The organism is uncultured Methylobacterium sp., assembly GCF_964242245.1.
In the GTDB taxonomy this organism is placed as follows: Bacteria; Pseudomonadota; Alphaproteobacteria; order Rhizobiales; family Beijerinckiaceae; genus Methylobacterium.
The window spans coordinates 1-50,825 of the sequence record NZ_CAXTBY010000016.1 but is presented as its reverse complement, the minus strand read 5'-3'; the positions used below and the strand labels follow the sequence as shown (position 1 = coordinate 50,825).

49 protein-coding genes are annotated in these 50,825 nt (G+C 71.3%); 13 read left to right on the top strand and 36 right to left on the bottom strand.

Translation table 11 applies throughout. The features are described 5' to 3' along the window. Nucleotides 1–242 precede the first annotated feature (242 nt). Nucleotides 243–485: a hypothetical protein gene (locus ACFE8Y_RS06310; RefSeq protein WP_375463534.1), complete on the top strand. Its 243-nt coding sequence runs from the start codon at nt 243–245 to the stop codon at nt 483–485. Between the two features lie 10 nt (nt 486–495). Here the strand turns inward: ACFE8Y_RS06310 and ACFE8Y_RS06305 are convergent, their stop codons facing one another. Both ACFE8Y_RS06305 and ACFE8Y_RS06300 read right to left on the bottom strand, forming a co-directional pair. After that, nucleotides 496–1,998, bottom strand: a complete 1,503-nt coding sequence (locus ACFE8Y_RS06305) for an amidase (protein WP_375463533.1) — start codon at nt 1,996–1,998, stop codon at nt 496–498. 88 nt (nt 1,999–2,086) lie between these two features. Beyond that, nucleotides 2,087–2,608: a DUF2244 domain-containing protein gene (locus ACFE8Y_RS06300; RefSeq protein WP_375463532.1), complete on the bottom strand. Its 522-nt coding sequence runs from the start codon at nt 2,606–2,608 to the stop codon at nt 2,087–2,089. Nucleotides 2,609–2,628: 20 nt separating this feature from the next. On the opposite strand from ACFE8Y_RS06300, the gene nth reads away from it, so the two are divergent. Together nth and purC are read left to right on the top strand one after the other, a co-directional pair. Further along, nucleotides 2,629–3,357, top strand: coding sequence for an endonuclease III (gene nth / locus ACFE8Y_RS06295; RefSeq protein WP_375463531.1), 729 nt, complete (start codon nt 2,629–2,631; stop codon nt 3,355–3,357). 226 nt (nt 3,358–3,583) lie between these two features. Beyond that, nucleotides 3,584–4,378 carry a phosphoribosylaminoimidazolesuccinocarboxamide synthase gene (gene purC, locus ACFE8Y_RS06290; RefSeq protein ID WP_147728905.1) on the top strand — a complete coding sequence of 265 codons (795 nt, stop codon included), beginning with the start codon at nt 3,584–3,586 and terminating at the stop codon, nt 4,376–4,378. Here the strand turns inward: purC and ACFE8Y_RS06285 are convergent. The 4 genes from ACFE8Y_RS06285 to ACFE8Y_RS06270 form a co-directional block, all read right to left on the bottom strand. After that, nucleotides 4,372–6,006, bottom strand: coding sequence for a glycosyltransferase (locus ACFE8Y_RS06285; RefSeq protein ID WP_375463530.1), 1,635 nt, complete (start codon nt 6,004–6,006; stop codon nt 4,372–4,374). The genes purC and ACFE8Y_RS06285 overlap by 7 nt on opposite strands. Nucleotides 6,007–6,008: 2 nt before the next feature. Next, a complete protein-coding gene (locus ACFE8Y_RS06280) occupies nt 6,009–7,898 on the bottom strand; it encodes a glycosyltransferase (protein ID WP_375463540.1) in 1,890 nt (629 codons plus the stop codon). Nucleotides 7,899–8,136: 238 nt separating this feature from the next. After that, the gene (locus tag ACFE8Y_RS06275; RefSeq protein ID WP_375463529.1) at nt 8,137–8,757 is read right to left on the bottom strand and encodes a hypothetical protein; all 621 of its coding nucleotides are present in this window, start codon (nt 8,755–8,757) and stop codon (nt 8,137–8,139) included. Between the two features lie 47 nt (nt 8,758–8,804). Next, nucleotides 8,805–9,305 carry an invasion associated locus B family protein gene (locus ACFE8Y_RS06270; protein WP_375463539.1) on the bottom strand — a complete coding sequence of 167 codons (501 nt, stop codon included), beginning with the start codon at nt 9,303–9,305 and terminating at the stop codon, nt 8,805–8,807. A gap of 233 nt (nt 9,306–9,538) precedes the next feature. On the opposite strand from ACFE8Y_RS06270, the gene ACFE8Y_RS06265 reads away from it, so the two are divergent. Further along, complete coding sequence (locus ACFE8Y_RS06265) at nt 9,539–9,913, top strand: hypothetical protein (RefSeq protein ID WP_375463528.1); 375 nt, start codon at nt 9,539–9,541, stop codon at nt 9,911–9,913. 33 nt (nt 9,914–9,946) lie between these two features. Here ACFE8Y_RS06265 and ACFE8Y_RS06260 read toward each other — a convergent pair whose 3' ends face one another. Together ACFE8Y_RS06260 and ACFE8Y_RS06255 are read right to left on the bottom strand one after the other, a co-directional pair. Further along, nucleotides 9,947–10,681: a M48 family metallopeptidase gene (locus ACFE8Y_RS06260; protein ID WP_375463527.1), complete on the bottom strand. Its 735-nt coding sequence runs from the start codon at nt 10,679–10,681 to the stop codon at nt 9,947–9,949. An 825-nt stretch (nt 10,682–11,506) separates the two neighbouring features. Continuing rightward, on the bottom strand, nt 11,507–13,255 hold the full coding sequence (locus ACFE8Y_RS06255; protein ID WP_375463538.1) for a DEAD/DEAH box helicase: 1,749 nt from the start codon (nt 13,253–13,255) through the stop codon (nt 11,507–11,509). A gap of 313 nt (nt 13,256–13,568) precedes the next feature. Here ACFE8Y_RS06255 and ACFE8Y_RS06250 point away from each other — a divergent pair, with 313 nt between their 5' ends. Together ACFE8Y_RS06250 and ACFE8Y_RS06245 are read left to right on the top strand one after the other, a co-directional pair. After that, nucleotides 13,569–14,675 carry a calcium:proton antiporter gene (locus tag ACFE8Y_RS06250; protein ID WP_375463526.1) on the top strand — a complete coding sequence of 369 codons (1,107 nt, stop codon included), beginning with the start codon at nt 13,569–13,571 and terminating at the stop codon, nt 14,673–14,675. 343 nt (nt 14,676–15,018) lie between these two features. Next, nucleotides 15,019–15,321: a hypothetical protein gene (locus ACFE8Y_RS06245; RefSeq protein WP_375463525.1), complete on the top strand. Its 303-nt coding sequence runs from the start codon at nt 15,019–15,021 to the stop codon at nt 15,319–15,321. Nucleotides 15,322–15,360: 39 nt separating this feature from the next. Here the strand turns inward: ACFE8Y_RS06245 and ACFE8Y_RS06240 are convergent, their stop codons facing one another. The 6 genes from ACFE8Y_RS06240 to ACFE8Y_RS06215 form a co-directional block, all read right to left on the bottom strand. Further along, on the bottom strand, nt 15,361–16,311 hold the full coding sequence (locus ACFE8Y_RS06240) for a DMT family transporter (protein ID WP_375463537.1): 951 nt from the start codon (nt 16,309–16,311) through the stop codon (nt 15,361–15,363). Continuing rightward, on the bottom strand, nt 16,308–16,583 hold the full coding sequence (infA, locus tag ACFE8Y_RS06235) for a translation initiation factor IF-1 (RefSeq protein ID WP_375463524.1): 276 nt from the start codon (nt 16,581–16,583) through the stop codon (nt 16,308–16,310). The genes ACFE8Y_RS06240 and infA overlap by 4 nt, the downstream gene beginning before the upstream one ends. A 233-nt stretch (nt 16,584–16,816) precedes the next feature. Then, nucleotides 16,817–17,938: a branched-chain amino acid ABC transporter substrate-binding protein gene (locus tag ACFE8Y_RS06230; protein WP_375463523.1), complete on the bottom strand. Its 1,122-nt coding sequence runs from the start codon at nt 17,936–17,938 to the stop codon at nt 16,817–16,819. 11 nt (nt 17,939–17,949) lie between these two features. Continuing rightward, the gene (locus ACFE8Y_RS06225; RefSeq protein ID WP_375463522.1) at nt 17,950–18,444 is read right to left on the bottom strand and encodes an MmcB family DNA repair protein; all 495 of its coding nucleotides are present in this window, start codon (nt 18,442–18,444) and stop codon (nt 17,950–17,952) included. An 82-nt stretch (nt 18,445–18,526) separates the two neighbouring features. Beyond that, a complete protein-coding gene (locus ACFE8Y_RS06220) occupies nt 18,527–19,309 on the bottom strand; it encodes a cobalamin-binding protein (RefSeq protein WP_375463536.1) in 783 nt (260 codons plus the stop codon). Then, complete coding sequence (locus ACFE8Y_RS06215; RefSeq protein WP_375463521.1) at nt 19,309–19,830, bottom strand: DedA family protein; 522 nt, start codon at nt 19,828–19,830, stop codon at nt 19,309–19,311. Before ACFE8Y_RS06215 ends, ACFE8Y_RS06220 begins: the two co-directional genes overlap by 1 nt. 105 nt (nt 19,831–19,935) lie before the next feature. Here ACFE8Y_RS06215 and pdxY point away from each other — a divergent pair, with 105 nt between their 5' ends. The 4 genes from pdxY (at nt 19,936) to ACFE8Y_RS06195 (ending at nt 23,299) form a co-directional block, all read left to right on the top strand. Continuing rightward, complete coding sequence (pdxY, locus tag ACFE8Y_RS06210) at nt 19,936–20,784, top strand: pyridoxal kinase PdxY (RefSeq protein ID WP_375463520.1); 849 nt, start codon at nt 19,936–19,938, stop codon at nt 20,782–20,784. A gap of 31 nt (nt 20,785–20,815) precedes the next feature. Continuing rightward, on the top strand, nt 20,816–21,700 hold the full coding sequence (locus ACFE8Y_RS06205; RefSeq protein WP_375463519.1) for a PhzF family phenazine biosynthesis protein: 885 nt from the start codon (nt 20,816–20,818) through the stop codon (nt 21,698–21,700). Beyond that, nucleotides 21,693–22,433: an NUDIX hydrolase gene (locus ACFE8Y_RS06200; protein WP_375463518.1), complete on the top strand. Its 741-nt coding sequence runs from the start codon at nt 21,693–21,695 to the stop codon at nt 22,431–22,433. The genes ACFE8Y_RS06205 and ACFE8Y_RS06200 overlap by 8 nt, the downstream gene beginning before the upstream one ends. A gap of 80 nt (nt 22,434–22,513) precedes the next feature. Continuing rightward, the gene (locus tag ACFE8Y_RS06195; RefSeq protein ID WP_375463517.1) at nt 22,514–23,299 is read left to right on the top strand and encodes a 3-hydroxybutyrate dehydrogenase; all 786 of its coding nucleotides are present in this window, start codon (nt 22,514–22,516) and stop codon (nt 23,297–23,299) included. An 82-nt stretch (nt 23,300–23,381) separates the two neighbouring features. On the opposite strand, the gene ACFE8Y_RS06190 is transcribed toward ACFE8Y_RS06195, so the two are convergent. From ACFE8Y_RS06190 to ACFE8Y_RS06180, 3 genes are all read right to left on the bottom strand, one after another. Beyond that, a complete protein-coding gene (locus ACFE8Y_RS06190) occupies nt 23,382–23,726 on the bottom strand; it encodes a CsbD family protein (protein WP_375463516.1) in 345 nt (114 codons plus the stop codon). A 203-nt stretch (nt 23,727–23,929) separates the two neighbouring features. Beyond that, nucleotides 23,930–24,058 (bottom strand): TFIIS helical bundle-like domain containing protein, encoded by a 129-nt coding sequence (locus tag ACFE8Y_RS06185; RefSeq protein WP_375463515.1) that lies wholly within the window; start codon nt 24,056–24,058, stop codon nt 23,930–23,932. Nucleotides 24,059–24,143: 85 nt separating this feature from the next. Beyond that, the gene (locus ACFE8Y_RS06180; RefSeq protein ID WP_375463514.1) at nt 24,144–25,028 is read right to left on the bottom strand and encodes an alpha/beta hydrolase; all 885 of its coding nucleotides are present in this window, start codon (nt 25,026–25,028) and stop codon (nt 24,144–24,146) included. Between the two features lie 245 nt (nt 25,029–25,273). Between ACFE8Y_RS06180 and ACFE8Y_RS06175 the strand changes: the two genes are divergently transcribed. Next, entirely contained in the window at nt 25,274–26,524 is a 1,251-nt protein-coding gene (locus tag ACFE8Y_RS06175) for a NupC/NupG family nucleoside CNT transporter (RefSeq protein ID WP_375463513.1), read from the top strand. A 424-nt stretch (nt 26,525–26,948) separates the two neighbouring features. After that, nucleotides 26,949–28,340 carry a cytochrome P450 gene (locus ACFE8Y_RS06170; protein ID WP_375463512.1) on the top strand — a complete coding sequence of 464 codons (1,392 nt, stop codon included), beginning with the start codon at nt 26,949–26,951 and terminating at the stop codon, nt 28,338–28,340. Nucleotides 28,341–28,458: 118 nt separating this feature from the next. On the opposite strand, the gene minE is transcribed toward ACFE8Y_RS06170, so the two are convergent. The 13 genes from minE to ACFE8Y_RS06105 all read right to left on the bottom strand — a co-directional run bounded on the left by minE (nt 28,459) and on the right by ACFE8Y_RS06105 (nt 43,797). Then, nucleotides 28,459–28,767, bottom strand: coding sequence for a cell division topological specificity factor MinE (minE, locus tag ACFE8Y_RS06165; RefSeq protein ID WP_375463511.1), 309 nt, complete (start codon nt 28,765–28,767; stop codon nt 28,459–28,461). Then, nucleotides 28,764–29,579 carry a septum site-determining protein MinD gene (minD, locus tag ACFE8Y_RS06160; protein WP_375463510.1) on the bottom strand — a complete coding sequence of 272 codons (816 nt, stop codon included), beginning with the start codon at nt 29,577–29,579 and terminating at the stop codon, nt 28,764–28,766. Before minD ends, minE begins: the two co-directional genes overlap by 4 nt. Nucleotides 29,580–29,619: 40 nt before the next feature. Beyond that, nucleotides 29,620–30,237, bottom strand: coding sequence for a septum site-determining protein MinC (minC, locus tag ACFE8Y_RS06155; RefSeq protein WP_375463535.1), 618 nt, complete (start codon nt 30,235–30,237; stop codon nt 29,620–29,622). Nucleotides 30,238–30,561: 324 nt separating this feature from the next. After that, nucleotides 30,562–31,209, bottom strand: coding sequence for a septum site-determining protein MinC (minC, locus tag ACFE8Y_RS06150; RefSeq protein WP_375463509.1), 648 nt, complete (start codon nt 31,207–31,209; stop codon nt 30,562–30,564). 740 nt (nt 31,210–31,949) lie between these two features. Beyond that, nucleotides 31,950–33,104, bottom strand: coding sequence for a lipid-A-disaccharide synthase (lpxB, locus tag ACFE8Y_RS06145; RefSeq protein ID WP_375463508.1), 1,155 nt, complete (start codon nt 33,102–33,104; stop codon nt 31,950–31,952). A gap of 85 nt (nt 33,105–33,189) precedes the next feature. After that, nucleotides 33,190–34,062 (bottom strand): LpxI family protein, encoded by an 873-nt coding sequence (locus tag ACFE8Y_RS06140; protein WP_375463507.1) that lies wholly within the window; start codon nt 34,060–34,062, stop codon nt 33,190–33,192. 5 nt (nt 34,063–34,067) lie between these two features. Beyond that, the gene (lpxA, locus tag ACFE8Y_RS06135) at nt 34,068–34,886 is read right to left on the bottom strand and encodes an acyl-ACP--UDP-N-acetylglucosamine O-acyltransferase (RefSeq protein WP_375463506.1); all 819 of its coding nucleotides are present in this window, start codon (nt 34,884–34,886) and stop codon (nt 34,068–34,070) included. Then, nucleotides 34,883–35,347: a 3-hydroxyacyl-ACP dehydratase FabZ gene (gene fabZ / locus ACFE8Y_RS06130; protein ID WP_375463505.1), complete on the bottom strand. Its 465-nt coding sequence runs from the start codon at nt 35,345–35,347 to the stop codon at nt 34,883–34,885. The genes lpxA and fabZ overlap by 4 nt, the downstream gene beginning before the upstream one ends. Nucleotides 35,348–35,560: 213 nt before the next feature. Then, nucleotides 35,561–36,619 (bottom strand): UDP-3-O-(3-hydroxymyristoyl)glucosamine N-acyltransferase, encoded by a 1,059-nt coding sequence (lpxD, locus tag ACFE8Y_RS06125; protein ID WP_375463504.1) that lies wholly within the window; start codon nt 36,617–36,619, stop codon nt 35,561–35,563. Between the two features lie 53 nt (nt 36,620–36,672). After that, on the bottom strand, nt 36,673–39,231 hold the full coding sequence (gene bamA, locus ACFE8Y_RS06120) for an outer membrane protein assembly factor BamA (RefSeq protein WP_375463503.1): 2,559 nt from the start codon (nt 39,229–39,231) through the stop codon (nt 36,673–36,675). Between the two features lie 390 nt (nt 39,232–39,621). Next, entirely contained in the window at nt 39,622–40,779 is a 1,158-nt protein-coding gene (locus ACFE8Y_RS06115; RefSeq protein WP_375463502.1) for an RIP metalloprotease, read from the bottom strand. A gap of 210 nt (nt 40,780–40,989) precedes the next feature. Continuing rightward, nucleotides 40,990–42,570 (bottom strand): DHA2 family efflux MFS transporter permease subunit, encoded by a 1,581-nt coding sequence (locus ACFE8Y_RS06110; RefSeq protein WP_375463501.1) that lies wholly within the window; start codon nt 42,568–42,570, stop codon nt 40,990–40,992. Between the two features lie 6 nt (nt 42,571–42,576). Next, nucleotides 42,577–43,797: an HlyD family secretion protein gene (locus tag ACFE8Y_RS06105; RefSeq protein ID WP_375463500.1), complete on the bottom strand. Its 1,221-nt coding sequence runs from the start codon at nt 43,795–43,797 to the stop codon at nt 42,577–42,579. Nucleotides 43,798–43,925: 128 nt separating this feature from the next. Here ACFE8Y_RS06105 and ACFE8Y_RS06100 point away from each other — a divergent pair, with 128 nt between their 5' ends. Further along, nucleotides 43,926–44,573 (top strand): TetR/AcrR family transcriptional regulator, encoded by a 648-nt coding sequence (locus ACFE8Y_RS06100; protein WP_375463499.1) that lies wholly within the window; start codon nt 43,926–43,928, stop codon nt 44,571–44,573. 42 nt (nt 44,574–44,615) lie between these two features. Here the strand turns inward: ACFE8Y_RS06100 and dxr are convergent, their stop codons facing one another. The 6 genes from dxr to ACFE8Y_RS06070 form a co-directional block, all read right to left on the bottom strand. Further along, nucleotides 44,616–45,794, bottom strand: coding sequence for a 1-deoxy-D-xylulose-5-phosphate reductoisomerase (gene dxr, locus ACFE8Y_RS06095; protein ID WP_375463498.1), 1,179 nt, complete (start codon nt 45,792–45,794; stop codon nt 44,616–44,618). Nucleotides 45,795–45,807: 13 nt separating this feature from the next. Then, nucleotides 45,808–46,674: a phosphatidate cytidylyltransferase gene (locus ACFE8Y_RS06090; RefSeq protein WP_375463497.1), complete on the bottom strand. Its 867-nt coding sequence runs from the start codon at nt 46,672–46,674 to the stop codon at nt 45,808–45,810. A gap of 386 nt (nt 46,675–47,060) precedes the next feature. Then, nucleotides 47,061–47,624 carry a ribosome recycling factor gene (gene frr / locus ACFE8Y_RS06085; RefSeq protein WP_375463496.1) on the bottom strand — a complete coding sequence of 188 codons (564 nt, stop codon included), beginning with the start codon at nt 47,622–47,624 and terminating at the stop codon, nt 47,061–47,063. Nucleotides 47,625–47,803: 179 nt separating this feature from the next. After that, nucleotides 47,804–48,526, bottom strand: a complete 723-nt coding sequence (gene pyrH / locus ACFE8Y_RS06080; protein WP_375463495.1) for a UMP kinase — start codon at nt 48,524–48,526, stop codon at nt 47,804–47,806. A gap of 154 nt (nt 48,527–48,680) precedes the next feature. After that, nucleotides 48,681–49,607 carry a translation elongation factor Ts gene (tsf, locus tag ACFE8Y_RS06075; protein ID WP_375463494.1) on the bottom strand — a complete coding sequence of 309 codons (927 nt, stop codon included), beginning with the start codon at nt 49,605–49,607 and terminating at the stop codon, nt 48,681–48,683. Nucleotides 49,608–49,806: 199 nt separating this feature from the next. Next, nucleotides 49,807–50,825, bottom strand: a 1,019-nt coding sequence (locus tag ACFE8Y_RS06070) for a 30S ribosomal protein S2 (protein WP_375463493.1), incomplete at its 5' end; no start/stop codon positions are given.

Below are 50,825 nucleotides of genomic sequence, written 5' to 3'. Positions count from 1 at the left end.
CGCGGCCGGCGCCGATGACCGGGGTATACCCACACCAAACCAAGCCGTCAATGCCCCAGTCGACAACAAGGCCGAAATTCCATGACACGCCCACGCCGGGCGGCATCGGCTCTCGCGCTCCATAGGGGAGGACGCGCGTGATGATCGGTTGCCGGCCAGTCGTCCGAGGGGGGGAACGATCACGCCGGTCGTCCGTAATCCCGCGCTGCCGCGGACGCGGCGTGCCGACGAGGAGCGATGGCATGGCGATCACGGCCCTGAACGACAGGAAGAAGCTGTCGGCCGATTTCAACGAGGCCAACGACGCCTTCATCGACGCCGTCCTGGACGCGCTCCGCACGGAGGCGATCCCGTTGGACCTGGCCCGTGCCTACCTCGCCCATCCCGTAGCGATGATGCACACCGACGGCGCACAGGCGGTGGCGAACTACTTCGACCGCATCCTCGCTCAGCGGCCGAACATCGACTGGATGCCGGGGTCGTAGGCGTCGGCCCTCAGATCGACGGCCGGCTCCACCCGCCGAAGCTGTCCTCAAGGTGGCGGGCGAGCGCGAGGGCGACATCCTCGCGCCACGGATGGGCGGCGACCTGCACGCCGATCGGCATGCCCTCGGGGGAGGTGCCGACGCGAACCGTCGCGGCGGGCCAGCCCGTCAGGTTGTGCATCTGCGCGTAGCCGACGCCGCGCTGCCTGTCCGGATCAAAGCTCATGCCATGCGGCGGCGCGACGTAGGGCGCGACCGGCGAGAGCAGCGCGTCGTAGTCTTCGAGGAAGCCGAGCTGCGCGTTGCGGTAGGCATCCCAGCGGGCAAACGCCGCGAGCGCCTCGGTGATGCTGCCCATCGCCGGCGCCGAGCGCGAGGTCAGCGACTGCTCGAACAGCGGCGAGATCCGGTCGGTGCCGACCGACTTGAGGAAGGCGCGCACGCCCGCACCGCCGTCGCCGCGGGTCATGTCGTAGTAAACGGTCGCCGCCTTCTCCGCGTCCGGGGGGCGGCGCTCCGCGACGGCGATGCCGGCCTCCGCGAAGGCCTGCGCGGCGCTGCGCACGGCGGCGGCGATCTCCGGGGTCGGTGCGGAGGCGCCGTCGTCGTCAAAGAAGGCGAGCTTCAGCCCGCTTAAGGACACCGCGCGAGGGTCGCGGAGCGGCATGTCGACGATGGTGTAATCATGGAAATCCGGTCCGGCGATGAGCGGCAGCGCCAGCGCCAGGTCGTCGACCCGGCGTGCGATCAGGCTGACGTGGAAGACGCTGTTGCGGGCGCCCATCGGGCGGGGGAACTGGCCGGTGCGCGGTACGCGCCCGGACGTGGGCTTGAGGGCGGCGAGGCCGCAGTAATGGGCGGGCACGCGAATGCTGCCGCCGGCATCCGTCCCGAGGCCCAGGGCTGAGCCGCAGGCCGCGACGATCGCCGCCTCGCCGCCGCTGCTGCCCCCCGGCGTGCGGGCGAGGTCGTAGGGGTTGTTGGTGCGGCCGTAGACGAGGTTGTCCGTCTCCAGGGCGCCCGCGAGTTCCGGCACGTTGGTCTTGCCGAGGATGATCGCGCCGGCCGCCCGCAGCCGCGCGACCGCGGTCGCATCCGTCCTCGGCACGTAGGACGCGCGCCCGAGGGTGCCGCCGGTACAGACCACGCCGGCGGTCTCCAGCGTGTCCTTGATCGTCACCGGGACCCCGTGGAGCGGACCCGTCCGGTCGCCCCGCGCCAGCGCCGCGTCGGCCAGGGCCGCCTCCCGCCGCGCCGACTCCGCCGTGAGCCGGACGACGGCGTTGAGCCGCGGGTTGACTGCGGCGATCCGGTCGAGATGCGCCTCGACCACCTCCGCCGAGGTCAGGCGCCTGGTGCGGATCGCCTCGGCCAGGTCACCGGCCGAGGCCGCAGTGATGGCGTCCGGTCCCGCCGCGGCCCGCGACGGGGACACCGTCGCGAGGCCCGCCGCGGCGATCCCGCCCAGGACCGCGCGCCGATCGAGGCTTCCGTCGTGTCCGTTGTCCTGCACGCCACCCATCCGCTCATCGCTTAAGGGCGGGGAGGCATCAACCGTGCCGCCAGGGCCTTGGCGCAACGCGATGACGGGTGCGCTGCGGTCAAAAACCCTTCTTCACCTTGGCGAGCGCCTGGGTGAGGCCGCGGGCGATGCGGGCGCGCTCGTCGGGCGAGGCGTCGCGGGCGACGACGACGAAGTCGCGGCGCGAGACCAAGGTCAGGCGTTGCAGCCCGTACTCCTCGTCCTCGACCTGGGTCAGCTTGGTCCAGAGCGGGTTGAAGCGCCACTGGTGCCGCTCGCCGCGGTGGCTGACGCGGGTCAGCAGGATCTCAAGCTGCGAGATCATCACCTCCTCGAAGGAACGCCCGCGGCGGAAACTGACCTTCAGGGCGGCGTAGATCGCCAGCATGTCGAGGCCGAAGAAGCCGGCGATCGGCCAGAAGCCCATACGCCAGCACCACACCGAGATGACCAGCGAGACGAGGCAGCAGCCCGTCATCACCGCCTTGAAGCCGAGGCGGCTCAGGGATTGGTGCGGCCGGATGGTCGCCTCGAAAACCGGACGGTCGATCGTGTCGGGGTCGAGCCCGTCGGGATGGGCGTAGAGGTTGCCGCTCGCCATGGCGCCCGTATAACCCAACGATGCCAGCCCGGAAGCCGAAAGCCGTCAAGAAAGCGTCGATCGGAGGCCAACCGGCTCGACCGATCGTCGCACGGGCGGAGACGGCGCCCGCCGCCGTCGACGCTGCGACCCTGGCGGAAATCTTCTCGCGATTGCGGATCGCCAACCCCGAGCCGCGGGCGGAACTGACGTTCCAAAATCCCTACACCCTGCTCGTCGCAGTGGTGCTGTCGGCGCAGGCCACCGACCGCAGCGTGAATCTCGCCACCGCGCCGCTCTTCGCCATCGCCGACACGCCGGACAAGATGCTGGCGCTCGGCGAGGAGCGGGTGCGCGGCTTCATCCGCACGATCGGCCTGTTCAACACCAAGGCGAAGAACGTCATCGCCCTGTCGCGCATCCTGGTCGAGGAGCACGATGGCGTCGTGCCGCGCTCGCAGGCGCAGTTGCAGGTGCTGCCCGGCGTCGGCGCCAAGACCGCGAGCGTGGTGCTCAACGTCGCCTTCGGCGAGCCGCGCATCGCCGTCGACACCCACATCTTCCGCGTGGCCAACCGCATCCCCCTCGTCGTGGCCTCGACGCCCGACAAGGTTCAGGCGGGGCTCGAAGCGGTCGTGCCGGAAGCCTACCGGCTGAACGCCCACCACTGGCTGATCCTGTTCGGGCGCTACGTCTGCAAGGCGCGCCGGCCCGAATGCCCGCGCTGCCCGATCCACGACCTGTGCCGCTATCCCGCGAAGACCACCTGACGCGCGACCCGCGCACGGTAACCCTTCGGGCAAAAGGATCGCCGCTGCCCATGTCCGGCCGTCGTCCACGCACGGCTAACGCGTTGTGCTGCAAGCCCGCTTCGGCTAGTTTGCGCGGCGGTCGCCAGGGTCCTCAGCAACGACGTGTGCCCGCGGCCCGACCTTCCCCGAGGTCGTACCGCCGCGGATTCCGCTCACTCGTTCGTCGCCAAGGAGCCACGGCCCGATGGACTTCCTCAAACCACGGTACACGCCTATGAACCGCCGCCGTCGCATCTACGAGGGCAAGGCGAAGGTCCTCTACGAGGGACCCGAGCCCGGAACGCTCATCCAGCATTTCAAGGATGACGCAACCGCCTTCAACGCGAAGAAGCACGAGATCATCGACGGCAAGGGCGTGCTGAACAACCGGATCTCGGAGTTCGTGTTCCAGCACCTCAACGACATCGGCGTGCCGACGCACTTCATCCGCCGGCTCAACATGCGCGAGCAGTTGATCCGCGAGGTCGAGATCATCCCCCTCGAGGTGGTGGTGCGCAACGTCGCCGCCGGCTCGCTCGCCACCCGCCTCGGCCTTGAGGAGGGCACCCAGCTCCCGCGCTCGATCATCGAGTTCTACTACAAGAACGACGCGCTCAACGACCCGATGGTCTCGGAGGAGCACATCACCGCCTTCGGCTGGGCGACGCCCCAGGAGATCGACGACATCATGGCGCTGGCGATCCGCGTCAACGACTTCCTGTCGGGCCTCTTCCTCGGCGTCGGCATCCGCTTGGTCGACTTCAAGATCGAGACCGGGCGGCTCTGGGAAGGCGACATGATGCGCATCGTCGTCGCCGACGAGATCTCACCCGATTCGTGTCGGCTGTGGGACATCAAGTCCGCGGACAAGCTCGACAAGGACCGCTTCCGCAAGGACCTCGGCGGCCTGATCGAGGCCTACACCGAGGTCGCCAAGCGCCTCGGCATCATGTCCGAGAACGAGAAGGTGCAGACCGGGGGCCCGCGCCTGGTTCAGTAGGACGGACGGCGGACGCTCAAGGCGGCCTCGTCCGCGAAGAAGCCCGCGCGCAGCCGCGCGTGGGTCGAGCGATCCGGGTCGAAGCCCGGGTGGTAATGGGGGTCCTGCGCGAGCAGCGGCCCCCATCGTCGTCTGAGCTCGACGATCTCGCGGTTGTGGCGGGCGCAGGCGTCGGGCGTCCAGGAGCGGCTTGCCGCCTCGCGGTGGTGCAGCACGGCGCCCGGCACCATCAGGGTGCGGTAGCCGGCCGCGCTCAGGCGCAGGCACAGGTCGACGTCGTTGAAGTCCACGGCAAAGTGCGCCGCGTCGAAGCCGCCGACGCGACGGAACTTCGCGGCCTCGACCACGAGGCAGGCGGCGGTAACCGCCGAGACCGCGTGCGTCGCGCGCAGCCGCGCGCCGTAGCCGGGCGCGTCGCCGGGAAAATGCCGATGGGCGTGGGTGACGAGGCCGCCGGTGCCGAGGACGATGCCGCCGTGCTGGATGCGGCCGGCCCCGTCGAGGAGCTTGGCGCCCACCGCCCCGACGTCCGGCCGCAGGGCCTCGCGCGCCATCCGCCCGAGCCAATCCGGCTCGAACGCCTCGACGTCGTTGTTGACGAAGGCGAGGAGTTTTCCGCGTGCGAATGCCGCGGCGGCGTTGTTCATGGCGGCGAAGTTGAAGGGACCGGGACAGGCGACGATCCGGGCCGCCCCCTCCCCTTCCAGCGCTTGGAAATAGGCGCGCGTCCCGGCCTCGCGGCTGTCGTTGTCGCAGACCAGGATCTCGATCTCGGGCCAGTCCGTGCACCCGCGCAGGCTCGCGACGCACGGGCGAAGCAGGTCGAGGCGATCGCGCGTCGGAACGATCACGGTGACCGCCGGCGGCGGATCGGGGAGCGGATGTGCGACGGCGATCACCCCGTCCCCGTCGATCGCGAGGCGGGCTCCCGCCTGCCCGGTCCGATCGAGGTGATCGCGCACGATGGCGAGGCGGGCCTCGCGGGACGGCTCCCGGCCTCGCGCCGCGTCGGCCGCCTCCGCCATCCATGGCCGCCAGATCGAGACGATGCCCGGCAGGTGGCCGATCGCCGCCGGCCCGAAGCGCTCGGCGATGCGGAAGGCGGCCGCCATCGCCGGGATGTCCCGGCTCGGATCGAGGCTCGCGGTCGGGAGGCTCGCGCGGCGCAGGGCGAGGACCGGACCGAGGTCGTCGACCGCCATCAGCAGTGCCGGATCGAAGGCGGAGCGGAGCAGCGGCAGGACGGGACCGCCGGGCGTTCCCTGAACCAGGGCATCCCCGTAGAGGGCATGCAGGGTCGGATCGGCGGCGAAGGCGGCGGCGAATGTTTCATGGGCGTCGGCCACGAGCGCGTGGCCCGGCGCCGTCAGGACGCGGATGTCCGCGTCGGGGACCGGCGGTGCAACGGGGAAGCGGTCGAGGATGCCGGGCGGCAGAGTCAGGCGATGGTCGATGCCGATCAGGGCGGCCAGGGCCTGACGGGCGCGCAGCCGGCGGCCGGCGATCCAGGACCAGAGGACGAACCCGGTCCGTCGCGGATTGCGCGCCAGCGTCAGGGCGGCGGCGATCCGGCGGCCCGGCCTCATCGCAGCCTTGGGGCCGCCCGTCTCGGCCGGTTCCCGCGCCATGCCTATTCCAGATCCTCGCCGAAGGTGGTGAGCGACAGGGCCGGATGGTAGAACGGGTCGTGGCGGATCACGTGCCGCCAGCGCTCGGCGAAGCGTTCGGCTTCGGCCTCGAAGCGCCGCCGCGCGGGGCCGACCGACGGGCCGCGGCTGACCGATTCGAGGTGCGCCAGCGTCGCGGCCGGGGTCCAGACCGTCTTGTAGCCCGCGTGCCCGAGGCGCAGACAGAAATCCACGTCGTTGAAGTCGATCGGAAACGCTTCCGCGTCGAAGCCGTCGACGATGGCGTACTTCCTCCGCTCGACCGCGAGGCAGGCGGCGGTGACGGCGGAGACCTCGTGCGCGACGCGCATCTGGCCGAGATGGCCCGGCGTGTCGGCGGGCCGTCCGCGCAGGATGTGGCCCGCCCGCCCGCCGAGCCCGACGACGACGCCGGCGTGCTGCAGCGTGCCGTCGGCGTAGAGCAGCTTGGCGCCGACCGCCCCGACCTCCGGCCGCACGGCCTGCCGGACCATCGCGTCGAGCCAATCGGGATGCAGGATCGCGACGTCGTTGTTGAGGAGGACGACGATGGCGCCCGTCGCGGCGGCGACGCCGGCATTGACCAGAGCCGAGAAGTTGAACGGTCGATCATCGTGCAGGATGCGGACGCGGGGATCGCGGCGCAGGGCCTCGTAATACGCGAGTACGGCCGGATCGGTCGAGCCGTTGTCGACGACGATCAGTTCGATCGCGGGATAGCCGGTCTCGTGCAGCACGCCGCGGCAGGCCCGGGCAATGAGGGCGAGCCGGTCGCGCGACGGGACGACGATGCTGGCGAGCGGCGCCGGTTGCGGCAGCGGCCATCGCAGCGCGACGACCCCGTCCCGGATCACCGGCTCGGCCACTGCAGCGGCGGAATCGCGGTGCCGGCTCAGGGCGGCGGCGCGCGTTCGGGCATCGACCTCTTGCGCGACCGTGCGCGCGAGCACCCTTGGGATGTGAACGACGTGGCCGGCCGCGGAGGCCAGGGCGACTTCGAGGGCGAGCGGGAACGCCGCGAGCGGGCCGACCGGCCGGTCGGGCAGGCGCGCGACGAGTCCGCGCGAGGCGAGGCAGGGACGGCCTTGGTAGCCCGTCGCCGCGGCGAGGTCGGGGCTCCAGTCGGGCTTCAACCGCGGTGTGCCGTCGGCGTCCACCTCGTCCGCGTAGGCGAGGTCGGCTCGCGCCACCGCGGACGCGAGGCGCGTGAGGGCGTCCGGGGTCAGCCGATCCCCGGCTTCGAGCAGGCAGACCGCATCATCCGCCATGAGGTCGCGAAGCGGCCGCTCGACCTGCCAGGCGGCATGGGCGACGCGGTCGTCCGAGACAGTCTCCCCCATCGCTCCCGCGTGCAGGACCTGGGCTCGCCAACCGCGATGCGTCTGGTCGCGCAGGCTCGCGAGCGTGGCGGCGAGCGCGGCTTCGGCGCCCGCGCGCGCGCGGATGAGCACGCGGATCGTGGGGACGGCCCCGTCGCCGGAGCGGTCTCCCGCCCCGACCGAAACGCCGGATGCCGCATCGCGCGGGACGCCGGATTCGGCCGAGCCGGCGCGCGCCTGCGCCCACGCCGCGTAGCGCGCGCGCGGCGTCACCGCGCAGGCGCCGCGCAGGGTGTCCCGGTAGCGCCGCGCATCGCCGCAGGCCCGCTCATAGAGCGCCGAGACGAAGCGGAGCGGGCGCCGGCGCAGGCACGCGCCGAGCAGGCTCGCGTGGCTGCGCCGGCCGACGCGCTCGAGGACGAAGCCGGCGCCAGCGACGAGCCGGATCTCCGTCGTATCGGCCGGCAGGAGGCCGAGCCAGTGCGCGCACGCCTGCGCCACGCCCGGCAGAACGAAGTCCTGCACCGTCCCGCCGGCCCGGACGATGCGCAGCATTGGCCGCCGCGGGGCGGCGGCGGGGTCGGTGCTGTAGCTCAGGACGATCCAGGCCCCGCGCACGTCCTCCGGGAGGACGAGGCGCCGGTCGAAGACACCGTCCGCAACGGTCTCGATCCGGAACGCGACCGGCCGGCCGATGTCGCGCGCTCCCGGCGATGACGGCGTCAGGAGGAGGTCGGGCGCGCGTGCCCCGGACGCGGCACGCCTCTCACGGGGCGGACATCGACGTCTACGCTCACTGCGCCGCGCTCGGCTCGCCCACGGCAGGCGCCGCCGCGACCGGCCCCTTGCCCGGCCCCTTGCGCCGCGGCTTCGGCTTGGCGGCCTTGACGCCGCCGCCGAGGCCGACCGCGATCTCGTAGTCGGCGGTCATCGCCACCGGCACGGTGATGTCCTCCTCGACGATCGTCGCGAAGCCCTGCGCCTCGCCGGGCGCCACCGTCACCGCCACGCGCTTGGAGCGGGTTGCGATCGTCTTCGCGTCCTGCTTGATCGTGATCGTCAGCGGCACGTCGAAGCGGCCCGGTGTGCCCGCGGGTCCGAGCAGGACGCGAGCCTCGACGCCGACCTTGACGGTGATCGCGCCGTCCTCCCGGCGGGTGCACTCGCGCGCGAGCCGTCCCAGGGTGATCTGCGTGCGGATGCCGCCGCCGCCCGCGGTCTGGAGCGAGGCGCCCCCCTCGGGCACGTCGATCGGCGGGCAGTAGGCCGCCTCCAACTCCTTCGGCTGGGACGGCGGAACCGTGGTGCCGCCGTACCTGAAGAGGTTCGAGAAGATGCTGCCCTCCTGCGCGTGCGCGCCCGTGCAGCCCAGCGACAGGAGGAGAAGCCCCCCGAGGCCCAGCCGGGCGATCATCAAGTGTCCGATCGTGGCACGAGGCATGGCGCGATCCCGAGAGGCGTTCACTTCAGGCTGTCGAAGCCGGCGGCGAACCCCTTCATCGACAGGGGTATGCCGACGCCCTCCTCGGGCGTCTGGAACACGATGAAGGTTGCCTGGGTGCCGGCCTTGAACTGGCGGACCAGCCCGTCGTCCATCACCACCTCGGCGACGCAGCCGGTCGTCAGGCAGCGCACGAAGCCGGCGCGGCCGATGTCGGTCTGGTCGATCTTCAGCCCGAGCCCCGAGGGCAGCAGGACGCCGAGCGGCGCGACGACGCGGAGCAGGTAGCCGCGGTTGTCGGCGGTCTTCAGAACGATGACCACCAGCGTCAGGTTCGGACGGTCCTCGGCGGCGAGGTACTGCACCATCGCGCACTGCTCGGCCTTGGCGCCCGCCGGCGTCTCGCAGCGCAACTGCCAGTCCTCGAAGGTCTTGCGCACCATGCCCTGCGCATGCGCCGCGCCGGCAGCGAGGAGGCAGCCCGCGAGCCCGAGGATAGCGACGGAGAGCACCGGCAGCAGACGCCCGATTAAATCGAGACTCACGCGCAGCCGCACCACCGAACCTTTCGCGAGCGCCCGCGCCCGAGGATCGGCGGGGGCTGAACCCGGGTGTTCCGACCATGCGAGGCCGGGCGCTGTCAAGCGACGGCGAACGGCCGCTTGTTGCCGCAATGTGCTATCGCCCCGCCGTCGCGCGGCCTAGATGTGACGGTGACGATCGGGCAGACGATCCAAGATCAGGACACGACGCGATGCGGTTCCTCGCCCTGACGGCCCTGCTCCTCGGCGCCGGCCACGTCGCTGCGGCGGCCGAGCCGCTTCCCGTCGGCGAGACCACCTACGTCGAGCGCTCGCTCAACCACGACGGCCTGCTGACGGTCGAGCACCCGCCGGTCGCACGCAACCCCCGCGGCGGCCGCAACGGCAGCGCCGCGATCGCCGGTTTCTGCCGCGAGGGCGGGCTCGTCCGCCGCCGCGACGCTCTCGGCCATCCGATCCTCGTGCGTCAGCGCGAGCTCTGCGACAGCGTCGCGCCGCGCACGCTTGAGCCGGGGCAGGTCGATCCGCGGCCGGCGTGGCCGGCGGAGCGCGCCTCACGCGGGCAGGTCCTGCGCGCCAAGGGCTGAGACTCCGAGGACTGAGGCCGTGCTGAGCCCTGCTCAGCCGTAGCGGTGCAGCGCCGTTCCGTTTCGCTTCAGCCACGCCTCGGCCGCGTCCACCTCGGGACAAAGGCCCCCGAGCAGCGCCCAGAACCGGGCCGAGTGGTTCATCTCGCGCAGGTGCGCCATCTCGTGCGCGACCAGATAGTCGAGCACCAGCGGCGGCGCCAGGATCAGGCGCCAGGAGAAGTTCAGTGCGCCGCCCGCCGTGCAGGACCCCCAGCGGCTGCGCGTGTCCCGGACCGTGATGCGCGTCGGTCGCTGCCCGAGCCTGACCGCGTAGTGGTCGACCGCGCCGAGCAGGTCGCGGCGCACCTCCTGCTCCAGGAAGGCGCGGACCCGGCGGTCGACGTGAGCCTCCCCGCACGACACCGAGATCACCGGCTCCGGCCCGTCGCTCCCGGTCCGGGTCACGCCGCTCCGCGCGCCGCGGTGGACGATGCGGTGCGGCACGCCGCGTAAGGGGAGCAGCGACCCCGCTTCGAACGGCACGCGTTCCGGCACGCGTGCGAGGCGGGCCGCGATCCAGCCGCCGTGGCTCGCGGCGAAGCGCTGCGCCGTTGCGATCGTACTCCGGGCCGGCAGGGTGATCACCACCTCGCCGCTCGTAGCCGAGACCCGCAGCGTCAGGCGCCGCGCGCTCGGCCGGCGCCGAACCGCGATGCGGAAGGTCGTGCCCTCGTGCACGATGTCGAGATGGTCGGGATCGGGACGTCGCAGCAGCGCGAGGGGCATGGGCGCAGTCTAGGGCCTGTCTGGAAGCAGGATTCTCGTAGGCATAGGGTCGTGGTTCAAGCCCGCCTCGGATCGCTTCGTCCCGATGGGCGAAGATGGGCCCGCGCTTCCTGTGCAAGCCCTGCGATCCAGGTCGCAGCGGAGCCGACAACCGTCTGCGCGCGGCGGCGATCCCCGGGATTGTCCGCACGGAAAGCCCCTGGCGGGACATCCTCTCCGGTGACGGGAACGTGATCGCCACGCGACGCGGTCGGCACGCCATCCCCCATCGACGGTGCTTCCTGACAAGGCTCTCGCCAGCGACATCCTTGTCAAGGACCTGACGCACGCGGTGCCGACGTCGTCTCCTCTTCCCGCGTCGAAACCCCTGAGCTTCGGGGGGGCCGCTCAGCAGTCTCGGCCGCTCGACTTGCAGTGGCGTGCGATATGGTTTTAGTCATTCTCAACGCAAACGAAGAACTAAAACTTCGAAACAGGGATCGGAAGCGCGATGTCGCTTGTGGTAAAAATCAGCGATGTGATGGGCATCTCACTGTTGTTGATTGCCATTTCTGTCATATTTTACATAAACAGATATGATAGATCGAGATTTTCCGACGAGAATGCTGAACTTATAACGGGAGCATCCTTGTTGGTCGCCATCCTTGGGACCATCTTTGTCTTCGCAGAATGAGAGATCAACGTCTCATCTAACGTCATCTGAACGGGTGTGTAAGCTCTCCGTGGGTAGCTCCGCCGCACGCTGGTCCCTCCTCCGGTGCTCATCGCCACACGTCGACAGGTCGCGAGTCAGCCACCAGGACCGAGCGTGACGCGCCCGAAGCTTCAGGCCCGCGGCTTGCGGGCGTAGGGCTTGGCGCCCGCCGGCGTGCCGGTGCCGGCCTTGCCGACGTGACGCTCGTGCTTGCCCGCGCGCGGGCTCTTGAAGCCCGCAGGCCCCCGGTGCTCGGCCGCCGGCCCATCGTCGGCGAGCGCCTCGACCTGGATCTCCGGCGAACCGTTGCGGGCGAACGCCTGCGCGAAGCGGGAGGCGGCGTTGCCGCGGACCTCGAACTTGGTTTCCCGGTCGAAGATGCGAATCGCGCCGATCTCCTGGCGGTCGATCCCGCCGCGCCGCGTCAGCATCGGCAGCAGGCGGCGCGGGTCGGCGTTGTCGCGCCGGCCGAGGTTGAGCCGGAACCACACCGCCGGGCCCATCGCGGCGATCCGCTCCGGTTCCATCGGATCGTAGGGCGGGCGGCCGGCGCCGCGCCCGGACGCGTCGCCGGGGTCGGTCACGTCCTCCGGCGCCGGCAGGCGGGTGCGGTAGATGCGGGCGAGCGCCGCGGCGAGTTCGAGCGGCGTGCGGCCGGAGACGAGGGTCTCGGCCAGCGCCAGATCCTCCTCGCCCGGCGCCTCGGTGAAGAGCGGGTCCTCCAGCATGCGCTCGCCGTCCAGCCGCCGGATCTCGTCGGCCGAGGGCGGCCCGCCCCACTCGGGCGAGATCTTGGCCACGGCAAACATCTGCTCGGCGCGCCGCCGCCGGGCGTTCGGGATCAGCAGGACGGAGGTGCCCTTTCGGCCCGCCCGTCCGGTCCGGCCGCTGCGGTGCTGGAGCACTTCGGCGTCGTGCGGCAGGTCGGCGTGGATCACGAGGCTCAGGGTCGGCAGGTCGATGCCGCGGGCGGCGACGTCGGTAGCCACGCACACCTTGGCGCGGCCGTCGCGCAGCGCCTGGAGCGCGGCGTTGCGCTCGCCCTGGCCGAGTTCGCCCGACAGCGCCACCGTCGAGAAGCCGCGCTCGGTCAGGTTCGCCTGGAGGTGGCGCACGGCGTTGCGGGTGTTGCAGAACACGAGCGCGGTGGGCGCGTCGGCCGCGCGCAAGAGGTTGAGCACGACGTGCTCGATCTCGCGGGGCACCACCCGGATCGCCCGGTAGGCGATGTCGGCGTGGCCGCGCGTCTCGCTCTTCACCGCGAGCCGCAGGGCGTCGCGCTGGTAGCGGGCGGCGAGGCTGTCGATCGCCTTCGGCAGGGTCGCCGAGAACAGGAAGGTGCTGCGCTGGTGGGGCGTCGCCGAGAGGATGAACTCGATGTCCTCGCGGAATCCGAGGTCGAGCATCTCGTCGGCCTCGTCGAGGACGACGGCGCGCATGCCCTCTGTGACGAGGATGCGCCGCTCCAGGTGGTCGCGCAGGCGCCCCGGCGTCCCGACGACGATGTGCGTGCCCTCCTGGAGCGCGCGCGCCTCGCGCCGCGGGTCCATGCCGCCGACGCAGGCCGTCACCCGGCCGCCGGCCGGCGCGTAGAGCCACAGCAGCTCGCGCTGGACCTGGAGCGCGAGTTCGCGGGTCGGCGCGATGACCAGCGCCAGCGGGCTGCCTGCCGGCGCCAGCATCTCGGCGCCATCGAGCAGCAGGCCGGCCATCGCGAGGCCGTAGGCCACCGTCTTGCCGGAGCCGGTCTGCGCGGAGACGAGGAGGTCGCGGCCGTCGGCGGCGGCCTCCAGCACGGCGCTCTGCACCGGCGTCGGTTCGGCGTAGTCGTGGTCGGCGAGCGCCCGCGCGAAGGGGGCGGGCAGGGTGGGAAACGGCACGGAAGGGGCTTTCACGACCGTCGTCCCCATCGCGACCCACGCGGGCGTGGGTCGCGTCGAAGGGCGCGCCGGTCTCGACACGGGTTGCGGAACGCTGTCCTGTAGCGCCTTCGCGGCGCCTTTGCCACGCCCCGCACCGCATGGAGCGGTCGCGCCGACGCGGACCGGCGGGCGGAAGGGTCGAAACTCCAAGGCCGTCGGCATCGATCCCTCGACGTTGGCCCGATTGTCGCCCCGGGGCGCGTGTGCGACGGACCGGCACGCGCTCCGGCTCCCGGGCGTTGGATGAGCGCGGAACGCACGGTCGATGGGCATGGCACGGTTCGTGACGGCGTGGGCGACGGTCGGGGCCTTCGCGTGGTTCGGCAAGGACTGGCTGGCGGACCTGAACCAGCCGCTCTGGGCGCTCGGCCTGTTCGCGTGGCTGCTCGCGGTGATCTTCTGGTCGGCCTTCGGCGTCGTGCACGAGGCCGAGGCGCTGGCCGACCTCCTGGGCGAGCCGCTCGGCACCCTGGTTCTGACGCTCTCCATCGTCGTCATCGAGGTGGCGCTGATCTCGGCGGTCATGCTGGGCGCCAAGGACGCGCCGACGCTGGGGCGCGACACGATGTTCGCGGTGCTGATGATCGTGCTGAACGGCGTCGTCGGCCTCGGCCTGCTGCTTGGCGGCCTGCGGCACCACCAGCAGAGCTACAACCTTCAGGGTGCTTCGGCCTTCCTCGCGGTGATCATCCCGCTCTCGACGCTGGCGCTGATCATCCCGAACTTCACCACCTCGACCAGCGACGGCACGCTGACCAAGCTGCAGGCCGTGACCTTCTCGGTGTTCACCGTCGCGCTCTACGGGGTGTTCCTGCTGATCCAGACCGGCCGCCACAGCGAGTTCTTCAAGGAGGCCGCGGAGCCGGACGCGGCACTGACGGCGGACTTGCGCGTCGCGGCCGAGGACGGGCGCGGGGCGGCGCCCGGCGCGAGCCTCCGGCACACGATCCTGCTCGTCGCCAACATCCTGCCCATCGTGCTGCTGTCGAAGAGCCTCGCGACCATCCTCGAGTACGGCATCGGGGCGCTCGGCGCGCCGTCCGCGCTCAGCGGCGTGCTGATCGCGGGGATCGTCTTCACGCCGGAGGCGATCTCGGCGCTCAGGGCGGTGGCCCGCAACGAGTTGCAGCGGGCGATCAACCTGTGCCTGGGGGCGGCCACCTCGACGATCGGCCTCACCGTCCCGGCGATCCTCGCGGTCGGCCTGATCAGCGGGCAGACGGTGGTGCTCGGCCTCAAGCCCACGGAGATGACGCTGCTGGCCGTCACCCTGATCCTCAGCACGCTGACGTTCTCCAGCCTGCGCACCACCGTGCTGGAGGGCGCGGTCCACCTCGTCGTGTTCTTCGTCTACCTCGTGCTGATCTTCAGCCCGTGAGCATCGGCCTCCGACGCGCCCGATGCACCGGTCTCGTCCGGGTCGCGTTCCGTCCGCCGCGATCCCCCCGGGCCGGAACGTCCCGATGCGTCCGGCCGACGGCCTCCCCACGGACGACAAGGATCACGTCTCGACGGATGCGGGCGCCGCGCAGATCGCCGACGCGACGGCGCATCCCGGGGTTGCCTATCGCAGCACTGGCCGCTGTCGCTGCGCCTCGCGCAGCCGTGATCTGCGAAAATCGTCCGTCCGCCGAAAATTCGCCCGAAAGCGGGGCTGTTCTAACCCGTGATCGGCAGCGGCCGGCGATCCCGCCGAACCCGCCCACCGGAGGGGACGAACCATGTACCGATTGATCGCGACCGCCCTCGTCGCCGGCGGCCTCGTGGCCGCGACGCCCGCAGCCCAGGCGCGCGACGGGATCGGTCCCGGAGGTGCTGCGGCGCTCGGCGTCCTCGGCGGACTCGCCGTCGGCGGCGCCATCGCCTCGTCGCAGAACGGCTACTACCCCGGCCAGCCGGTCTACCGCGCTCCGCGGCCCGTCTACGTCGAGGACGATGACGGCCCGGTCTGCCATTTCGAGCGCCGCCGCTACGTCGACCCTTACGGCGACGTGGTCTTCCGCCGCATCCGCGTCTGCGAGTGATGCGCCCGGGAGCCGGCGTCGCGGCGCCGGCTCCCGATCTCAGGACGCCTTCGAGGCCTCGGCCTCGCGCGGGGACGGTGTCCTCCGTCCCAGCCGTTCCGCGCAGACGATGCCGCCCAGCACCAGGGCGAGCGCCAGCGCCTCGTTGAGGCCGAACGGCTCGCCGACCAGGAGCACGGCGAGGCCGGCGCCGAAGATCGGCACGAGATTGACGAACAGTCCCGCCCGGTTCGGGCCGATCAGTTCGACCCCGCGCATGAAGCAGAGCTGGGCCGCGAGCGACGGCCCGAGCGCCACGAACACCACGATCGCCCACCCCGTCCCGGTCGGCCAGACCGCGCGTCCGGCCGCCCACTCGATGGCCAGGAGGGGCAGCGAGCTGACGAAGGCCGCCGCCGCCATGGCCGAGAAGAAGGTCAGCGCCGAGAGCTTCGGCCGCGTGCGCAGGGCGACGGCGTAGCCCGCGTAGAGCAGGCAGCCCACCACGATGAGCACGTCCCCACGGTTCAGGTCCAGGGTTCGCATGACGCTCCAGTCGCCGTGGGTGGCCGCAACCCCTGCGCCGAGCAGGGTGATGGCGACGCCGAACCCTTGAGCCCCGCTCACGCCCTCGCGGGACACGGCATAGTTCAGCAGGATCACGAACACGGGGATCGCGCCCTGGAACAGCGCGAGGTTGACGGCGGTGGTGTAGGCACCGGCGGCGTAGAACAGGCTCGCGAACGCGGTGAAGCCGCCCGTGCCCATGAGCAGGATGCGCAGCCAGCTCCGCCGGATGCCGTCCCGCTCGGCCGCGATCCGTCGACGCGCGATCACGGCGAGGATCAGGCAGGGGAACATCCAGCGCAGGGTTGTGATGACCTGCGGCGACACCTCGCCCGGCGCCCACCGTCCCGCGACCGCATTGCAGGCCCAGAGGAAGGCGCTGACGACGAGGAGCAGGTAGGCGAGGCGGATGCCCCGACGCGTCCCGGGTCCGGGATCGCTCAGCGGCGGCGGAACTGCCCGCCGCGCACCGGCGGACGGGGGCCGGCAGCGCGCTCGTCCTTGTGCCGGAACACGAGGCGGCCCTTCTCGAGGTCGTAGGGCGACATCTCGACGGTGACCCGGTCGCCGGCGAGCGTCTTGATGCGGTTCTTCTTCATCTTGCCGGCGGTGTAGGCCACGATCTCGTGACCCTGGTCGAGCTGCACGCGGTAGCGCGCATCCGGCAGGATCTCGATCACGAGACCGTCGAACTGCATCAATTCTTCTTTCGCCATTCACCCTCTCCAGTCGGACCGTCTGGAAGCAGGCGTTCCGGCGACACGATCTCTCGTCAAAGCGATGTGCTGAGCGCTGCGGCGGCGGGTCCGAGTCCGGAGGCGCCAAGCCCGACAACGTCGCGCACGATGTAGGGGGAGCACGCGATGCAGGCAAGCTTGCCCGCCCGGACGCGCCGCCGGCATCGACACAAAAAGCGCCGATCCTCCCGGTTTCGTCCGATCTGCCGGCGTCAGGGGTCGACGTCGTTGCCAGCGTAGTCGAGCCGTCCGTCCGGCGTCCGCCGCCAGACGCGGAGCACGACCGCGCCCGGCGCCGGATCGCCCTGCGCGCCGAAGGCGATCTCCCCGGCCGTCGTGCGAAAGCTTCCCGCCCGCATCGCCTCGGCGACCTTGCGCCCGTCGCCGGACTTCGCCCGCTCCATCGCCTGCGCCAGCACCTCCACGGCGGCGTAGGCCGGCGCGGCCAGCGCATCGGCCTCGGGCACCCGCGGCGGCCGTCCCCGCACCTCGGGCAGGCGGCGCGGCTCCGAGGACAGCGTCATCACGACGCCCTCGCCCGCCGCGCCCGCGAGCGTCCCGAAATCCCGGTCGAGGATGCCGTCGCTGGCGACCAGCGGCGCGGCAAGGCCCGCCTCGCGCAGTCCGCGGACCAGCACCGCCCCCTCCGGCGCAAGGCCGCCGAAGTACACCGCCTCGACCCGCGCCGCCCTGAGCTTGGCGATGAGTTCCGCGGCATCGCGGGTCCCGCGGGGCAGGGTCTCGAACACGACCTCCGGGTTTCCCGCCGCCTTGATCGCGGTCGAGACCGCCTCGGCCAAGCCGCGTCCGAAGGTCGTGCGATCGTGGACGATGCCGATGCGCCGGCCGGCCTCGTGGGCGACGAGGTATCGCCCCGCGGCGGCGCCCTGCTGCGCGTCGCTGGGCACCGTGCGGAACAGGTTCCACGACCCGCGGCGGGTGAGGGCCGGCCAGGACGCCCCGGGCGTCACCGCGACGATGCCGGCCTCCTCGTAGACCGCCATGGCCGCGGCCGTCACCGAGGATTCCAGCGGGCCGACGACGAGGCGGACCCCATCGGCCGCGAACTTCCTCGCGACGCCCGCGCCCTGCTTGGCCTCGCCCGCGTCGTCGGCGACCACGAGGACGAGCCTGCGCCCGCTCGCGCCGGCGGCCCGGTTGAGATCGGCCACCGCCTGCTCGGCGCCCTGCCGCATCCCCTGACCGAAGGCCGCGTCCGGCCCGGTCAGGGGCGCCGACAGCCCGATCTTCACGGTGCCCTGCGCCGCGGCCGGCCCGGCAAGGACGACGGCGGCGATCAGGGCAAGCGCAGGATCGAAGGCTCTCCGTCCCATGGGCTGGTCCCTCAGAGGGCTCCGTCGCGGATCGCGCCGGGATCGGCGAGGCTGTGCAGCAGGCGCGCGGCGCTGTGGGCGAAGCGGAGCGTCACGGCCTTGCGGCGGGGGGCGGTGAGCGGATGCTCGGTTGCCTCGCGCAGGACCATGGCCCCGAACGCGTCGGCGACGATGAGGCCGCAATCCTCCGGGATCAGCACTTCCGGCACCGTCTCGGGGATCGCGAAGAAGAACCGGTCGCAGAATTCGCGGTAGTCCGGCCATTTCCGGTCTGCCCGGAAGTCGGCGACGCTCGACTTGATCTCGACGATGGTGAGCCGCCCGGCACCGCACAGCGCGATCACGTCGGCCCGGCGGCCGTTGACCAGGGAGAACTCGGGCAGCGTGACGCAGCCCATTTCCCCAAACAGCCGGCGCACGCCGCGCTGAATCCGCAGCGCCGTCGGCGATTGCCGGCGGTCGGACGGCAGGATCGAGGCGGTCTGGACGGCGAGGGCTGCTGACATCGTTGCTGAGCGGGTCTCGTGCCGAATCGGGACGCGGCCATCCTGCCAAGCCGGGACTCCGCTTGTCACCTGCGGCGACGGATCACGCAGCCGACAGCGCCGCGCGGATCGCCGCGAACCCGTCGGTGAGCGCCGCCGGTCCCGGCTGGAGGATCAGCGGCGACTTGATCTCGTGGATGCGCCCGTCCCGCACCGCGGGGATCGCCGACCAGCCCGGCCGATCACGGATGCGCGCGACGTTCACCTTCTTCCCGCACCACGAAGCCAGGATCACGTCGGGCGCTGCCGCGATCACCGCCTCCGCGCTCACGATCCGGTCGGTGGCCGCCTGCATCCGGGCGCGCTCCGGAAACACGTCGTCGCCGCCGGCGAACCGGATCAGTTCCGAGACCCAGCCGATGCCGGAGATCATCGGCGCGTCCCACTCCTCGAAATACACTTTCGGACGGGGGCGACCGACCCGTTCGGCCGCGACCCGTGCCAGTTCGTCGGCGTAGCCGCGGGCCAGACCGTCCGCCCTCTGCGGCACGCCGACGAGGGCGCCGAGCGTCCGGATCATCGCGAGGCAGCCGGCCACGTCCCGCTGGTTGAACAGGTGGACCGCGATGCCGGCGCGGGCGAGGTCGGCCGCGATGCCCGCCTGGAGGTCGGAGAAGGCGAGGACGAGGTCGGGCTCCAGCGCAAGGATCTTCGGGATGTCCGCGCTGGTGAAGGCCGAGACCCGCGGCTTCTCCGTCCGCACCTGCGGCGGGCGGACCGCGTAGCCCGAGACGCCGACGATGCGGTCCTCCTGACCCAGGAGGTAGAGCGTCTCGACGGTCTCCTCGGTGAGGCAGACGATGCGCTCGGGCGGAAACCGGCGCATCAGTCCTGGAACCATGCCAGCAGCCCGGCCCCAGGCGCCAGCAGCACGAAGGCCCAGACCAGGGCCGAGAGGACGTTCGCGGCCTGGAACGCGGGGCGGGCGACGCCGAACATCCCGGCGATCAGCGGCACCACGGCGCGGGCCGGCCCGAAGAATCGCCCGACCGCGACCGCCGCCGCACCCCAGCGCCTGAGAAAAGTCTCGCCCTTGGCAACCATCGCCGGATAGCGCCGCATCGGCCACAGGCGCTTGGCGCCCTCGCCGTAGGCACGCCCGAACTCGTAGGAGAGCCAGTCCCCCGCCGCCGCACCCACGGCCGCCGCCGCGACCACCGGCCAGAACGGGAGGTCGGCCGCCCCGATCATCGCGCCGATGCCGATGAGGATCACGGTCGCCGGCACCAGCAGCGACAGGAAGGCGATCGACTCGCAGAAGGCCAGCGTCCCGGCGATCAGGGGCGTCCACGCCCGGTGAGTCTCGACGAAGCCGAGGGCGGCGATGCGGAGCGCTTCGAGATCCATGACGTTCCGAACTCATTGCGCCGGCGCGGGGCGCGGGGCGTCGCGCGCCGGCGGGAAAGCCTGTAACAGGCCGCACGGATACCGCTCGGCGCAAGGGGCATCGCGATGCAGGTCCTGTCGATCCAGTCGCACGTCGCCTACGGCCACGTCGGCAACGCGTCGGCGGTGTTCCCGATGCAGCGCCTCGGCGTCGAGGTCTGGCCGGTCCACACGGTGCAGTTCTCCAACCACACCGGCTACGGCGCGTGGCGCGGCCGGGTGTTCGACGGGCCGGCGATCGAGGACCTGGTCGCCGGGATCGCGGAGCGCGGCGTGCTCGGCACCTGCGACGGCGTGCTCTCGGGCTACATGGGCTCGGCCGACATCGGCACCGCGATCCTCGGCGCGGTCGCGGCGGTGCGTGCTGCCAACCCGCGGGCGCTCTACGCCTGCGATCCGGTGATCGGCGACACCGGAACCGGCATCTACGTCCGCCCCGGCATCGCCGAGTTCATGGCCGCGCGGGCGGTGCCGGCGGCCGACATCCTCACGCCGAACCAGTTCGAGCTCGACCTCCTCACCGGCCTGCCGACCGGCACGTTGACGGAGGCCAAGCGCGCCGTCGCCACCCTTCAGGCGCGCGGGCCGCGGGTGGTGCTCGTCACCTCGCTCTCCACCGACGCGACGCCGCCGGACGCCATCGACATGCTCGCCGGGCAGGGCGGTGCGTTCTGGCGGGTGCGCACCCCGCGCCTCGCCCTCTCGGTCAACGGCGCGGGCGACTGCATCGCCGCCCTGTTCCTCGTCCACTACGCCCGCACCGGCTCGGCGGCGCTGGCCCTCGGCATGGCGGCGGCCTCCGTGCACGGCGTCCTGCGGCGGACCCTGGCGGCGGGCTCGCGCGAGATCCTGACGGTCGCGGCGCAGGACGAGTTCGTCGCGCCGAGCGAGACGTTCCCGGTCGAGACCGTGTAGAGGCCGGTCGCGCGCGACAATCGGAGTTCCCATGGCCCGGCGCTTCGTCACCCTCGACGTGTTCACCGACCGGCCTCTCGCCGGCAATCCGCTGGCGGTGGTGCTCGACGCTGACGGGCTCAACGGGCCGGCGATGCAGGGCATCGCCCGCGAGTTCAACCTGTCCGAGACGGTGTTCGTCTGCGCGCCGACCGACAGCCGGCACCGGGCGCGGCTGCGCATCTTCACGCCCGCGCGGGAACTGCCGTTTGCCGGCCATCCGACGATCGGCACGGCCGTGTTGCTCGCGCTCCGGGACGCGCACGCCGGGCACGCCGACGCCGTCGCCTTCGGGCTGGAGGAGGCGGTCGGCACCGTGCCCTGCATCGTCGAGGCCGGCGACGGGTGGGGCCGCGCCCGCTTCAGGTTGCCCGTCCTGCCGGAGTTCCTGGGCAGCCCCCCCGAGGCGACCGCGCTCGCGTCGGCCTTCGGTCTCACGGCCTCGGATATCGGCTTCGGGCGGCATCGACCGAGCCGCCACGGGGTGGGGCCGACCTTCACCTTCGTGCCGGTGACCTCGCGCGAGCGCCTCGACGCGGCGCGCACGGGCGATCCCGGCGCGGGTTCGGACGGGTTCTACCTCTACGCGCCGGACACCGAGGGGCCGGGTCTGCGGTTCCAGGCGCGGATGTTTGCCCCCCATCACGGCATCGCCGAGGACCCGGCGACGGGAGCGGCGGCGGCGGCCTTCGCGGGGGTGCTGATGCAGTTCGAGACGATGGCGGACAGCACCCACGACGTCGCGATCACGCAGGGTGTCGCCATGGGCCGGCCGAGCGAGATCGCGCTGCGGGTCACGGTCGAGGCCGGCGCGCTCCGCTCCGTCGAGGTCGGCGGCGCGGCGGTGATCGTGTCGGAGGGTGTGCTGCATGTCTGAGGCCCGACCCTACGGCTTCGAGGTCGTGCGCCTCGCGCGCCTCGAAGCCCGCCTCGTGGTCTACGACTGGGCCTGGGCGCGCGACAACGCGGAGCGCGTCACCGAGAACTGGCGGCGCCGGGTCGCGGGGCAGCCTGCCCTGTTCGACGGGCCGGTGCTGCTCGCCTGCGACTGCGCGATCGTCGGCGAGGTCTGCCGATTGAGCCTGTTCGAGACCACCTATGCCCGCTTCCTCGCTTACCGCGACGGCGGCTCGCCCGACGGGCACGTCGCCAACGCTTTTGCTGCGATCGTGCCCTGGAGCGCCGACGGCGCGGTGCTCCTCGGGCGCATGGGCGCCCACACGGCCAATGCCGGCCAGATCTACTTCCCCTGCGGGACGCCCGATCCCGGCGACGTGAGGGGCGAGAGCGTGGACTTCTCCGGCAGCGCGGGCCGCGAACTCCTGGAGGAGACCGGCCTCGATCTGCCGGAGGATGCGCCGGAGGACTGGGTGTGCCTGCGCGGCGAGGGCCAGCTCGCCTTCCTGCGCCCGGTACGCTTTTCCGACGCCGCGGCGACGCTGATCGACCGGATGGAGACCCACGCGATCCGCGAGGACGAACCGGAGCTCTCCGGCATCGTCGCCGTGCGGAGCGCCGCCGACATCGACGCGGCGATGCCCGGTTTCGTGCGCGCCTACCTCGCCAGCGCGTTCGACGCGGGCGCTCGGGCGCGCAGGCGCCGGACGTGACGCCTGGATCGGTCCGCGACGCGGACGCGTCGACATCGTGCGCCGCTTCGGGCAAATTTTTGTAGGTTGAGGAGCCCCGCATGACCCTGAAGTCCAAGACCGCCCTCGTCACCGGCTCCACCAGCGGCATCGGCCTCGGGGTCGCCCGTGCGCTCGCGCGGGAGGGCGCCGACGTGGTGATCAACGGCTTCGGCGAGGCGGGCGCGATCGAGGCGGCGCGCGCGGCCATCGAGTCCGAGTTCGGCGTGCGGGCGCATTATTCCGCGTCCGACATGACCAAGCCCGCCGAGATCGCCGGGATGGTCCGCGAGGCGGAGGAGCGCTTCGGCGCCGTCGACGTGCTGGTCAACAACGCCGGCATCCAGTTCGTCTCGGCGATCGAGGCGTTTCCCGGCGACAAGTGGGAGCAGATCATCGCGATCAACCTGTCCTCGGCCTTCTACGCGATGCAGGCAGCGATCCCCGGGATGAAGCGTCGGGGCTGGGGGCGGATCATCAGCACGGCCTCGGCGCACTCGCTGGTCGCCTCGCCCTACAAGTCGGCCTACGTGGCGGCCAAGCACGGCATCGCCGGACTGACCAAGACCGCGGCGCTCGAACTCGCGACTGACAGGATCACGGTCAACTGCATCTCGCCGGGCTACGTCTGGACGCCGCTCGTCGAGGCGCAGATCCCCGACACCATGCGGGCGCGCGGCCTGACGAAGGAGCAGGTCATCGACGACGTGCTCCTGAAGGCGCAGCCGACCAAGGCGTTCGTCACCGTCGATCAGGTGGCGGCCCTGGTCCTGTTCCTGTGCACGGATGCGGCGAGCCAGATCACCGGCGCCAACCTGTCGATGGACGGCGGCTGGACTGCGCAGTAGCCCCCTGAGCGCGAGAACGCCCCGCCGGACGGTCCGGGCGGGGCGGTCTGGAGGTGCCGGCTATGATCGGCCGATGGAAGGTCTAACGGCGGCCGTGCAGCAGCAGCGCGAGGCCGTAGCCGACCGCGCCGGCGATCATCAGGGCAATCAGCGGGTTCTCCTCGACGCGGGAGCCGACCGCCTGCCGGCCGCTGCGCAGGTATTCGTCCCGGCGATCATAGGCGTCGCTCGCGTAATCCGTGACGTTGTCGGCGACGCCGCGCAGCGTGTCCTTGACTTGGCCGAGGGTATCCTGCGCCTTGCCCTGCGCCTCGCGGAAGCGCCCCTCCACGGAATCCCGGTTCGAACCGACGAAATCGCCGGCCGCACCCTGGACCTTGCCGCCGAGCTCCTTGGCGCTGCCGACGATGCGATCCGTATCAACCATGGTGATCTCCTACTCAAAAATGTTGCGCGGACCCGCCGCCGCGGCAGAGGTCCGGTTCTTCCATCGTGCAGGGAACGCCCGAGACGGCGTTTGTGCCCCGATGAGCGATGATTATTCGCCCGCGCCGCTGCGCTCCGAGAGCGGACATGCCGAATGGCTCGGCATCCGATCGGGTACCGAGCCTCGATCCAGCGACGCGCTTCTTACTTGCCCAGAATCTTGGTGACGAGCCGGCCGATCGGCGAGGCGGAACTGGCGTTGCGGTCGTCGCGCGTGACGGGCCGATCCTCGTTTCCGAGGAGCTTGGTGACGATGCGTCCGATCAGGCTCATGGGGCTATCCTCGCGTTCGGCGCCGACAACGGCGCAGCTTGATCCCTCAACGGCCGATCGGCGCGGCGCGTTCCGTCGCGCCGCCTCATCGCTCGGACGGGGCCATCAGGAAGACGGCGGCTTCGTCGAGGGAACATCGGGCCTCCGGCAGCATGCTGTGGGCGAACTGCCAGACATGGGCGACCACGGGAAACACCCGCAATTCGACGCGCACCCCGGCCGCCCGCGCCTTCTCGGCCATCCGCACGGAGTCGTCGCGCAGCACCTCGCGCTCGCCGACGTGGAACAGCAGCGGCGGCAGCCCGGCGAGGTCGGCTGCCAGCGGCGACACCCGCGGATCGGCAGGGTCCGCACCGGCCAAGTACATCGGCCCGAGATGGACCAGCGCCCGCGGATCGAACATCGCGTCGCGCCGCGCATTCGAGACCCGCGAGCCGTCCGCGCTCACGAAGTCGGTGACCGGCGAGAACAGGGCCGCCGCACGCGGCATCGGCAGACCCTGATCGCGCGCGGCCAGCGTCGCGACGAGGGCGAGGTTGCCCCCGGCCGAATCCCCGGCGATGGCGGCCGGTCCCTCCGCGGCCAAGGCGTTCCACGCCGCGCACGCATCCTCGACAGCCGCCGGGAACGGATGCTCCGGCGCAAGGCGGTAATCGGGGGCGAACACCGTGAAGCCGCGCTCGGCCAGCGCCCCGGTCACCGGCCGGTGCGTCCTCGGCGAGCAGGCGACGAAGCCGCCCCCGTGCAGGTAGAGCAGGCGGCGCTCCGGGCTCCCGCCCGCCTTCGGCCGCACCCACTCGCCGGCAACGCCGCCGACCGAGCCCGGCCCGTAGGTCGCGCCGGCCGGATCGGGGAAGGACCGGCCACCGAACACGGCCCTGATCTGCGCCACGTCGCTCATCGAGCCGAGTCGCTTGCGAACGTTTCGCCTCACCATGAAGGATGCGAGGTGGGCACGCAGGCTCGCCATCGTTGCTTCGTTCCCGCTCTCTGCCCGATCTCTGCCGCCGTGGACGCACAGGCCGTCGATACCGATCCCGCAGGTCGGGCCGCGGCACGGGTCTAGCGGCTGGCAGGAGCGGCGGGAAGCTCTGCCGGAACCCGTGAAGGCCGCCGCGACCGCGTGAAAAGCGCGTCGCAGGCTCGCGCTGCGGCAAAGCTTGGCCCGATGCTTCCATGGCGGGCGCTCCTCCCGCCGGCGAGCGACCAAGACCCATGCCCGAGCGCGTCCTGCATGCCGGCCTCAGCATCCTGCTGCTCCTGGGCCTCGCCATCGTCCTCTCGACGAACCGGCGGGCGATCCGGCCGCGGGTGGTGCTGGCGGCGCTGGCGCTTCAGCTCGGTCTGGGCGCGCTGGTCCTGTTCGTTCCGGCGGGGCAGGCCGCGCTTGCCGCGGCGGCGAATCTCGTCCAGGCGGTGCTGGCCTACGGCGACCGCGGCACCGCCTTCCTGTTCGGAGGCCTCGTCGAACCGCGCATGTTCGAACTGTTCGGGGGCAGCGGCTTTATCCTGGCGCTGCGCGTGCTGCCGCAGATCCTCTACGTCTCGGCGCTGATCGGCGTCCTCTACCACCTCGGCATCATGCAGGCGGCCGCGCGCCTCCTCGGCGGCCTGCTCCGCCGCCTCGTCGGCACCAGCCCGATCGAATCGTTCTCGGCGGTGATCACCATCGCGATCGGCCAGAGCGAGATCGCGGTGGCGCTCAGGCCGTTCCTCGCACGGCTCACCGGGCCGGAGCTGTTCGCGGTGATGACGAGCGGAGCCGCCTCCACCGCCGGCTCGATCCTGGCCGGCTACGCCGCGCTCGGCGTGCCGATGACCTACCTGCTCGCGGCCTCGCTGATGGCGATCCCCGGCGGCCTGCTCTACGCCAAGCTCCTCGTGCCCTCCACCGAGCCGACCCGGATCGAGACCACCCGCGTGGAGTTCGGCGAGGCCCGCGCGGCCAACCTCATCGAGGCCGCCGCCGACGGCACCCAGAAGGGTCTCGCGGTCGCGGTCGCGGTGGGTGCGATGCTGATCGCCTTCGTCGGGCTCATCGCACTGGCCGACGGCATCGTCGGCGCCGTCGGGGGCCTGATCGGCTACCCCGCCGCCTCGATCCAGGGCATCCTCGGCTGGGCGCTGGCGCCGCTGGCGTGGCTGCTCGGCGTGCCCTGGGAGCAGGCGGCGCTCGTCGGCGGCGCGATCGGCCAGAAGATCGCGTTCAACGAGTTCTTCGCCTATGCCGGCCTCTCGCCGGTGCTGAAGGCCGGAGCCCTCGATCCGCGGAGCACGGCCATCGTCTGCTTTGCCCTGTGCGGCTTCGCCAACCTCTCCTCGATCGCGATCCAGCTCGCGAGCTTCGCGAGCCTCGTGCCCGAGCGCCGCGCCGAGGTCGCCCGCTACGGCCTGCGCGCGATCCTGGCCGGCACCCTGTCGAACCTGACGAGCGCGGCCATCGCCGGCCTGTTCATCGGTGGCTGAGGCGATCGGAGACGGCAAGCCGCACGATCCGCGCAGCGATCTGTACTGCAAGGCATTCGGAAGGCCCACCGCCGCGCAGGCGGAGCACCTTCGGCCGTCCGCTCGCGTCGAACAGGAGCGTGACGTCGGAACCTAATCCTGACGCCGCCCGGCGCGATCATGTAGAAGGATTCCGGATCATGCGGCGGGGCGGCCGTTCCCCGAGGTCCGCAAGCGGGCTCGACGCGCTCGGGACGCGACCGTCGGTTCGTCGGTTCGTGGGGCAACGCGAAGGCTCGGCCTCAAGCCTGCCTTGGAAACGCTGCCGATCCGGTGGCAGGTGCGCAGCACGGCGGTATTCCCGCACGGCACGCGATGCTTCACGACGGCCATGGAGACGATCTTGGAAGTTGTCTCGGAACCACGCGCGGGGAAGGGCTCAGGAGTGGCTCCGGGCCGCGCCGCAGCGTCCCAGGCGGTCCCGCGCCTCGTGCCGCCGTTCCGTACGCCCCCGGAGCGCGCGCCGCCGCTGTTCTCCTATCTCACGGCGCTCCGCACCAACGCGCTCGTCGGCTGGCCGCGCAGGGCTTACGAGGAGCCGGTGCTGCGCCGCGGCCTGCTGGGCCGCACGAGCTTCACGCTCAACGATCCGGAGGCGATCCGGCGGGTTCTCGTGGACAACCAAGCCAACTATGCCCGGACCTCCGGCTCGGTCCGCATCCTGCGCCCGATCCTCGGGGACGGGCTGCTGATCAGCGAAGGGCCGGCGTGGCGCCACCAGCGCCGCGCGCTCGCGCCGGCTTTCACGCCGAGAATGATCGACGGCCTCGTTCCGCTCATCGACGATGCGATCGAATCGTCGATGCGCGAACTCGACGAAGCCGCCGCGCGCGGACCCGTCGCGCTGTTCCCGGCGCTGCACCGCCTCGCCCTGGAGATCGCCGGCCGCAGCATGTTCTCCGTGGCGATGGACCGGCATGGGCCGGAACTCCGGGCCTTCATCGCCGAATATTCCGAGCGGCTCGGGCGGCCCCACCTTCTCGACATCCTGATGCCGCCGACTTGGGCAGCCCCCCTCGATTGGCCGCGGGCCCGGTTCCGGCGGCGCTGGACGCCCTTCCTCGACCGCATCATCGCGGCACGGGCGACCGAGGCCGTGCCCCGCCCCGCGCGGGACCTCCTCGATCTTCTGATGGACGCCCGCAACCCCGAGACGGGTGCGGCCTTCTCCGACGCGGAACTGCGCGACCAGGTCGCGACGATGATCCTGGCCGGGCACGAGACCACGGCCGTCGCCCTGTTCTGGGCCATCTACCTCCTCGCGCTCGCGCCGGAACTTCAGGAGCAGGTCGCGCGGGAGGCGGGTGGTGCCGACCTCACCGACCCGGTGGGCTGCGCCCAGGACGGCCGCCTGCCGCTGACGCGCGCCGTGATCGACGAGACCCTGCGGCTTTATCCGCCGGCCTTCGTCATCGTGCGCCGCGCGCTCCAGGCCGACCGCGTCGCCGGCCTCGACGTTGCCGCCGGGGACATCGTGATCGTCAGCCCATGGGTGCTGCACCGGCATCGCACCCTCTGGGCCGATCCGGACGCCTTCGACCCGGGCCGGTTCCTGCCCGGCGCCCCCCGGGTGGCGCGCTACGCCTACCTGCCCTTCGGCGTCGGCCCCCGGGTCTGCATCGGCGCCCACTTCGCCCTGACGGAGGCCGTGCTCGCGTTGGCGCGGCTCGTCGCCCGCTTCCGCATCACCCTGGCCGATGCCCGTCCGGTCCTGCCCTGCGCCGTGGTCACGACCCAACCCGACCACGCGCCGGACTTCCGGCTCGCGCCGCGTTAGACTCGCGATCCGGGTGGATCGTTCAGCGCCACCGTGCCGGGGGGCCGGGGCGACGCGATGAACCGACGTGCCGAATGCCGCCGAGCCTGAGCGCCACGGGGTTCGATGCGCCGGCGGTTCAGGCCGCCTGCTTCTCGGCTCCCGGCTCTTCGCCGGCCGACTTCTGCGGCCTGGACTTGGCCGCCAGCAGCGGAAGCTCGATGTCGAGGCCGAGCGTCGAGACGCCCTCGCCGCGCTCCAGGGTGATCTTCACCTTGTCGCGCTCCACCGAGACGTGCCGGGCGATGACCGCCAGGATCTCCTCGCGCAGCGTGATCACGAGGTCCGGCTGGCCGGTCTCGGAGCGCTCGTGGGCGAGGATGAGCTGCAGGCGCTCGCGCGCGACCGAGCCCGAACTGCGCTTGTTGAAGAGACCGAGCAGGGTCATGCCGCCCTCCGCATGAACAGCTTGTCGAGGAAGGACTTGCGATCCGAGGGCATGCTCATCGCCAGCACCTCGCCCTTGAGCCGGCGCACGGCGTCGGCGTAGGCGCGGGCCGGGGCGCAGAGCGGGTTGTTCAGCGTCACCGGGCAGCCGAGGTTCGAGGCGCGCAGCACCTCCTGGCTCTCCGGGATGATGGCGAGCAGCGGGATCGAGAGGATCTCCAGCACGTCCTCGACCTTCAGCATGTCGCCCCGTTCGGCGCGGGCCGGGTCGTAGCGGGTGAGGATCAGGTGCTTGTCCATGGTCTCGCCGCGCTCGGCCTTGAGCGTCTTGGCGTCGAGCAGGCCGATGATGCGGTCGGAATCGCGCACCGACGACACCTCCGGGTTGGTCACGACCACGGCGAGGTCCGCGTGGCGCATGGCGAGCTGCGCGCCGCGCTCGATGCCGGCCGGCGAGTCGCAGATCACCCAGTCGAACTTTTCGCGCAGTTCTTCCATCACGCGCGCGACGCCCTCGTCGGTGAGCGCGTCCTTGTCGCGGGTCTGCGAGGCCGGCAGCAGGTGCAGGGTGTCGAGCCGCTTGTCGCGGATCACCGCTTGGTTGAGCTTGGCATCGCCGTTGACCACGTTGATGAGGTCGTAGACGACCCGGCGCTCGGCCCCCATGACGAGGTCGAGGTTGCGCAGGCCCACGTCGAAATCGACGACGCAGACGCTTTGTCCGCCCTGCGCGATGGCGGCCCCGAGTGCCGCCGTGGTGGTCGTCTTGCCGACGCCGCCCTTGCCCGATGTGACGACCAGTACCTTTGCCACGCGTGTCGCTCCTTGATCGAGGTCTTGAACCCGGGTTGTCTCAGTCGAGGCGGGCCATCCGGATCGCGCCGCCGTCGAGCCAGATCTGCGCGGGCTTGCCGTGCAGGTGCGTCCCGATATCCTCGGCCGTGCGAACGAGGCGGTCGATCCCGAGCAGCTCGGGCTGGAACTTGCGGCAGTAGATGCGGGCGCGCGGATTGCGCGCCGCGCCCGCGATGGCGCGTCCCCGCAGGGCTCCGTAGACGTGGATCGAGCCGCCGGCGAGGATCTCGGCCCCGGAGGAGACCGAGCCCATCACGGTCACGTCGCCGGTCGGATGGACCACCGTCTGCCCCGAGCGGACCGAACCCTCGATGGTGATCGAGGTGGAGGTCGGCTCCTCGGGCACCCTCGGCAGGTCGAGGCTGCCGCTGGGCCGTCCGCCGATCAGCAGCGGCGGCAGGCCGGGCGCAATGATTTCGACGCCCTCGAACCCGAGGATGCGGATGCGCCTGCCGATCAGGTCGGCCATCAGCGTCCGCAGCGCATCCGGGTCCGGCCGCAGGGCGGCGAGGTCGAGGATGACGGCCCGCCCGTCGAACAGGGTCGGCGAGCGCCCGAGCGCCCGATCCAGGTCGGCGAGCCACTCGGCGAGCGGCGGCTCGGGCTTCAGCGCCAGGGCCTTGAACGCCCGTCCGCGGAAGGCAAGCGATCGCCGATGGGTATGTCCTGCCGGGTCAACGACCGTCGACGACGGTTCGGGCGCGGTCGATTCGGTGGCGACCTGTCCGGTAAGCGCAGCCGCGGGAACGGCTTCCTCGGGCTGTGCCGAAGCGGGACGGTCGAGATCTGGAAGGATCTGTGTTTTCACGGGTCAACGATTCCTTACCGGATCATTGACGGCGGACATGGTTACCGAAGAGTTAAGGTTCTTGATCCTGTCGTGGACCTATGCCGCGATCATGTCCCGGGATCTTCCACGCCGGGATGTTGGGACGGCGCGTCACGCGCGCACCAGCATCGCCAGTCGGATCGCGTCCGCGACGAGGCGAACCTCGACGGCGCAGCCCGTGAAGCCCGCGTCGAGGTCATCGGCGGCCTTGTAGAGCCCGTCGATGGCGATCAGCTCGGGCTCGAACCGCCTGCACCAGATCCGCGCGTTCGGGTTGCCCGCGGCGCCCGCGATCGCCCGGCCGCGCAGGGGGCCGTAGACGTGGATCGAGCCGCCCGCGATCACCTCCGCCCCCGAGGCGACGGCACCCATCACCGTCACGTCGCCGTCGAGATGCAGGATCGCTTGGCCCGAGCGGACGGGGGCATCGAGGATCAGCGAGGCCGCACTCGTCGATGCGGCCGCCGCGGGGGGGGCGTCCGGCATCGCGATCTCGCCCGCCGGGCGTCCCCCCGAGAGCGCCGGCGGCAGGCCGGGACCGAGGAGGTCGAGCGGCGCCCCCTCGATCCCGAAGATCGCGATGTCCCGCGCCGCGAGGTCGGCGACGAGACCGGTCAGGTCGTCCCGGTCGAGGCGAAGGCCGGTCAGGTCGAGAATCACCGGCCGGCCGGCGAAGAAGGCGGGCGCGCGCCGGCGCAGCGCGTCGAGGTCGGCGAACCAGTCCGCCACCGGCGGCAGCGGGGCGAGCACCGTCGCCATGAACGAGCGTCCGCGAAAGCGGATTGGTGGACGGGCCGGGTCGGATCGGGGGTTCGTCACGGAATCGCAGGGTCCTTGGCGCGGCGCTCTGCATGAAGCGCACCGACACGCAACGCAATTGCGGCCCTCCCACGGCGTACCGCGCACGCGCCGAGCCTGCAGAGATGGCTTGGTTTGTCTGAACAATGACCCGAGCTTCGATAAGTGGGCTCCTGCCGGGTTCAGGCAGCCGCCGGATGCGGCAGACTGTCGACGTAGGCTTGGTTGGGGATGCGCCGGTCAACGCTCGAATGGGGTCTGCGTCCGTTGTAGAAGGCGAGGCACCGACTGATTAATACCGGATCTCAATGAGCCCGACTCATTGAGATCCGGCCCCGCGACTGCGGGGCGGCGGTGGTCCGCCGGACCTCATGGGTCACGACCCATGAGACTTGGTATAAGGCGCGTGCCGTGCTGACGGTGTCGTAGGCCCGCGGATCAATCTCCCCGCACTTGACCGACCGTCACAGCCACGCGACGAAGACGTCGTCGTCTACGCGCAGGACACCGGCTCGGAACCATCACCCAAGCCCCTGTTCAGCCAAGTCCCCTGACCGTCCAGACGAAGAGGGTGATCCCAGTCTCTCGCGGTGGCGTCTCTCGCAGTGGCGTCTCCTGGCGGGGACGCCACACGCCTAACCGCCACGCCCGCTTCGTCACCTCACCCCGACGGACAGCCCGCAAATCGGCCAAAGTCGAGCTCAGGTCCCGGTCGTGATCGCCGCCAGCACCACGCGCGCCGCGCTGCGGCTCGGGGCCTCGTCGTCGGGAAGCCGCATCAGGCCGTCGATGCGCTCCAACGCCGCGACCTGCCGGTCGCGGGCCTGACCACCGGTGACGAGCGGCGCGAGCGCGTCCACGAGCCTGTCGGCCGTGCAGTCGGCCTGCACGAATTCCGGCATCGCGTTCCGCCCGAGGATCAGGTTCGGCAGGACGATGGTCGGCACCTGAATCAGGCGCCGCGCCACCGCCTCCTCGATCCGCGAGACCTTGTAGGCCACCACCATCGGCACGCCGGCGAGCGCGAGTTCCAGCGTCACGGTGCCGGACGCGGCGAGCGCCGCCCGCGCCCGACGGAAGGCGGCGTACTTCGCAGCCTCGCCCGCAACGATCCGCACCGGCGCGTCCCATGCGACGGCGAGGCGCTCGATCAGGGCGCGATGGCGGGTGACCGCGGGCAGCACCGCCTCGACCGGGCCGACGGTTCGCGCCAGCCGCGCCAGGGTCTCGCCGAACACCGGCATCAGGCGCTCGATCTCGGAGCGGCGCGAGCCCGGCAGCACCGCGACGCTCCAGGGCCGCGCTTCGCGGGCGGCGGCATCGCCCGCGTCCGGGCGCAACTCCGAGAACCGCTCGATCAGCGGGTGGCCGACATAGGTGCAGGGCGGCCCGTCGAGCCGGCGATGCGCCTCCGGCTCGAACGGCAGCAGGGCCAGCACGTGGTCGACGAAGCGGCGCATGCCCTTCGCCCGCCACGGGCGCCACGCCCAGACGCTGGGCGACACGTAATCGATGATCGGCAGATCCGGCATCCGCCTGCGGACGCGCGCGGCGACCGCGTGGGTGAAGCCGGGGCTGTCGATGATGACGAGCACGTCGGGGCGGTGGGCGACGACGTCGTCGACCGTCTGGCGGATGCGGCGCAGCAGCGTGCGAAGCCGCGCCAGCACCGGCAGGTAGCCCATCACCGCGACGTCATCGAGGGGGAAGAGCGAGGCGAAGCCGTGGGCGGCCATGGCCTCGCCGCCGACCCCTCCGAAGGCGAGCGGGCCGGGGGCGAGGTCGCGCAGCGACGCGATCAGCTTGGCGCCGAGCTGGTCGCCCGAATCCTCGCCCGCCACGAGCCAGATCTTCATGTGCGCGGCCTTCGGTGAACCGGGGGACGTCCGCCGCACGGGCCGCAGCGGGTTGTCGGCCGACCGGTCCGGAAAGCCGTCGGGCTCATGCGATGACGTCCAGGCCGATCAGGAACAGGCCGAGCCGGTCGGCCTCGGCGACGGTCTCCGGACGGTCGATCACCAGGGTGCGACCGGCCTCGATCGCCAGCCCGCCGCAGCCCGCCGCGGCCGCGTTGCGCACGGTGCGCGGGCCGACCGCCGGCAGGTCGATGCGCAGATCCTGGGCCGTCTTGGCACACTTGACCAGCACGGTCGCGGGGAGCGGCCGGCCGTGCCCGAGGGGCCGGCGCCCGAGCGCGCGGGCACGCGCCAGCATGCGGTCGGTGCCCTCCGGCCCCTCCACGGCGAGCACCCGGTCGGCGGCGACGACCGCCGCCTGCCCGACATCGAAGGGGGAGAGCGCGGCGAGCAGCGCCCGGCCGGTGGCGATCGAGGCGTGGGCGGCCGCGTCCGGCGCGTGCCGGCCGATCCGGCCCGCCGGGCAGAGGAGATCGGGGGCCGCCTCGTGGACGCCGAGCACCCGGTGGCCGTTCTCCTCCAGGAGCATCACGGCGCCGCGCAGCAGACGGTCATCGCCTCCGCCCGTGAGGTTGCGCAGGGCCTCGCGGTTGCGCAGGGCCGCGGCCGCATTGAGGATCGCGGCCGGGCTCGGGCGCGCGACGCCGCCGGCCGGCACGATCGTGGCGGGGCCCCAGGCCTTCAGGATGCGCAGGGTCTCGCCGACGTCGAGCAGATCGACGGTGGCGTCGGCCCGCGCCCGCATCGGCCGGTCGGTGAAGCCGCGCAGCGCCAGCACCTTGAAGGTGCGGCCCGCCCGGTCGAGGGACTCGGCGACGCGCTCGGGCAGGCGCCCGGTGCCTGCGACCAGGACCAGCGTCCCGGAGGCAGGCGCCTCGGGTCCCGGCCGGGCGGCCATCCGGTTCAGGCCGCGCCGACGGAGGTCGACGCCTCGCGCGGCGTGCAGATCGAGCGCTTGCCGCCGACGCGGATGAAGTCGAGGACCTCGCGCACCAGCGGATGGGCGTCGAACTCCGTCGCCACGTCCTCGACCCGCTCCATCAGCGTGCCCTCGGGGGCGAAGAGCAGGCGGTAGGCGCGGCGGAGCGTGTGGATGTCCTCGCGGGGAAACCCCCGGCGCTGCAGCCCGATGATGTTGAGGCCGGACAGGATGGCGCGGTTGCCGAGCACCATGCCGTAGGGGATGCAGTCGTTCTCCAGCGCCGAGAGGCCGCCGATGAAGGCGTGCGCCCCGACGCGGGCGAACTGGATCACCGCCGCGCCGCCGCCCAGGATCGCGTAGTCGCCGACGCTGCAATGGCCGGCGAGCATCACGTTGTTGGAGAAGATCACCCCGTTGCCCACGTGGCTGTCGTGGCCGACATGGGAATTGGCGAGGAAGGTGCAATGGTCGCCGACCACCGTCTCCAGGCCGCCGCCCTCGGTGCCGGGATTCATGGTGACGCCCTCGCGGATCAGGCAGTCGGCGCCGATCCGAAGCGTCGAGGCCTCGCCGCGGTACTTGAGGTCCTGCGGCGGGTGGCCGATCGAGGCGAAGGGATAGATCCGGGTGCGGGCGCCGATGCGGGTGTCGCCGGCGACGACCGCGTGGCTGACGAGTTCGCACGCGGCCCCGAGCACGACCTTGCGGCCGACGTGGCAGTACGGGCCGATGCGGCACCCGTCGCCGATCTCGGCGCCGTCCTCCACGATGGCGCTCGGATGGATGGCGGGCGCGCTCACGCCGTCACCAGCATGGCGCCGATCTCGGCTTCGGCGACCAGCGCCCCGTCGACGCGCGCCTCGCCGCGGAACCACCACATGGTCCGGCGGTGGTTCATCTTCCGCATGTGGAAGCGAACCTGATCACCGGGCACGACGGGCTTGCGGAACTTGCACTTGTCGATGGTCATGAAGAACACCTGCTTGGTCTGCACGTCGTTCTCCAGGATGTGCCGGCAGCAGATCGCGCCTGCCGCCTGAGCCATGCCCTCGATCAGCAGCACGCCGGGAAACACCGGCATGTTCGGGAAGTGCCCGGTGAACTGGGGCTCGTTCACCGTGACGTTCTTGATGCCGACGCAGCTCTCGTCGCGGTCGATCTCGATGATACGATCGATCATCAGGAACGGGTAGCGGTGCGGCAGCAGCTCCAGCACCTTCTGGATGTCGGCCGAGCCGAGTTCACGCACCGTCTCGCTCATCGATCCCTTCGCACCTCGTCCGGGCTCGGGCCGGACACGCCCGGCGCCCGCTCGTCCGCCACGGCCGACGCGTCCTTTCGACCAGAACGGCGTCGCGATGCAAGCGTCGCGTCGGGTGATCGCCGGACGGCGGGCCGGTCGCTCTCGCGCCGATTCATCGCCGCGCTGCGGTATCGGGGGCCGACGGCCGCCGCGCTTCGCGGCAACGCGCGGTCAGGCTTTCTCTTCGGGCTCGTCGCGGCCCGAGCGCTCGGCCAGGCGGGCGAGCGTCGTCAATTCGCGAAACCACGCGCGGACGGGCTTGGCCGGCGTACCGCCCCAGCGGCTTCCGGGGGGCACGTCGCGGTTGACGTTCGAGGAGCCGGCGATCTGGGCGCCGCGCCCGATCCGCAGGTGGCCCACCACGCCGACCTGGCCGCCGAGGACGACGTAATCCTCCAGCGTCGTCGAGCCGGAGATGCCGACGCCCGACACGATCACGCAATGGCGGCCGATCACCACGTTGTGGGCGATCTGCACGAGGTTGTCGATCTTGGTGCCCTCGCCGATCACGGTGTCGCGGCTGGCCCCGCGGTCGATGGTGGTGTTCGCGCCGATCTCGACGTCGTCCTGGACGATGACGCGGCCGACCTGCGGCACCTTGAGATGGGTGGCGCCCATGGCGAAGCCGAAGCCGTCCTGGCCGATGCGGGCGCCGGGATGGACGATCACCCGGTTGCCCAGCAGCGCGTGGCTCAGGGTGGCGCCGGCGCCGACGGCGCAGTCGCGCCCGACGCGGACGTTCGGCCCGACGACGGCGCCGGGACCGATCACCGTGCCGGAGCCGATCTCCGCGGCGGGGCCAACCACGGCGCCGGGATCGACGGTGACGCCCTCCTCCAGCCGGGCGTCCGGGTGGACGTGGGCGCCCGGCGCGATGCCGCGGGCGCCGAACTGCGAGCCCGGACGTAGGGCGTCCGGGTGCAGGCGGCCGAGCAGCGCGGCGTAGACGCGGTAGGGGTCGCGGATTACGAGGGCGACGGTGCCGGCCGGCACGCGGGCGGAGAAGCGCGGCGCGACGAGGCAGGCGCCGGCCCGCGTGGCGGCCAGGGCCTCGCCGTAGCGGGCGTTGTCCATGTAGGCGAGGTCGCGCGGACCTGCGCTCTCCAGGGCGGCGGCGCCGTCGAGCGGTCTGCCCGGATCGACGCCCTCAGGGAGACCGACGCCGGCGGCCTCGGCGATGGCGCCGAGGCTGAGACCGGGCCTTGCGGTGAAGAAGACGGGATCTGGCATGGGGGGACAACGCGCCGCCCGGACGATCCGGGCGGCGCGCAAACGCTGTCGCGTCAGAAGCGCGAGCCGCCCGAGAAGCGGAAGGCCTGCGTCTGGTCCTTGCCGATGTGGCCGATCACGCCGTTGGCAAGGAAGACCTTCTCGCCCTCGTCCTTGCTGAGCGCGTAGGCGTAATCGAAGCGGATCGGGCCGAGCGGCGAGTTCCAGAGGATCGAGGCGCCGACCGAGGATCGGATGGTGGTCTTGTCGCGGACGTTCACACACTCCGGCTCGATGCCGATGGTGAAGGCGTTGAAGTTGCAGCCCGTCTGGGGACTGAAGCCGTTGATGAACCCGTCGCCGTTCACGTCGAAGCTCCGGCGGCCGTGATAGCCGAACAGCGTGCCCGCATCGGCGAAGACCGCGCCCTTCAGGCCCAGGTCCCGCGGAATGCCGTAGAGTGGGAACTGGATCTCGACGGTGCCGCCGACGTAGGTCGAGCCGCCGACCGCGTTGGAGCGGGCGTCCGTCGTGCCGACGTCGCGCGGGCCGATGCCGTTCGGCGCGAAGCCGCGGACCAGCGACGGTCCGAGGAAGAACTGGTCGGTGATGCGCAGCGGATTGCCGTCGAGGGCCTCGACGTGGCCGCCCTGGATGCGGACGAAGCCGACCACGTCCTCGTAGAGTTCCTTGTAGTAGCGCGCGTCGCCGGTGATGCGGAAGAACTTCGAGTCGCCGCCGAGGCCGGCGAGGTCGGGCTTCAGCTCGGCGTAGAGGCCGTTGCGCGGGTTGCCGATCACGTCGAGCGTCGAGTAGGCGAGCGTCAGGCCGGCAAGCGAGGTGAGCGTGTTGCCCTGCGAGCCCTTGATCGCGATCGACGCCTCGCCGGTGTAGGCGCAGGCCGGGTACTGCGCGAGGCCGCCGACGTTCTGCCCGTTGATGACCGTACCGGGGTCGTAGCGCGGCGTGAAGCCGGGGATCGGGTTGGAGCAGTCGTTGTAGGGCTGCTTGATGCCGTTGGGCACCTTCAGCTCGGTGTTGTAGAGCGAGTAGCGCAGCGTCACGCCGAACTCCTCGGTCACCGGCAATCCGATGCGGAGCTGGCCGCCGTAGACGGTGGTCTCGTAGCGCGAGTAGCGGGTCAGGTCGCTGTACTTGTAGAAGGCGTCGAAGCCGGCGGCGAGGCGATAGCCGAGGAAGTACGGCTCGGTGAACGAGAAGTCGACGCCGCGGGAGTACTGGCCGCCGGTGCCGGCGACGCGGACGTACTGGCCGCGGCCGAGGAAGTTCGACTCCGAGACCGAGACCTCGCCGATGATGCCGTCCTGGGTGGAGTAGCCGCCCGCCACCGAGAACGAGCCCGTGGGCTGATCCTCGACGTCGATGTTGATGACGACCCGGTCGGGTGCCGAGCCCGGCTCGTTGGAGAAGCGGACCTTCTTGAAGAAGCCCAGGCCGTTGAGGCGGCGCTCGGCGCGATCGGTCAGCACCCGGTTGTAGGCGTCGCCCTCGGCGATATCGAGCTCGCGCCGGATGACGTAGTCGCGGGTGCGCGTGTTGCCGCGGACGTTGATGCGCTCGACGTAGACCCGCGGCCCGTCCTCGACCACGAAGCCGAGGGAGACCTGATGGGTCGCGCGGTCGCGCTGGCCGGTGGGGCGCACCTGCGCGAAGGGATAGCCGGCGCGCGCGACCTGGTTGGTCACGCCCGTCAGCGTCTTCTCCACGTCCTCGGCGTTGTAGACGTCGCCGATCGCGGTGCGGACCTCGCCGTCGAGTTTGCCCGTATCGAGGCCGGGCAGGCGTGAATCGACCGCCACGGCGCCGACGGTGTACTGCTCGCCCTCGTCGACGGTGACCGTGATCACCCAGCCGTTGGCATCGGGGCCCTCGACGTAGCGGGAATCGGCGCTGACGATGCGGAAATCGGCGTAGCCGTTCTTGAGATAGTAGCGCCGCACCAGATCCATGTCGTTGGAGATGCGGTCGGGGTCGTAGACGTCCGATGTCTTGATGAACGACAGGAAGTTCATCTCCGAGGAGGACATCAGCCCCCTCAGCTTCGACTCCGAGTAGGCGTTGTTGCCGACGAAGTTGATCGACACGATGCCGGTCTTGTCGCCCTCGTCGATCTGATAGATCACGTCGAGGCTGCCGTTGGGCAGGTCGACGGTGCGGTAGGTGACCTTGGCGGTGCCGCGGCCGGCGCGGCGGTAGACCTCCTTGATCCGCTCGAGATCCGACTTGATGACGCCCTCGCTGAAGGCCCCGCGGGCCTTGGCCTCGATCTGACCTTCAAGGGTGGCCTTCTCGATCTTCTTGTTGCCCTCGAACACCACCCGGTTGATGAGGTTGTTCTCGCGCACCGTCACGACGGTGCGCCCGCCGCTGGCGGCGACCTTCACGTCCGAGAACATGCCGCTGGCGAGCAGGTTGCGCCGGGCCTCCTCGGCGGAGCCGGAGGACGTGCCGGTGACGTAGGAACGGATGGTGTCGGCGTCGACGCGCCGGTTGCCCTGGACGACGATCTGCTGAGCCTGCGCCGCGCCGACCAGCGCGAGGCCTGCCGCTGCGGCTAGGACGATGGTCCGCTTCACCGACTTTCGCCGGCGCTTCCCCGTCATCGACATCATCTATTCGCCCGTCTGTCTTCGTGTCGGAACGGGTTCGCACCCGCCACGAGCGGTCGTTGGCCGACCGTCCCGTGTACCTGGTCCAAGCGTAGCTCTTAGCGGGATTCCCCTGCCAAGCAAACGCCGCGGGGAGACGATCCGAGGGGATTTTGGCGGGTCGTGGCCTTAGGGCCACTTAACGACGACGAGAAGTTCCATGTCAGTTCGCCGCAGGGTGAATGATGTGTAAACTTCTGTAGGACAGCATGTTTTCGGAACGGAACGCCGTCGTGGAGCGGTAGCCTTCGTTCCAATTCGGTCAGCATTGAGGCGCCACCGAACGGGTCCCGTGGCGGCCCCGGGACCCCGCGGACCGCCAAGGACGGCCGGAATGTGGCGAACCGGACGCGGTCAGGTCGCGCGTCCCCACGAGGCGCCGAGGTTGAGGATGTCGTTCCAGGCTGCAAACAGCATCAGCACGAGGACGAGTGCCAGCCCGACCCGGAAGCCGATCTCCTGGGCACGCTCGCTCAGCGGCCGGCCGCGCACGACCTCGCAGGCGTAGAACAGCAGGTGGCCGCCATCGAGCAGGGGCACCGGGAACAGGTTGAGCATGCCGATCGAGACCGACAGCAGCGCGATCAGGCCGATGAGGCCGCCGACGCCGCCGACCTTGGCGACCTCGCCCGACACCCGCGCGATGCCGATCGGGCCTGAGAGCTGATCGGCGGATTCGCGGCCGGTGGCGAGCTTGCCGAGGTAGGAGAAGGTGCGCTCCACCACGAAGACGGTCTCGTGCACGCCGAGGCCGACGGAGGCCAGCGGACCGTAGGTGACGAGCTTGGCCTCGGAGGCGGCGGGCGAACGGATGCCGAGCCGACCGATCCGATGGCGGCCGAACTTCGTGCTCTCCTCGTAGGTCTGCGGGGTCGCGGTGATCTCGCGCTCGGCGCCGGCGCGCTCGACGACGAAGCGCAGCGTGGTCCCGGCGCTGCCGGTGACGACGCGGTACATCGCGTTGAAGTCGGGGATGGGCTCGCCGTCGATGGTCTTGATCAGGTCGCCGGGCTCGAACCCGGCCTGCGCGGCGGCGCTGCCGGGATCGACCGCGGAGACGCGCGCGGGCAGCTCGTAGCGGCCGCCGAGCCAGATCGCACCGGCAAACAGCAGGATCGCCAGGATGAAGTTGGCCACCGGACCGGCCACGACGATCGCGGCGCGCTTGGCCACGGGCTGGGTCGGGAAGCTGATCGCCCGCTCCTGCGGGCTCATCCGCGCGAGGGTCTCGGGATCGGGAACGCTGGCGCCGTTGGCGTCCCCGTGGAACTTGACGTAGCCGCCGAGCGGGATGGCGCAGAGCTTCCAGCGGGTGCCGCGCCGGTCGTTGAAGCCCGCGAGTTCCGGCCCGAAGCCGAGCGAGAAGGCGTGGACGCCGACCCCGCACCAGCGCCCGACCAGGAAGTGTCCCATCTCGTGCACGAACACGACGACGGTGAGCACGAACAGGAACGGGATCACCGCGCCGAAGAAGCCGGCCGCCGTGCCGCCCATCGCGGACAGGAATTCCATGCGTCGATCCTCGGCGTCGATCCTCGGGCCTCGATCGGGCCATGCCCACCGCTGTAGCAGATCGGGACGGGCGTGATCCAACGCAAACCCGCGGCGGGCGATGGGGCAACCTCGCACGGGCACGCGCGAACCGCGACGGGCGCCCGCCCGGGACGCGGGCTTGTCCCCGATAATCCCCGCGCGGACGCCGCGCGTGAGAGCGAGACGCCCTCAGTGCCCTCCCCCGCCGGCCACTGCACCGGGACGGCGGATCAGCGGCGTGGCGAGGGCCATCAGCAGGAACAGGCCGGTCAGCACCAGGAAGACGTCCTCGAAGCTCATCACCAGCCCCTGCGTGCGCACGGTGTTGCCCATCGCCTTCAACGCCATCCGCTCGGCGTCGCTTCCGAAGGGCTCGAACTGGCGCCGCATGGCGTCGAGGCGCTCCAGGGCGACGGCGTTCGCCCAGGTGAAGCGCTCGTGCAGCCGGGCGAGGTGCAGGTCCCAGCGGTCGTTCATCAGGGTGTTGATGAGCGCGAGCCCGACGGCGCCCCCGAGGTTGCGCGTGAGATTGTAGAGGCCGGACGCGTTCTTCATCCGGGCGGGCGGCAGCGTGCCCAGCGCGATGTTGTTGATCGGGATCATGCACAGCATCAGCGAGCAGCCGCGCAGCACCTGCGGCCACAGGAGCTCCCAGAAGTCCCAGTCCTTGGTCAGCCCGGTGACGATCCAGGTGCCGGCGGCAAACCCCGCAAAGCCCATCGCCATCAGGATGCGCGGATCGACCTTGCCGGAGAGCCGGCCCGCGATCGGCGCCGTGGCGAACATGCACAGCCCCGAGACGAACATCGTCTCGCCGATCTGCAGGGCCGAGTAGCCCCGCACCCGGGCAAGGTAGACCGGGTAGAGGTAGGTCAAGCCGTAGAGGCCGATGCCGAGGACGAAGCTCCCGACGCAGCCGGTGGCGAAGTTGCGATCCGAGAAGGCGCGCAGGTCCACGATCGGCTGGCGCGCCGTGAACACCCGCCAGAAGAACCCGATGCCGGAGACCGCGCCGACGACGGCGCAGGCGGCGACCGCCTCGTCCTGCATCCAATCGTGGTTGGGCCCCTCCTCCAGCACGTACTCGAGGGAGCCGAGCATGCCCCCCATGAAGGCCAGCCCGAACCAGTCGAAGCTCTTGAACAGGTCGAGGTTCGGCTTGTCGAAATCGACGAGAACCCACGTCGAGACCGTGACGAAGATGCCCGGCACGACGTTGATCAGGAACAGCCAGTGCCAGGACAGGAGGTCGGTGAGGTAGCCGCCGACGGTGGGGCCGATGGTGGGGGCGAGCGTGGCCACGAGGCCGATCATCGGCGAGACGATGCCGCGCTTGGACGGCGGGAAGATCGTGAAGGCCGAGGCGAACACCGTCGGGATCATGCCGCCGCCGATGAAGCCCTGGAGCGCGCGCCAGACGATCATCTCGTTGATCGAGGAGGAGGTCGCGCACATCACGCTCATCGCGGTGAAGCCGCCGGCCGAGATCACGAACATCCACCGGGTCGAGAGCACCCGCGAGAGCGTGCCCGAGAGCGGGATCGAGATGACCTCGGCGATGAGGTAGCTGGTCTGGACCCAGGGGATCTCGTCGCCCGACGCCGACAGCCCGGCCTGGATCTCGTTGAGGGAGGCCGAGACGATCTGGATGTCCAGGATCGCCATGAACATCCCGAAGACCATGCAGATGAACGCCACCATGCGGCGGCGGTCGAGGGGCGGCTCGGCAGGAACGGCCGAGGATGGGGCCAGGGCGGCGGTTGCGGCCATCGCGCGTCAGTCCTGCCGCTCGGCGGCGCGGATCAGAGGCGCGTCGGCGCCCGCGCGGGTGTCGACGCGCACGACCACCGACAGGCCGGGACGCAGCAGGCCCTCGCCCGCGACGTCGGCCGGCACCCGCACCCGGACCGGCAGGCGCTGGACGATCTTGGTAAAGTTGCCGGTCGCGTTGTCCGGCGGCAGCAGGCTGAACACCGAGCCCGAGGCAGGCGAGAGCGACTCGACCTCGCCTACGATCTCGCGGCTGGGATAGGCATCGACCTCGATGATTGCGCGCTGGCCCGGCCGCACCCGGACGAGCTGCGTCTCCTTGAAGTTCGCGTCGATCCGCACGCTGCGCAGCGGCACCAGGGCGGCGACGCGCGAGCCCGGCGAGACGTAGGCACCGGCTTCCACCGCCTTGTTGCCGACGACGCCGTCGAAGGGCGCCCGGATCACCGCGAAATCGACGTCGCGCTGCGCCCGGTCGACCGCCGTGCGCAGTTCCGCGGCGAGGCTCTCGGCCTCGCGCTGCTGGGCTCTGAGCACATCCACGTTGGCCTTGGCCGCGATCAGGCCGGCCTCGGCGCCCTTCACCGTAGCCTCGGTGCGGTCGCGGTCGGCCTTGGCCTGATCGAGGCGGGACTTGGCGACGTAGTCGGCCTGCATCTGCGTCGAGCGGTTGTAGTCGGCCAGCGCCCGCACCGCATCGGCCCTGGCCGCGTCGATCTGGGCCGCCATCTGCGCCACCTGCGCCTGCGCGGCCTCGGCCTGACGGCCGATCCGGAGGATCGTGCTCTCCTGGGTCGCGAGCTTGTCCCGTGCGGCCCGGAGCGCGAGGCGGTAATCGCCGTCGTCGAGGCGCGCGATCACGTCGCCCTTTCGGATCGATTGACCGTTCACCACCGGGACCGCGTCGAGGTAGCCGGAGACCTTGGCGGCGAGCACGGCGATGTCGGCCTGGACGTAGGCGTCGTCGGTCGAGACGAAGAAGCGGCCCACGCTCCACCACTGCCAGCCCTGGTAGCCGCCGCCGGTCAGCGCCGCGGCCAGAGCGCCGAGCAGGAGAAGCTTCTTGACGGGACGCTTCCTGGCGGTCGGCGCGGTCGCGACGGCTGCTGCCGCGGGCGCGTCCGCCGGCCTGCGGGCCACGGTCGAGGGACTCTCGCGATCCGGCCGTGCCTCGTCCACCGCAGGATTTGCCGCCTCCGTCCGGTCGCCGTCCTCGCGAAGTGACATCGCCGCCATCCCGACTTCGAAATATGATGACCGAACCGTTCGGTCAGCAGCGCGCGCGAGTTGACGCACATCACCGCCAGCCGCTAAGTATCATTGACCGAACGGTTCGGTCAATCAGGATCATGACGATGTCCGCGGGCGCGACGACGCTGGAACCGGTTCAGGCTCAGGCGGGTGCAGAGGGCGACAAGCGCCGCCAGATCCTCGACGGGGCGCGCCGCGTGTTCATGGCGGCCGGGTTCGACGGGGCGAGCATGGGCGAGATCGCCCGCGCCGCGAGCGTCTCGAAGGGCACGCTCTACGTGTACTTCGACAGCAAGGAGGCGCTGTTCGAGGCGCTGACCCTGGAGGCGAAGCGGTGCTTGGCCGAGGCGCTGTTCCGGCTCGACGCCGACGACCCTGACGTCGCCGCCGTCCTGACTCGGCTCGGCACGACCTACCTCGTGGAGATGGTGCGGCCCGATCACGTTGCACTGATCCGCATGGTGATCGGCGCCTGCGAGAAGTTCCCGCGCTTCGGGCAGGCCTTCTTCGAGGCCGGCCCGGCACAGGGCGTGACGCGCTTGGCGGCCTACCTCGACGTCCAGGTCGAGGCCGGCCGGTTGCGGGCGCGGGACACGGACCTCGCCGCCAAGCATTTCCTGCACCTGTGCCAGGCCGGTCTGCTGACGCGGCTGCTGTTCTGCGCCGGCGGCCCGGTGATGGGCGAGGAGATCGACTACCGGATCGCGGAAGCCGTGCGGGTGTTCTTCGCGGGGTACGGGCCGGAGACCTGAGCGGAGCCGGGTGGCTCCCGGCGCGATCCACCGACATTCCCGTCAGCCCGTTGCGCGCATCCGCGGCAGCGCCGCGGCGCTCCAGGCCCGCACCTCGGCATCGATCGCCAGCGCCGCGTCGACGTCCTCGGGCGCTACGCGGTGAACGCCCGCGAAGTGCGTGCAGGCCCGCTCGACCAGGGCTGCGATGCCGTAGAACGTGAGCGCGCCGCGGATGAAGGCGGCAACCGCGATCTCGTTGGCCGCGTTCATCACCGTCGGCGCCGCGCCGCCCTCCGACAGCGCCGCGCGGGCGAGCGCCAGGCACGGGAAGCGCGCCTCGTCGGCGGCCTCGAAGGTCAGGCTGCCGGCGGCGACGAGGTCGAGGGGCCGGCCGCGGGCGATGGTGAGGCGGTCGCCCAGCCCCAGGCAGTGGGAGATCGGCACCCGCATGTCCGGCATCGCAAGTTCGGCGCTCACGGCCCCGTCGCACCAGTAGATCATCCCGTGGACGATCGACTGGGGGTGCACGATCACGCCGAGGCGCGCGGGCTCGATCGCGAACAGATGGTGCGCCTCGATCAGTTCGAGGCCCTTGTTCATCAGGGACGCGGAGTCGATGTTGATCTTCATGCCCATCGACCACGTCGGGTGCGCGGCGGCTTCGGTGGCGCTCGCCGCGGCGATCCGCTCGGCGGGCCAAGTCCGGAACGGGCCGCCGGACGCGGTGATCATCATCGTCGTCACGTCGTCGATGGAGCGCCCGGCCAGCGCCTGAGCCAGCGCGTCGTGCTCGGAGTCCATCGGCAGGATGCGGGCCCCGCAGCGCTTGGCGTCGCGCATGAAGGCGTCGCCCGCGCACACGAGGCTCTCCTTGTTGGCGAGCGCCACGGTGCGCCCCAGCCGCAGGGCCGCGTGGGTGGGCCTGAGGCCGGCCGCACCGCTGATCGCGGCGACGACGATGTCGGCGTCGCGCGCCGCAGCCTCCAGCACCGCGGATTCGCCGGCCCCGCACGGGATGCCGGAGCCCGACAGGGCCTCGGCGAGCGCCGGACCGGCCTCCCCGTCCGCCAGGGCCGCGAAGGCGGCCCCGGTCTCGCGCGCGACCCTGGCGAGCGCCGCCGCGTCGCGTCCGCCGACGACGGCGCCGACGCGGAACCGGTCGGCGTGCTGAGCCAGGAGATCGACGGTCGAGCGACCGATCGAGCCGGTGGCCCCGAGGATGGTGACGGTGAGGGTCACGGCGAGAACTCCGTCATGCCGCGAGGCGGCGCAGGATCAGGTACAGGCCGGCGAGCAGGGCGACGGCGAAGAAGCCGTCGAGCCGGTCCATGACGCCGCCGTGGCCGGGAATGGATTTCCCGGAATCCTTGACGCCGTAGCGGCGCTTCAGGGCGGATTCGAGCAGGTCGCCGCCCTGGCTGAGCACGGACGCCGCCGCGCTGACGAGGGCGACGAGGGGCAGCGGCGTGTCCGCGAGCGGGCTCCAGCCCTGCGGACGGGCGAACGCGACGAGGCCGATGCCGGCAGCGACCGCACCGGCCAAGCCCCCGAGCGCGCCCGACCACGTCTTCTTCGGCGAGACGCGGGGCATCAGCTTCGGGCCGCCGAGCGCGCGGCCGGTGACATAGGCGACGACGTCCGTCGACCACACCACGGCAAACATCCAGGCCGGGCCGAGAATGCCGATCGTAGGCGCGTCCCGGAGCGCAACCGGTACGAGGGCGATCACGCCGCCGCCGAGGAGGGCGCCGAGCGCGCGCAGGCGCCCCGGGCCGCCCTGCGCGACGACGACGCACAGGACCGCCCCGAGGGCGAGCACCGTTGGCATCACGAGGGCGGGCGCATCGGCGTGGGCGCACGCGGCTGCCGCGAGAAGCGCCACGGCGATGATCGCGAGGAGCGCCCGGCGCGGGCCGGTGCGGCTCATGCCGATCCACTCGCCTGCCCCGACGATACCGGCGACGAGCCAGATCAGCGCGAACGGCCAGCCGCCGAGCACCAGCGCCGAGACGGCGACGACGGCGAGCACCACACCGGAGACGACGCGCAGGCCGAACTCGCGGTTCGCGAAGGGATTCTTCCGCGTGCCCGCCGCGGCGGCGTCCGGGGCCGCCGTCATCCGGCCCACGGCGCGGGCAGGATTTCAGCGATGGCGTGTCGCGCAGAGTGTTGACCGTCCACGCGTTCCCTCCCCTCGCGCCTTTCCGAAATCATGGCGTTGGCGCCGCCGCGCCGACGGCGGGCAGCTCCACCCGACCCCCTCTCCCGCACGGGCTTTGAGGATTCACACATCCGTCGGAAACGATTCTTCGTGGACCCGGGCGAAGCGCCGGGTGGCCCCTCTCCCAGGGGGAGAGGGCTGGAGTGAGGGACGTGACCATTCCGGCGCGTTCTCATCCCTCACCCTGTCCCTCTCCCGCGAAGGGTGTGAAGACCCGCGCCTCATCCGGGCATCGGCAACACGCCTTCGCCCTCATCGCGCGGCGGCCGACGGAGAGGGCCGCCTCACACCTGCATGATCTCCTTCTCCTTGGCTGCGAGCACGCCGTCGACGTCGGCGATGTGCTGGTCGGTGACCTTCTGCACCTCGGTGGCCTGACGCTTCTCGTCGTCCTCGGAGATGGCGCTGTCCTTCAGGAGCTTCTTGAGGTGGTCGAGCCCGTCGCGGCGCACGTGGCGCACGGCCACGCGCGCCTCCTCCGTGTACTTGTGGGCGACCTTGACCATCTCCTTGCGGCGCTGCTCGTTCATCTCGGGGATGCGCAGCCGGATGGTCTGCCCCTCGGTCTGCGGGTTGAGGCCGAGGTCGGACTCGCGGATCGCCTTCTCGACCGCCGTGACCATGCTGCGGTCCCACACCGAGATCGAGAGAAGGCGCGGCTCCGGCACGCTGACGGTGGCCACCTGCGCCATCGGCATCGACGCGCCGTAGGCGTCCACCTGGATCGGGTCGAGGATGCTGGGCGTCGCGCGCCCTGTGCGCAGCGATCCGAGATCCTTGGAGAGCGCAGCGACCGCGCCCTGCATGCGGCGCTTGAGGTCGGCGAGGTCGAAGTCCGGTGTGGCCATCGTCTTGAAGGTCCCGAAACGCCTGGGTGTTCGTGGTACGCCCCGGCCTGCGAGGCCGGAGGCTGTCACGGGTTCAATGAACGAAAACCGTGGCGTCCGCAAACCGGACGCCGCGGCAAATCCGCAATGATTTCCTCGGCATCATTCCGCCTCAGCCCGAGCAAGGCAGTGAGGGAGGCTCAGGGAACGACGTGGGTCGAGGCGCTCGCGCCGGTCAGGATCGCGGTGATCGAACTCGGCGGGTGGACCGAGCCGACGACGATCGAGAGGCGGCTCTCGCGGGCGAGCGCGAAGGCCGCCGTGTCCATGATCTTGAGGTCGCGCGCGATCGCCTCGTCGTGGGTGATGCGGTCGTAGCGGATGGCGGTCGGGTCCCGCTTCGGATCGGCGGAGTAGACGCCGTCGACCTGCGTCGCCTTGAGCACGGCGTCGCAGCGCAGTTCCGCCGCCCGCAGCACGGCGGCCGTGTCGGTGGTGAAGTACGGGTTGCCGGTGCCGCCGGCGAGCACCACCACCTGACCCTTGTCGAGGTGGTGGAGCGCCGGCTGGCGCGCGTAGGTCTCGCAGATCGTCGGCATCGAGACCGCCGACATGGTGCGGGCCGGGACGCCGGCGGCGTTCAGCGCCGTCTCCAGCGCCAGGGAGTTCATCACGGTGGCCATCATGCCCAGCGAGTCGCCCGTGGCGCGGTCGATGAAGCCCGCCTGCGAAATGCGGGCGCCGCGGATCATGTTGCCGCCGCCGACGACGAGCGCGATCTCGATGCCGGTCTCGATGGCGCGGGCGATGTCCTCGGCCAAGCCGGCGAGCGTCGGCGGGTGCAGCCAGTAGCCGTCGGGGGCGGCGAGCGCCTCGCCGGAGAGTTTTACGAGGACCCGGCGAAACGGCGTCGTCTCCGGCATCGTCCATCCCCTCCCAGCGCACGCGCCGCGGCTCGTTGCGAGGGGCTTCTACGTCAGGGCGCACGAACCCGTCGAGGGCATGGCTCCACCCGGAGATGCAAAAAGCCCCAGCCTCGCGGCCGGGGCTTCCCGCCGTCGACGGTTCCAGGACGGATCAGGTGCGGCCGGCCTGCTGGGCGACCTCGGTGGCGAAGTCGGGACCGTCCTCCTTCTCGATGCCTTCGCCGAGCGCGTAGCGCACGAAGCCGGTGAGGGCGATGGGCGCGCCGACCTTGCCTGCGGCCTCCTTGAGCACCTGGGAGACGGTCTTCGAGCCGTCGTGAACGAAGGGCTGCTCCAGGAGGGTGACCTCCTTGTAGTAGGTCTTCAGGCCGCTCTCGACGATCTTGGCGAGCACGTGGTCCGGCTTGCCGGCGTTCTTCTCGCGCAGGATGTTGCTCTCGCGCTCCAGGGTCGCCGGATCGACGCCCGAGGCGTCCAGCGCCACAGGGCTCGTTGCCGCGACGTGCATCGCGATCTGGCGGCCGAGCGTCGAGAGCGCCTCGACGTCGCCCGCGGATTCGAGCGCGACGAGGACGCCGATCTTGCCGAGGCCCTCGGTCACCTGATTGTGGACGTAGCTCGCGATCACGCCCTTGCCCACGTCGAGCTTGGCCACGCGGCGCAGGTTCATGTTCTCGCCGATGGTGGCGATGAGGCTCTGGAGCTTCTCCGCGACGGTGGCGCTGTCGCCCGGGAAGTGCGCGGCCTGGAGGCCATCCAGCGTGCCGTCGGTGTCGAGGGCGGTCTTGGCGACCTCGCGGACGAAGGCCTGGAACCCGTCGTTGCGCGCGACGAAGTCAGTCTCGGAGTTCACCTCGACGATCGCGGCGTGGTGACCCGAGGACTCGACGGCCACGAGGCCCTCGGCCGCCACGCGCCCGGCCTTCTTGGCGGCCTTGGCCAGCCCCTTCTTGCGCAGCCAGTCGATGGCCGCCTCGAGATCGCCCGCGGTCTCGTTCAGCGCGCCCTTGCAGTCCATCATGCCCGCGCCGGTCTTCTCGCGGAGCTCCTTCACCATCGCGGCGGTGATGTTGGCCATGGCCGGTCCTTTCGCGTCGTTCAGATGACAGAGGCCCGGCGCGCTGGAAGCGGCCGGGCCGGAATGATTCGATCGAGCGCGGGTCCCCTCGTCCGTGCGGGAGAGGGACAGGGTGAGGGAGGCGACCTCTCCGGAGAGACCTGGATCCCTCACCCCAACCCTCTCCCGAACGGGAGAGGGAGCCGCTCAGCGCAGGTCTTCAGGCGGCGGCCTGAGCCTCGACGAAGCCGCGCGCCTGGGCGACCCAGCCCTCGCGGCCGAAGCGGTCGTTGAGCTTCAGGTCGGCATCGACCTTGGCGACGTCCTCCGGGCTCATCGCGGCGATCTGCCAGTAATGATAGATGCCGGCGTCGTTGAGCTTCTGCACGATCTGCGGTCCGGCGCCATGGAGCTTGGACAGGTCGTCGGGCGCGCCGCGCGGGGCGGCGAGCAGCTCGAAATGCTCGGTCGATTCGGCGAGCATGGCCACATCCGCCGGATCGAGCGCACCGGATTCGACCGAGACCGCCGCGTCGTCGTTGGCGGGAAGCTCCTCGGCCATCGGGACCTCGGAGGCGCCGAGATCGACGCCCGACGAGCCCTGCCCGCGGGAGATGCCGTCGATCGCCGCCCGCGCGATCAGGTCGCAGTACAGCGCGATCGCCCGGCCCGCATCGTCGTTGGCCGGGACCACGTAGGTGATGCCGTCCGGGTTGCAGTTGGTGTCGACGATTGCCGCCACGGGAATCCCGAGGCGCTGGGCCTCCTTGATCGCGAGCTGCTCCTTGTTCGTGTCGATCACGAACAGGAGGTCGGGCACGCCGCCCATGTCCTTGATGCCGCCGAGCGCCTTCTCCAGCTTGTCCTTCTCGCGCGACAGCATCAGGCGCTCCTTCTTGGTGAGGCCCGGGCCGCCGGTGTCCAGGGTCTCGTCGACCTTGCGCAGGCGCGAGATCGAGCCCGAGATGGTCTTCCAGTTGGTCAGCATGCCGCCCAGCCAGCGCGAGTTGACGTAGTACTGCGCCGAGCGCTTGGCGGCCTCGGCGATCGTATCGGCCGCCTGGCGCTTGGTGCCGACGAACAGCACGCGGCCGCCCTTGGCGACGGTGTCGCTCACCGCCTGCAGCGCCTGATGCAGCGCCGGCACGGTCTGCGCGAGGTCGATGATGTGGATGTTGTTGCGCGTGCCGAAGATGTAGGGCTGCATCTTCGGGTTCCAGCGGTGCGACTGGTGCCCGA

Coding starts and splice junctions, on each gene's coding strand:
- ACFE8Y_RS06265 (WP_375463528.1), top strand. CDS start 9,539: ATGCGGTTCCTCGCCCTGACGGCCCTGCTCCTCGGCGCCGGCCACGTC.
- tsf (WP_375463494.1), bottom strand. CDS start 49,607: ATGGCCAACATCACCGCCGCGATGGTGAAGGAGCTCCGCGAGAAGACC.
- frr (WP_375463496.1), bottom strand. CDS start 47,624: ATGGCCACACCGGACTTCGACCTCGCCGACCTCAAGCGCCGCATGCAG.
- ACFE8Y_RS06275 (WP_375463529.1), bottom strand. CDS start 8,757: ATGATCGCCCGGCTGGGCCTCGGGGGGCTTCTCCTCCTGTCGCTGGGC.
- ACFE8Y_RS06140 (WP_375463507.1), bottom strand. CDS start 34,062: ATGGCCGCCCGGCCGGGACCCGAGGCGCCTGCCTCCGGGACGCTGGTC.
- infA (WP_375463524.1), bottom strand. CDS start 16,583: ATGGCGAAAGAAGAATTGATGCAGTTCGACGGTCTCGTGATCGAGATC.
- ACFE8Y_RS06310 (WP_375463534.1), top strand. CDS start 243: ATGGCGATCACGGCCCTGAACGACAGGAAGAAGCTGTCGGCCGATTTC.
- ACFE8Y_RS06115 (WP_375463502.1), bottom strand. CDS start 40,779: ATGGAATTCCTGTCCGCGATGGGCGGCACGGCGGCCGGCTTCTTCGGC.
- ACFE8Y_RS06190 (WP_375463516.1), bottom strand. CDS start 23,726: ATGGTTGATACGGATCGCATCGTCGGCAGCGCCAAGGAGCTCGGCGGC.
- pyrH (WP_375463495.1), bottom strand. CDS start 48,526: ATGCCGGAGACGACGCCGTTTCGCCGGGTCCTCGTAAAACTCTCCGGC.
- lpxB (WP_375463508.1), bottom strand. CDS start 33,104: ATGAAGATCTGGCTCGTGGCGGGCGAGGATTCGGGCGACCAGCTCGGC.
- ACFE8Y_RS06185 (WP_375463515.1), bottom strand. CDS start 24,058: ATGAGCCTGATCGGACGCATCGTCACCAAGCTCCTCGGAAACGAGGAT.
- ACFE8Y_RS06110 (WP_375463501.1), bottom strand. CDS start 42,570: ATGGCCGCAACCGCCGCCCTGGCCCCATCCTCGGCCGTTCCTGCCGAG.
- ACFE8Y_RS06250 (WP_375463526.1), top strand. CDS start 13,569: ATGGCACGGTTCGTGACGGCGTGGGCGACGGTCGGGGCCTTCGCGTGG.
- minE (WP_375463511.1), bottom strand. CDS start 28,767: ATGACCCTGCTCGGTCTCTTCAACAAGCGCAGTTCGGGCTCGGTCGCG.
- ACFE8Y_RS06200 (WP_375463518.1), top strand. CDS start 21,693: ATGTCTGAGGCCCGACCCTACGGCTTCGAGGTCGTGCGCCTCGCGCGC.
- ACFE8Y_RS06230 (WP_375463523.1), bottom strand. CDS start 17,938: ATGGGACGGAGAGCCTTCGATCCTGCGCTTGCCCTGATCGCCGCCGTC.
- ACFE8Y_RS06215 (WP_375463521.1), bottom strand. CDS start 19,830: ATGGATCTCGAAGCGCTCCGCATCGCCGCCCTCGGCTTCGTCGAGACT.
- ACFE8Y_RS06180 (WP_375463514.1), bottom strand. CDS start 25,028: ATGGCGAGCCTGCGTGCCCACCTCGCATCCTTCATGGTGAGGCGAAAC.
- purC (WP_147728905.1), top strand. CDS start 3,584: ATGGACTTCCTCAAACCACGGTACACGCCTATGAACCGCCGCCGTCGC.
- ACFE8Y_RS06195 (WP_375463517.1), top strand. CDS start 22,514: ATGACCCTGAAGTCCAAGACCGCCCTCGTCACCGGCTCCACCAGCGGC.
- ACFE8Y_RS06285 (WP_375463530.1), bottom strand. CDS start 6,006: ATGGCGCGGGAACCGGCCGAGACGGGCGGCCCCAAGGCTGCGATGAGG.
- ACFE8Y_RS06280 (WP_375463540.1), bottom strand. CDS start 7,898: ATGCTGCGCATCGTCCGGGCCGGCGGGACGGTGCAGGACTTCGTTCTG.
- ACFE8Y_RS06260 (WP_375463527.1), bottom strand. CDS start 10,681: ATGCCCCTCGCGCTGCTGCGACGTCCCGATCCCGACCATCTCGACATC.
- ACFE8Y_RS06225 (WP_375463522.1), bottom strand. CDS start 18,444: ATGTCAGCAGCCCTCGCCGTCCAGACCGCCTCGATCCTGCCGTCCGAC.
- pdxY (WP_375463520.1), top strand. CDS start 19,936: ATGCAGGTCCTGTCGATCCAGTCGCACGTCGCCTACGGCCACGTCGGC.
- ACFE8Y_RS06300 (WP_375463532.1), bottom strand. CDS start 2,608: ATGGCGAGCGGCAACCTCTACGCCCATCCCGACGGGCTCGACCCCGAC.
- ACFE8Y_RS06205 (WP_375463519.1), top strand. CDS start 20,816: ATGGCCCGGCGCTTCGTCACCCTCGACGTGTTCACCGACCGGCCTCTC.
- ACFE8Y_RS06175 (WP_375463513.1), top strand. CDS start 25,274: ATGCCCGAGCGCGTCCTGCATGCCGGCCTCAGCATCCTGCTGCTCCTG.
- ACFE8Y_RS06090 (WP_375463497.1), bottom strand. CDS start 46,674: ATGACGGCGGCCCCGGACGCCGCCGCGGCGGGCACGCGGAAGAATCCC.
- nth (WP_375463531.1), top strand. CDS start 2,629: ATGCCAGCCCGGAAGCCGAAAGCCGTCAAGAAAGCGTCGATCGGAGGC.
- ACFE8Y_RS06220 (WP_375463536.1), bottom strand. CDS start 19,309: ATGCGCCGGTTTCCGCCCGAGCGCATCGTCTGCCTCACCGAGGAGACC.
- fabZ (WP_375463505.1), bottom strand. CDS start 35,347: ATGAGCGAGACGGTGCGTGAACTCGGCTCGGCCGACATCCAGAAGGTG.
- bamA (WP_375463503.1), bottom strand. CDS start 39,231: ATGATGTCGATGACGGGGAAGCGCCGGCGAAAGTCGGTGAAGCGGACC.
- ACFE8Y_RS06245 (WP_375463525.1), top strand. CDS start 15,019: ATGTACCGATTGATCGCGACCGCCCTCGTCGCCGGCGGCCTCGTGGCC.
- lpxD (WP_375463504.1), bottom strand. CDS start 36,619: ATGCCAGATCCCGTCTTCTTCACCGCAAGGCCCGGTCTCAGCCTCGGC.
- ACFE8Y_RS06100 (WP_375463499.1), top strand. CDS start 43,926: ATGTCCGCGGGCGCGACGACGCTGGAACCGGTTCAGGCTCAGGCGGGT.
- ACFE8Y_RS06105 (WP_375463500.1), bottom strand. CDS start 43,797: ATGTCACTTCGCGAGGACGGCGACCGGACGGAGGCGGCAAATCCTGCG.
- minC (WP_375463509.1), bottom strand. CDS start 31,209: ATGGCGACGGTGCTCGCCCCGCTGCCGCCGGTGGCGGACTGGTTCGCC.